The organism is Ruminococcus sp. CAG:330, assembly GCF_000437175.1.
GTDB lineage: Bacteria > Bacillota > Clostridia > Oscillospirales > Ruminococcaceae > Ruminococcus_C.
Genome location: NZ_FR898023.1, coordinates 1 through 42,622, shown reverse-complemented (window position 1 = coordinate 42,622; position 42,622 = coordinate 1). Strand labels below are relative to the sequence as shown.

Sequence of the window (42,622 nt, the reverse complement as noted above, 5' to 3'; positions counted from 1 at the left end):
TGCATTGGTATGGCAGCTTCCATGGGTGCATTCCTGCTGTCCTCCGGTGCTAAAGGCAAGCGTATCGCTTTGCCCAACAGCGAGATTATGATTCACCAGCCGCTGATTTCCGGCGGACTGTCTGGCCAGTGCACTGACATCAAGATTGCTTCTGACCATCTGGTTCGTGTCCGCAGCAAGATGAACGAGATTCTGGCTGCCAATACCGGCAAGCCGCTGGAAGTCATCGAGCGTGATACCGAGCGTGATAACTATATGTACGCAGCAGAGGCAAAGGAATATGGCCTCATTGATAAGGTAATCGCACATCGGTAAAAAGGGGTGCAAAATGGACGAAAAAAAGGAAAAACGCTGTAATTTCTGCGGGAAACCGGATCATCTGGTGGAGGGAATGATCTCTGCGGCAGGTGTTAACATTTGCAGCGAGTGCGTGACCTATTGCTATGAGATGCTCTATGGTCCCGTCAATCCGGCAGATGCTGCCGCAAAGAAAAAGAAAGAGAAGTCCGGCGCATCGGAAGAGATCCACCTGCTGAAGCCGGCGGAGATCAAGAAGATTCTGGACGAGTATGTGGTGGGACAGGATATGGCAAAAATCACCCTGTCCGTATCCGTGTACAACCACTATAAGCGTATCCTGAATCAGTCGAAGGAGAAGGATGCACGTGAGGTAGAGCTGCAAAAGAGCAACGTGCTGCTGCTGGGTCCCACCGGTGTGGGGAAAACCTATCTGGCACAGACACTGGCGAAGATTCTGGATGTGCCTTTTGCCATTGCCGATGCAACAACCATCACAGAGGCTGGTTATGTGGGCGACGATGTGGAGAACGTGCTTCAGCGTCTGCTTCAGGCAGCGGATTTCGATGTGGAAGCCGCTGAGCGTGGCATTATCTACATCGATGAGATTGACAAGATCTCCCGAAAGTCGGAGAACGTCTCCCTGACCAGAGATGTCAGCGGTGAGGGCGTGCAGCAGGCACTGCTGAAGATCATCGAGGGTACTGTTTCCAACGTACCTCCGCAGGGCGGCAGAAAGCATCCGAATCAGGAATTTATCCATGTGGATACCCATAACATCCTGTTCATCTGCGGCGGTGCGTTTGATGGCTTGGAAAAGCTGATCCAGAAGCGCATGGCGCCGGCATCGCTGGGCTTTGATGCGCCTATCGCACAGCAGAAGAAGGATTTGGTCAATATTTTCCGTCAGGTGACACCGCAGGATCTGGTCAAGTTCGGACTGGTTCCGGAGCTGGTGGGCAGACTGCCGGTTATCACAACGCTGGACGATCTGGACGAGGAGGCGCTGATTCGGATTCTGACTGAACCGAAGAATGCGCTGGTCAAGCAGTATCAGAAGCTGTTCGACTTCGACGAGATCGAACTGGAGATGACACCGGATGCCCTCACTGCAGTGGCAAAGGAGGCAATCGCCAGAAAGACAGGTGCCCGTGGTCTGCGCTCCATCATGGAGGCAACCCTCATGGACACCATGTATACCACACCGTCAGTGGAACACGTCAAGAAAATCGTGGTCGATGCGGACTGCGTCAATGGAACGGCACGGCCGAAGTTCTACGATGCACAGGGCAACGAAATCGAGAACGTACCGCCGGCTGAGGTGCACGCTTAAATGGACGACAAGAACGTGCAGTTTATGCTGGATTCCCTGAAGATTCTGCTGGAGTGCGGAGAAACGGAGCACGCCATTGCGCTTATCGACGCATATACCGAGGAATTGAAAGCGGAACAAGCGGAGGATTCCTCCACGGAAAACGCATAACAAAAAACAGCACCTGTTTCGGAGCTTCCGAGGCAGGTGCTGTTGTGTTTTATTTTTTCATATCCGGCTCAATGGATTTCACCAGAAATGTTTCCAGCGGTTTTTTCAGCAAGCGGTTGAAAAACTTGACCACGAATCCGGTACAGAGTGCGGCGAAAATCGTGCCCTCTCTGGTGCCCACCAGCTTGTGGAAAAACAGGAAAGACAGCAGAACGGCGATTCCCACACAGCTGACATCAAAAAATACTTTGACGTTGCCGAATTCCTTGTGGATGGTGTCGGAGAGCGCTTTGACGAACGCTTCGCCGGAGTTTAAAATGACGTTGGCAATGACTGCAAGGGAAATGCCGAAGCCCAGCACAATTGTGCCTGCGATGACAAGACAAATCTGCATCCAGTATTTGGTCGGAGTAAAGAATGAAATCAGCCAGACACCGAAGTCCGTGAACCAGCCGAACAAAAAGGACAGCGGGACTTGCAGCAGCTGTATCCACTGGAACTTTTGGCGCAGCAGGAGAATTTGTCCCAGAATCAGGGCGCAGTTCCAGATGATGAGCCAGTAACCCAGCGACAGCTGCGGCAGGCGAATGCTCATGACATTTGCCACAGAGGAGATGGGCGACACGCCGAGCTCCCCCTTTTTGGTGATGGCAACGCCCATAGCGCTGAAAAATAATCCGATGATAAAGAGAAGATAGCGTTGAATGATGTCCTGTGCAAACGGGTTAATGTGTTTGTGCTGCTTCAATGGCAGTTCCTCCATTTCTGTATTTCTGCCTCCGGATTCGGGCACTGCATCCAGTGGGACATCACGCAGCAGCCCTCAGCACCTGCCAGACGCAGGGTATTCTGTTTGTCGGCGGTAATACCGCCAATGGCATAGACCGGAATGGAAACAGTTTCACAGATTTGGCGGATAAATGGGATTCCACGGGGCGGCAGGCCAAGCTTGCATGCAGTGGGATAGACGTGTCCGGCGATGAGCCAGCTTGCCCCATAGGACGCTGCAAGCGCAGCATCCTGCGGGCAGTGGACGGATACCCCGATGGCGGGAAGCAGATGTTGTGTTTCTTGGGAGAGTGTTTTGAGAACGGGGATGGGAAGCTGAACGGGAAGCTGGAGCTGTACGGCAGTTTCTACAAACGTGTTCAGCCAGAGCGGTGTGGCAGTATTACGGCAGATTTCAAGGCATTGCTGTGCCAGCCGGCGGTATGCTGCCTCCGGAAGATCTTTCTCCCGCAGCAGAATAGCATCCACGCCGCTGGATGCAATGCGCCGGATGCGGTGCAGAAAGTCCTCCTCACAGAGCAGGCGGTTTGTGACGCAGATCAGCTTCATAAGGTGTTGGTGTTGATGTAGTCGGTGTAGACCGGCTGCATGCCCTGATCCAGAATTGCCTGATGAATTTCCGCCAGAGAACGTGGGTCAGAGATCTCGAACTGTGCGTCCCCCTTCTGTTTGTGCTCTTCGTTGTGTCCGCCGATTCCCACATTGACGCCGGCGGAAATCTTGGTGGCAGCCAGCGGAAGCACATGGTCACGGAAGCCGGCACGTTCCCGTGTGGAGATGGTAAAGCTTGCAAACGGCAGGAAGATTCGGCATGCCAGCATCATTTGCAGCAGCTGTGTCTCGTGAACATCGTTGGGGTTGGTCTCCTCGTGGTTCTTATAAGGACGCAGACGGGGGAAAGAGAGTGCCATCTCTCCCTGCGGATATTTCTTTTGCAGCAGCGCAGCGTGGACACCGGCAGCGAACATGTCCTTTCGGAAGTCCGCCAGTCCCAGCAGTACGCCGAATCCGACACCACGCATACCGCCCATGAGAGCACGCTCCTGCGCACAGACACGGTAGGGGAAACAGCGCTTTGCACCGGCGAGGTGCATTTCGCCGTACCGCTCCAGATCGTAGGTTTCCTGAAAGACCGTGACGAAATCGGCACCGCAGTTCCGCAGCATGGCGTACTCGTCAGAGTTCATGGGATAGACTTCCAGTCCGATGGTGGAGAAGTATTTCTTGGCGATTCGTACTGCCTCAGCGATGTACTCCGGTCCGGAAACGCTGCGGCTCTCTCCGGTGAGCAGCAGAATCTCCCGCATGCCGGTGGAGGCGATGTTTTTCATCTCGGATTCGATTTCCTCAGCGTTCAGCTTGCAGCGGGTGATGGCATTCTTGCAGTTGAATCCGCAGTAGACGCACTGGTTTTCGCAATAGTTGGAGATGTACAGCGGTGTGAAAATCAGCACGTTGTTGCCGAAGTGCTTCTCCCGCTCTGCCTTGGCACGCTGTGCCATCTGTTCCAGAAACGGCTGGGCTGCCGGAGAGAGCAGCGCCGCAAAGTCCTCGAAAGACAGATTCTCCTTGCGCAGTGCCGCTTTCACCTGTGCAGCGGTGTAGTCCTCCGGCTGATACTGTTTTCTCGCCTGAATGACACGGGAGAAGATGTCGGAGTCGATCTGTTCCATGCCCGGCTGAAATTCCATGGGATCATAAATTTTACGCATGGGAACCCCTCCTTAATCCTGTAAGAAGCCGGTGAGGGGACTGGATGCCTCTGCGCCAGATTCCAGAACACGTCCCAGCTTTGCCAGATATGCAGCACGGCCAGCCTCGATGGCGAGTTTGAATGCGTGTGCCATCATGGGACAGTTGTCCGCAGTTGCCACGGCGGTGTTTGCCATGACGGCAGCAGCGCCCATCTCCATCGCCTCGCACGCCTGAGAGGGCGCACCAATGCCGGCGTCGACAATGACCGGCAGGTCGATCTCGTCGATGAGAATCTGGATGAAGTCTTTGGTACGCAGTCCCTTGTTGCTGCCGATGGGCGCACCCAGCGGCATGATGGCAGCAGCACCGGCATCTGCCAGACGGCGTGCTGCGATCAGATCCGGATACATATAGGGGAGCACATGGAAGCCCTCCTTTGCCAGAATTTCTGTGGCACGAATGGTCTCCGCATTATCCGGCAGCAGGTACTTGGCATCCGGAATGACCTCGATCTTGACGAAGTCACCGCAGCCCAGCTCCCGTGACAGACGTGCAATGCGCACTGCCTCCTCAGCGTTTCTTGCGCCGGAGGTGTTGGGGAGCAGGGTCAGATGTTCCGGCAGAAAGTCCAGAATGTTCTCCGGACTGTCCGCATTGGCACGGCGCAGCGCAATGGTGGCGATCTCACTGCCGCCGTACTGCATCACGTCCCGAATCAGCTGAAGCGAGAACTTGCCGGAGCCGAGAATAAAGCGGGAGTGGAATTCCTTCCCGCCCAAGATCAACGTATCCTTTTCCATGGTTTCCATAACAAACACCTTTCCTTATCTTATCAGATTTTGCAAACGGTTTCGCATCCGCCGCCCATAAAGGAAACGACCTCGATGACATCGCTGTCGCTGAGCAGAACGGTAGCATAATCCGCCTTGGGAACGATCACATCGTTGTGTTCCACTGCAATGAGTGCAAGCCGATACCCCTGCTCCAGCAGAAATTCCTGCAGCGTCTGGGGCTTTTTCAGCGGTATTTCCTTTCCGTTGACTCGCATATGCGTCCTCCTTTTCCAAAAAATGGAATCCTAAATACAGAAAATGGGCTGCACCCGTGGTGGTGCACCCCATTTTTCAACGTATTCGATTCACTACAGCTAGTATACCACATTTTTCGCTCCCTGTCAAGTTCGTTTTCCACGCTTTTGACGGTTGTTTTCCTTGGAAAGAAAACAGGCACATTTCGGGAATCCTCCGCATAGAATGCAGAGATACCGGAAAGGGGGAGTATTTTTGCACGCAGTCAATCGAAAAATTCTTCTGGGAAATCCATGTAGCATGGCAATGATGCACGGGTCACCGCAGCATCCGGAGATTCACGGCACAGTTTCCTTTTACCGTGCCTGTGGCGGTTCGCTGGTGGTGGCGGAGCTGTATCAGCTTCCGTCGGCGCACGGCATATTCGCCATGCACATCCACAGCGGTGCGTCCTGTACCGAAACGGCACAGGATGCATTTGCCGATGCCGGCGGTCACTGGGAACTCCAGCCGGCCGAACATCCGCAGCACACCGGCGATCTTCCGGCGCTGCTGAGCAATGACGGCTATGCGTGGTTTGCCGTGTATACCAACCGGTTTTCTCCGGCACAGGCGGTGGGAAAGACGGTCATCATTCACGCTGATCCGGATGACTACCGCACCCAGCCTGCCGGAAATGCCGGCGCACGCATTGCCTGCGGGACAATTTTAGCCTAGGATTTCACCGGTCACTTTGTAGCCTTGCTTCTCCACGGCTTCTTTCAGCTTGGCGGAGTCGATCTCCTGATTCAGGGACACAACGGCGGTGCCAGCCTCGTGGCTGACCTCTGCCTGTTCCACTTCCGGAAATGCCTCCAGACATTTCTTGACGGTTGCCTCGCAGTGACCGCACATCATACCTTTGATATTGAGTGTCAGTTTCATGGTAGAATCCTCCTGTGTGAAAATCGGCTGCATGTGGAATTTGAGTTTCTTGTCACGGTCTGTGCGGTGCAGCCGGAACCAATTCAGCCGAAGGGCATTGGTTACCACACAGAAGCTGGACAGGCTCATGGCAGCTGCGCCGAACATGGGGTTCAGCTGCCAGCCGAACAGCGGAATCCAGACACCGGCTGCCAGCGGAATGCCGATGACGTTGTAGAGAAACGCCCAGAACAGGTTCTCGTGGATATTCCGCAGGCAGGCACGGCTGAGCCGGATGGCTGCCGGAACGTCGGAGAGCCGGCTCTTCATCAGCACCACGTCCGCAGCTTCAATGGCGATGTCTGTTCCGGCACCGATGGCGATGCCAATGTCCGCCTGTGTCAGAGCCGGTGCGTCGTTGATGCCGTCACCGACCATTGCCACCTTGCCCTGCTGTTTCAGTTTGCGGATGACGGCTTCCTTGCCGTCCGGCAGCACGCCGGCGATGACGGTATCCACGCCCACCTGCTTGCCGATGGCGTTGGCAGTGCGGGTATTGTCGCCGGTGAGCATAACCACATGGATTCCCATATTTTGCAGTTCCCGAACTGCCTGCGGACTATCCGCCTTGATGACATCTGCAACAGCGATGATGCCGGAGAACACACCGTCCCGACAGAAGAAGAGCGGGGTTTTTCCGTCCTCGGAGAGCTGTTCCGCAGCCTGTTCCATCTCCGGAGAAACCGCAGCGTAGGACTGAATGAAAGCGAGATTTCCGCCGTAGAGTGCTGCGCCGTTTTGTACGGCAGACAGTCCGTGTCCGGCATGCACCTGAAATTCCTGTACTTCCTCCGCAGGAAGCTGCGCTTCCTCTGCTTTTTGCAGGATTGCCTTTGCCAGCGGATGCTCGCTCTTTCGCTCCAATGCATACGCCAGCGCAAGAAGCTGTTCCTCGGTTGTGCCGTTTGCCGGTAGGAGGTCGGTGACCTTCGGGGTGCCCTGTGTAATGGTGCCGGTCTTGTCCAGTGCGATCATCTGTACCTTGCCGGTTTCCTCCAGCGACTCCGCCGTCTTGAAGAGAATCTCATGTTTGGCGCCAACGCCGTTGGCAACCATAATGGCAACAGGAGTCGCCAGACCGAGGGCGCAGGGACAGCTGATAACCAGTACCGAGATGCTGCGTGCCAGCGCATATCCCACAGTCTGCCCTGTCAGCAGCCAGACGATCATGGTAATTAGAGCGATACCAATGACAATGGGCACAAAAACGCCGGAAACCCTGTCGGCGATCTTGGCAATGGGGGCTTTGGTGGCAGCAGCATCGCTGACCATACGGATGATCTGGGAGAGGGTGGTGTCCTCGCCCACACGGGTCGCCTCACAGCGCAGAAAACCGGACTGGCTGATGGTGGCGGCGGAAACCGTATCGCCCTCGGATTTGTCCACCGGAATGCTCTCGCCGGTCAGCGCCGACTCGTCCACGGCGCCGGCACCCTCCAGAATGACGCCGTCCACCGGAATGTTTTCGCCGGCACGTACGACAAACTGGTCGCCTTTCCTGACCTGTTCAATGGGAACTGTGATCTCCTTGCCGTTCCGCAGCAGCACTGCTGTTTTGGGGGCAAGCTTCATCAGACTTTTCAGCGCATTGGTGGTTTTGCCCTTGGCACGGGTTTCCAGCATTTTGCCCACGGTAATCAGCGTCAAAATCATGGCAGCAGATTCAAAGTAGAACTCGTGCATGTAGTGCATGACGGCGTCAGCATCGCCCTTGACCTGGGCATCCGTCATGGCGAACAGCGCACAGGTGCTGTACAGGAACGATACACCGGAGCCGAGCGCCACCAGTGTGTCCATGTTCGGGGCACGGTGGAGTAGACCACGGAATCCGCTGATGAAAAACTTCTGGTTGATGACCATGACCGCAGCCGTCAGGAGCAGCTGAATCAGTCCCATTGCCACATGGTTTCCCTCTAAGATGGACGGAAGCGGCCAGTTCCACATCATGTGTCCCATGGAGAAGTACATGAGAACGATCAGAAAAACCAGAGAGGCGATCAGGCGCTTTCGGAGCACCGGCGTTTCATGATCCTCCAATGCATCTGCGTCGGCACGCTGCTGCTTTCCGCTGTCGCTGCCGTTTTGCAGGGAGGCGCCGTATCCTGCAGCCTTGACGGCATCAATGACCGCCTGCGGTGGGGCGGTGCCCTCCACACCCATGGAATTGGTGAGCAGGCTGACAGAGCAGGAAGTGACGCCCTCCACTTTCGACACCGCTTTTTCCACACGGTTACTGCATGCAGCACAGCTCATTCCGGTTACTGTATACTGTTCCACAAAACATCTCTCCTTTTACTTCATCAATTTTTGAAGCGTTCGCACCAGCTCATCGATCACTTCGTCCTTTCCGGCACGGATATCATCTGCCACACAGGTGCGGATGTGGTTGGCGAGCAGCTCTTTATTGAAGGCGTTCAGCGCTGCATTGACAGCTGCGACCTGTACCAGAATATCCGGGCAGTATGCGCTGCGTTCCACCATGCCGCGAATGCCGCGAATCTGCCCCTCGATGCGGTTGAGGCGGTGAATCAGCTTGGTGTATTCCTCTTCGGTGCGTTCCTTTGTCTTATGACAGCAGGGACATCCCTCTTCGTGTTCCATGTTGCGTTCCTCCTTTTTTCGGAATATTCGGCAGACGAAATCACCGCTGCCTCTTCGTCTATTATATACCCCTATAGGGTATTTGTCAAGTGCTTTTACACAGGGTGCTTTTGAATATAGTATGTGTATTTGGTGTATATTTCATGCAGACGGCGCAAAAATCTGTTTAGTTCAAAAAAATAGGAAGAAAAGCGAATAAAAACCAGATTTCGCACTTGACTATTTTTGGCGAATATGGTATAATTCCAACAGATGGAACACAGAGATGTGGTTTCGTCACAAACGCAAAAAAATACGATCACTACAAGGAGGATGGGCAGATATGTCTTATTCAACAGAAATTGCTTCGCAGATGGTACAGTACTTCGAGGATGACAACGCACACTATGAGTTTGACGAGGAGCGTGGCACGCTGTCGGCAAACTATAGCATGGGCGACGATTGCGCAATCTCCAGCGCAAGACTGTTTGCACTGGTGCACGACAACGGTTTCACGATCTATACGAAGGTGAGAGGAATCAATGCCAAGAAGAAGAATTTTGGAAATCTGGCTCTGTTCCTCGCCTACGTAAACGATGGCATGCGCTACGGCAACTTCGAGTTCGATCTGGATGACGGTGAGGTAGTATTCAAGTACAGCTCCATCGTGCCGGAGGGTGCCGATCTGGATTACGACTACTTCGACCACATTGTACTGCTCTCGCTGGCAATGCTGGACAAGTATGCAGACGGACTGATCGCCATGATGCTGGGCTACTCGGACGATCCGGAGGGCGCATACAAGAAGTGCATGGAGAATGATGACTAAGAGCCTGTTCGGTATCTTTTTCACACGTCTTTTCGGCAGATTTTGCCGTTGACTGCGTCAAAAGTCCTTGCCATACGACAGTATGCCTGCGGATTTTTTCCTTGCCACCGACAAAATCACGCTCGAAAATCCGCACGAAAAAATACTGAACAGACTCTAAAGCGCAATACATCTGACGGAATTGTGAATGACAGAAAAAAGACCGTTCCCTGTTGACAAGCAGGGGACGGTCTTTGTTCGTTATCTGTGTGTAATGGCTCAGCGGAACCAGCCACGTTTTTTCTTTTTCGGCTTCGGCTCGGAAGCACGAGCAGTCACAATGTCTGCCATCTCGCCCACATTTTTCATGCCGGATACCTCACGCATCTGGAACTGCATGTTGAATTCCGATTCCACTGCCTCAATGAGGTTGATGTGTTCCAGACTGTCCCACGCCTTGATGTCGTTGGCGGTGGTAGTTTCGGTGACGGTGATGCTGTCGTCATCAAACACGTCCCGAAAGATCTCGTTGAGTTTTGCCATAACTTCTTCGTGTGTCATTTTTCCGTGGTTTCCTTTCTCTTTTCGATTTGAATGACGTGGTTGCGTTTTTCATAGGAGGCAACCGGCAGCATCCATGTGCTGTCGCCGTTTTCGAATTGTTCGGTTTTGGTGAAACCAAAGGTGCCGAATAGCTCCCGCACCATGGCGTTTTTTTCCGTCTGGTAGTAGTAGCCATAGATGGTGCGAATCCCACGTGTCCGGCACTGTTCCACCAGTTCGTCCAGCATGGCAAGCTCCATGTCCCGCTTCAGAACACGGCAGCTCATGAGCCACAGGTCGATGTGCAGGGCATCGCCGGAGATCTCGCCGATGACGACGGACACAATGCCATTGTCGCCGAACTTGTCCCGCAGTCTGCCGTAGAGCCGGATGTAATTAGGACTTTCCGCCACCTGTTCCATTTCGCTCTGGGTGTAACGGCGTGTGGTCAGGTTGAACTGGTTGCTCTTGTTGGTGAGCTGGACGATGCGGGGGAGTGCCACCGGCGTAAAGTCCTGAATCTCTGCGATCATCTCCAGCCCCAGCAGGTATTCGGTGTAGTTGGCATAGGATTGCTGGAGCTGTGCCCGCTTGGCGTTTGCCTGATACATCTCGCTGCGCTTGGCGTCGGCAGCGGAGAATGTTGTAGTTTCAAAATAACCGGCACGGTCCAGGATGCGGATGCACTCGGCGGGGGAGTCGAATTCCGGCACGGCAATGCCGGGAATCTGTGCGGAAACGATCTCCCGTTCTGCCGGGTTGTCGTCCACAAAGACGAAGCTCTCCGGAAGCAGTGAGAGATCCTGTGCAGTTTTGCAGAGGTTCAAATCCTTCGGCTCCCAGTTTGCCTGAATGGAAACGAAGTCATCGGCGTGCAGCACAGAGTCCGGGTGCGCCAGTCCCAGCAGGGCATTTTCCGGTTCATTTTTGGAGCAGATGGTGAGAAGCACGCCCAGCTGCTTGTGCGCCTTGCAGTACTCCTGCACCTCGGTGTACGCCTCTGCTGTAGCAGTTTCCTGTCCAATCTCAATGCCCTCCTGTCCGTCGTCACCGATGACACCGCCCCACAGGGTGTTGTCCAGATCCAGCGCCAGCACCTTTTTGTTTTTGCCATAGATGGAGCGGATGATGCGGGTCAGGCTGTAGGCGAACTCCGGAATTGCCGGAAGCGCCAGAGCATACTTATACAGATACCAGTACGTGGAATCCTGCCATGCGTCCAGTCCGTAGCAGGCGGAGAGATACTGAATATCATGGAGATAGAAGTCCGTGTGCGAGGCGGCATACTGGGCAAACCGGTGGTTCAGCTCGTTGACGAACCAGACCATGCCATGGCAGTCCCAGGCCTCCCGGTTTCCCATCAGCCGGTAGGCGGGAAATTCGAAGTTGTTTTGCAGAATGGGACAATGATAGGTCTGCTCCAGATGTTCCCACATCTGGGTGAAGTGCGCCATCTGCCGTTCCAGCGCAGCCTCCGCCTCTTCCGGCGCTGCGGAGAGCGGCAGGGGCGCTTCGGTGATGTTGCGTACGGTGGTGTGAATGAAAATCAAGTCGGGGTGAAATTCCAGCAGTTCCGGATTGTCGAACATGGCGTCCTGCCAGTACTGGGCGTACTCCGACTGGTAAAAGACGGGGGCAATGCCCTCCTGAAGCAGGAACAGTTCCAGCATGGAGGCAATGTCATTGGTGGTAGAACCGCCCAGAATGGCAATGCGCTTTTCCATGCGCGGCGTGCCGTCGGCCAGAAGTGCCCTGCGGATCTTGCGGCGGTTTTTCAGCAGAAAGCTGCTGTCAAAGGGATATTCTAGTTCTTTCATGGAAATATGCTCCTCATTGTGTGCGAATGGTTTCCAGACACTCGCTGTTTGCACCGGTGGCGCTGAACGTATTCATGGCGAACAGCACATCGGTTGCGCCGACCTGTTTCATAAAGGAAACGGCATTGATGTCAAAATAGCGCATGTCGATGACGTAGATGTCCTCAAAAGACTGGGTGAGATAGGGAACAAGGGCGTTGCCGTAGCTGTCCTTGACGATGACCAGCGTGCGGGCATTGTTGCAGTCCGTCTTGACGTGGGTGATTTTCTCGTCGCCGCCCATAAACACCAGATACCAGCTGACCGGTTCCACATTGTCCAGCGAGATCATCAGGTCGCCGTCCGCCTCGTTGGTGAAGTCCGTGTCATAATATTGAGTTGTGAACTTATTCTTCGGCGTATAATAGGTGAAGTCCTCCGGATTGTCCCGCAGAACAGCGCTCTTGGTGAACGTGTACATGCTGCCAAGATAGCCGGAGAGGGTGGTTCTCTGATAAGCGGAGAGCGGCGGGAATGAGAGGTCTGCCGTGTCCGCAAACGCCTGTGCCGCATAGAATGCCCCTAGCGGCAGCCAGTGGTGATCGGTGCGAGCGTAGATGTTCTCGTCCGTGTGCTTTTCCAGAGCGCTGTAGGCATCGACAGGGATGACACCGTCCAGATTTTCGTTGATGTGCTGGATGTTGTCCCATTCGCTGGCGGTATAGGAGGCGTAGGACGACGGCAGATAGAACGAAACCGCCGTGGGTGCGACCAGCGAGTACACGTTGACAGCGCTTCCCAGTTCTTTGTGGTAGGCGTTCAGTGTGGCAGCATATGCTTCGCCACGAGTGAAGCTTCCGCCGTAGACACTGATGGCACGCTTGTCCACCAGCACAATGCCGTCACCGATCTCCACAGGGTCGGCCTCTGGCTCGGTGGTGACAGTGGTTGTGGTAGATTTCTCTGTAACAGAAGAGATCAGGGTTTCGCTGCTGACGAGTTCAGAATCTTCTGCGGGGGCTGTGGTCGTCTTGGCATTTTTCAGCTGGGTGATGTCGCCGTAGAACTTGACATCCTCCTCGCCCTGTAATCCGGCGTAGCTCTCCATGGTACTGATGAGCCGTTTGAACGTGCTTCTGCCGGGAACGGTGTCCTCGTAATAGTTCATAAGATCGGCGGTATAGGAGCCGTTCAGCAGCGTATCCTTGGAAAATGCGGGAAATTCCGCAAGCTTCCGGTTTTCCTCGGCGGATTCCGTGGGACGTGCACCGACCAGCAGGAAAATCGAACCGCCCAGGAGAATGGCGCTCAGCGTGAATGTGCGCAGGACTGCCCCAATGCGTGTGGTAATGAGCATCTGCCGGCGCTGCTTGTAGCGTGCCTTGCGCTCCCGTGCCGTTTCACGCTCCTGTTCCGGTGTTTTTTTCTGTGCCGGAACAGCAGGGGGTGCTTCTTCCGGCACCACCGCAGGTTCTTCCGCCGGAGCCTCTTCTGCGGGTTCTTTCGACGCAGCAGGCTTGGCATCCGCTATGGGCGTATCATTCAGGGTACGGAAGTGATCCAGATCCTCTTCCACCTGCTGAAATTTCTCCTCCAGTGCAGCGTCCAGATCCGCAGATTCTGCGGATTCTGAGGGCTTCTGCGGCTGTTGTGTTTTCTCCATTGCAGGCAACTCCTTTCCTTAAAATTTTGTGTACAAGAACGGCGTATTGGTAGAGTCCACCAGCAGAATGCTGCTGATGACCAGCAGTGCTGCTGCAAGCACTGTTCCGCAGACGGAGAGCACCAGATTGGCACCGGAGCTTTTCGCCATCCAGCGTTTCGGAAGCTCCAGCAGTGGGAAGCAGCAGAGGAGCGCTCCGATCAGCAGGAACAGATTGTTCTGCACTGAAGTGAGCAGCACAGCGTCAAACAGTCCCTTTCCGTTTTGTCCCGCCATAGCGAGGAACAGGCTGCCCAGACGGGAGATACTGCCGGTGCAGTAGAAGATGCCGAATCCGATGACAATAATTAGCTTGTTCAGCACATGGCGAATCACTGCTGGAATTTTCTTCATGCGTTTCTTGCCGATACAGGTTTCAATGAAAATGAAAACGCCGTAGTACAGTCCCCAGATGATGTAGTTCCAGCTGGCACCGTGCCAGAGTCCCGTGCAGAACCAAACCAGAAAGAGTCCGCCGAACTTGCGCCGTTTGCCGAAAATCGGCACATACAGCAGATAGTCACGGAAGAATGTTCCCAGAGAGATATGCCAGCGCTGCCAGAATTCTGTGATGTCCCTGCACAGGAACGGATGACGGAAGTTTTCCTCCAGATGGAAGCCGAAGATGCGGGAGATACCGATCGCCATGTCAGAATAGCCGGAGAAATCGAAATACATTTGCAGGGCATAGAGCACTACGCCGTACCATGTGCCGAGGGTAGTCTGAGAGGCGATGTTGTTTCCCAGGAACTGTTCCACGATCACGCCCAGGTTGTCGGCGAGAATGACCTTTTTACCAAGTCCCGCAGCAATGCGTCCCAGTCCGTCGCTGAGGTCGTTTGCAGTGACGGTTCTGCCGTGGAGTTCCTTTTGGATGGTTTCATAGCGCACGATCGGGCCGGAAACTGTGATAGGGAACAGGGACACATAGAGCAGGAACGAAAAGAAATTGCGCTCTGCACGCACCTTGCCCCAGGAGCAGTCGATGAGGTAGGATACGATTCGAAATGTATAAAAGCTGATGCCCAGCGGCAGCGGCAGATCCGGAATGGGAATGGAGAGGGAAAAGGCGGCGTTGATGTTTTCCAGCACAAATCCCGTGTACTTGAATCCGATGAGTACGCCAAGATTGAGAATCAGCGCCAGCGCCAGAAACAGCTTTCCGGCGACCTTGTCACGGAAGCGTTCCAGCAGCCTGCCGAAGAGGTAGTTGACCAGTGCGCTGAGTACCAGCAGCCACAGGAAAGACGGCTCGCCCCACGCATAAAACAGCAGGGAAAAGACGATCAGCACTGTGTTGCGGTAAGCGTTTTTCTTGGTGGCAAAATAGCATAAGAAACAAATGGGAAAGAAGAGATACAGAAAGAATAATCTGGAAAATATCAATCAATTCACGTCCTTTGGTAGAATAGTATCATTATACAACATCTTTCGGCAGGATTGCAAGCCGCAGTGGGGAAAGCCGCAAAGTTTTGAAAAAAATCGTTTTTTTTCACAAAAAAGGACGGCATTTCGCCGCCCTGTTTATCTACATTTTGTTTTGGCAGAAATCGGTCAGCGCCGGTCATTTTTTCGGTGCTGCTGCGGATTCCTTGGGTGCCGGAACCTCACGGAACGAATCGTCGCTGGAGATCACGGCTTCCTTGATGCCGGCTGCCAGACCGGCAAGCCCCTGGATTTCGCTGGGGATGATGATCTTGGTTGCCTTGCCGTCTGCTGCCTTTTCAAATGCTTCCAGTGCTTTCAGCTGCAATACCGATGCGCTGGGGTTTGCCTCGTTCAGCTTGACCAGACTGTCTGCCAGTGCTTTCTGCACCAGCTCGATTGCCTGTGCCTCACCGACAGCGATGCGCATCTTCTGCTCCTTGATTGCCTCGCCACGGAGGATCACGGCTTCCTTGTCAGCTTCAGCCTTGAGGATCGCAGTCTGCTTTTCTGCCTCGGCACGGAGGATCTTGGCGTCCTTTTCACCCTGTGCAACAGTGACCTGATACTCTCGCTCGCCCTGTGCACGGAGAATCTTCTCACGCTTTTCCCGCTCTGCCTTCATCTGCTTTTCCATGGCATCCCGAATCTCTGCCGGCGGAAGGATGTTCTTCAGTTCCACACGGATGACTTTAATGCCCCAGCGGTCGGTTGCCAGATCAAGGGTTTCGGTAATACGGGTGTTGATGAGGTCACGGGAGGTCAGGGTTGCGTCCAGCTCCAGCTCGCCGATGATGTTTCGCAGAGTGGTTGCCGTCAGGTTTTCGATGGCAGCGATAGGATGTTCTACGCCGTATGCAAACTGTACAGAATTGGTGATCTGGAAGAATACAACGGTGTCGATCTGCATGGTGACATTATCCTTGGTGATTACGGCCTGCGGTTTGAAGTCAACGACCTGTTCCTTGATGGAAACCCGTTTCGCCACACGGTCAATGAACGGCACCAGAAAATGGATGCCGGTACCCCATGCCTTGTAAAAAGCGCCGAGACGCTCAACGACGTAGACATTTGCCTGCGGTACGATGCGGATGCGGGTGACAAATATCAAAATGATGAAAATAATCACGAGCAGTAAAACAATCAGCATAAATGTGTCTCCTTCATTTGAGTTAGTGACTGCTGGGTGCAGCAGCAGGTTGGGAATCTTCCAGCGGGGCGACAATGAGTTTGCTTCCGTCCACGGCGATGACCCGAACGCTGGCATGGTTCGGAATCGGCGCACCAGTCTGTGAAATGGCGATCCAGTCTACACCGTCCAGACGAACCCGTCCCGTTCCCTGTACTGTATCGATGGGCTGAATGACCGCAGCAATTCGTCCGACCTCCTGCATGTTGGTGTTCTTCACACCGAACGAAAAGATCTTTTTCGCAATGGGGCGTGTGAGAATCAGAAGCACCACAGAGACCAGAAGGAACAGAACCGTTTGCAGAATCACAGAACCGCCAAAGCATGCGGCAAGGAATGCCGCCAGAGAGCCGGCAGCGAACCAGATGCTGATGAGCTGCTGGCTGGCGAATTCTGCAATGACAGTAATGACAAATAATCCGCCCCAAATCAAGAATGGCAGACAAGCTTCCATGACGGGAACTCCTTTCCGATGCTCCGGCAGTAGCCGGAATTTTGTGATTTGGCAACAATTTTATTATACCATAATCGCATATTTTTGTAAAGATGTTTTTTCTAGAAATTTGTGTTAATTTGTGTTATGCTTTAGGAAGTGCGCTGTAGTGCAGCCCCAGAAGACTGCATATCTGGCGCACCACGCCGTTGTCCTCGTTGGAGGGTGCCAGATAGCGTGCGCACTCCCGCACACGGGCGGGAGCATTCTGCATGGCGAAGCTGTAGTCCGCACATTGCAGCATGGAGATGTCGTTATCGTAGTCCCCGAACACCGCCGTTTCCGCTGCCGTGATGCCCAGCTGTTCCTGAAGCTGCCGGACGGCAGTGCCCTTGGTAATGCCCTTGCACATGACATCCATCCAGCAGTCGCCGGAGACCAGCAGTTCGTAGCGTTCTTGCAGAATCTGATGCAGGAGCGGATACGTATGTGTTTCCGGTCCGTTTTTGTCACAGACAGCCACCTTGAGAATGGGTTCCTCCACCTGAAACAGCGCATCATAGGGCAATTCCTGAATGTCCCAGTAATACCGCCGGATCTCCTGCATCAGGTCATCCTCCATGCCAGCCGGACAGTAGATGTGATGGAATCCGCAGAGTACCGGCATGACGTGGGGCAGATTGTGACATTGAGTCAGAATCTCCGCCAGAACAGCCTTGGGAAGACTATGCAGAACCGGCGCCTCGTGGGGCTGCATGACGCAGGCGCCATTGTCGCAGATGAAGATCATCTCCTCTGCCAATTCCCCGAACAGAGAAGTGAGCATCATGTGCGAGCGGCCGCTTGCCACGGCGAATGTGATATCTCTTCGGTACAGTTCTTCCAGAAGCGCAGGGAGCTGCGGCGGCAGCGCCTTCTCCGAATTTAAAAGCGTTCCGTCCATGTCCGTTGCGATTAGTTGAATCATGGTATCATCCTCCTAGGCAATAGTATAACACATCTTTTTCAAAAATCAAGCTTGCGGATGTAAAAAATGCGGAACTTTGTCAAATATCACAAATTGTTGCGGGATTTCGGAAGATAGCGCACAAAGCCGTTATGCAGTTCGGCTGCGGCGGAGCAGGAGCGCCAGCATGCCGGCAGTGAGCAGCTCGCACAGGGGGAAAGAGAGCCATACGCCGGTCATCTCTAGAAACTGCGGCAAAATCAGAACCAGCGGCACTAGCAGAATTGCGCCACGGAGCAGGGAAAGGAACATGCCCTGTTTCGGCAGCTCTACGGCGCTGAGGTAGGCGGTCATAACAATGTTGATACCAGCAAAGAAAAAGCCGACGAAGTACAGGCGCAGTCCCTCCCGTGCCAGAGGAATCAGCGCTGTGTTGTGCTCACTATTGAACACGGCGATTACCTGGTCAGAGAAGAGAAAGATCACTGCATAGAATGCCGCTGCCAGAAACAGCGCCAGAAGATTGGCGGCATTGCGCACTTTTTTCAGCGAATCTGCTTCTCCCGTGCTGTAGAACCGGCTGACCAGCGGCTGGATGCCCTGTGCGATTCCAGTGAAAATGGCGACGGCGACCAGCGCAATATTGGCGATAATGCCGTAGGCTGCCACGCCAAGGTTTCCGGTGATGCGCAGAATGATGAGATTGAACACCAGCAGTACTGCGCCGGAGGCAACCTCTGTAATCCAGGAGGAGAGCCCCAGCGTCATGGAACGGCCGATCTGCCGGAACAGAATTCGGCAGCGCATCAGCTTCAGGGTGTGCTGTTTCCGGAAAAAATGGATGGAGAGGACAAACAGGCTAAAAATGGGGGAGAAGCCTGTGGCAATGGCTGCGCCGGATATGCCCATCTTCATGGGAAACATGAAAACATAGTCGAGGATGACATTGGCGAAGCTTCCGGTGAGCATGGCAGCCATGGCGATGTGCGGACTGCCGTCGTTGCGGACAAATGCCAGTGTGGTTTGGTTCAGCAGAAACGCTGGCGCAAATCGCATGAGAATGCGCAGATAGGAGGTTGTCATAGAAAGAGCATTGCCGTTTGCACCGAGCCATGTCGCCAGAGTCGGTGCAGCAAACAGTCCCAGTAAGAAAATGAGCAGTCCGATGGAGAGCGCTGTCAGAACAAGATTGGTAAAGATGGCGTTGGCGTGCCGGATGCCCTCCTTGGAGCGCACCAGTGTGTACTGCGTTGCCCCGCCTACGCCCAGCATCAGACCGGTGGCATTGATGAGGGAGTAGAGCGGAATGGCAAAGTTCAGGGCAGCAAGCCCCAGGCTTCCCATTGCCTTGGAGACAAAGAATGTGTCTGCTAAAATATAGCAGGAGAGTCCGATCATGCCCAGAACGTTGCAGGAAACGTACTGGGCGAACTGGCGGGATACCGCAGAATGTTTCATAAATCCTCCCTGGTCCATAAAAAATGCCCGAATGCATCTCTACTAAGACCTAACGAGATACATTCGGGCACCTTTCCCGCTACCCGGTGGCAGCGGCGGCACAAACTTAATTTTCTTTAGCTTAACATAGTTGAACCGAATTGTCAATGGACAAGAAACAGTTTTTATTTTAAGAGCCTGTTTCATCCAATGGTATCATCCAGCACTTCCAGCTTTACCACATGGCAGAGCTGTGCCGGATTGGATTCCAGTACCTCGCCGGTGTAAGTGACAGCGATGGTGTTGCCCTGCTGGAGTGCGGACGCAGCGACAGCAGTACTTCGCCATGTGATGGAGGTATCGTGGGACACTGTGAAAAAGAATGCGCCACGGCCGTTGATGTCGTTGACCGGCAGCCCCTCCACGGTGATGGTATCGCCGCTGATCTGGGTGATCTCCCCGTAGATGGTGGTGCAGTCCTGCACATCTATGATCTGCTGCTGTTGTTTCAACGTCTGCGCCTTTCCCAGAAAGAAACCGCCTGTGCCGCCTCCCGCCAGCAAGAGCAGCGCTGCGGCAAGCAGCAGGCGCTTCTGTTTTCCCTCCGCTGTCATTGTGCGTGCTCCCGCATCAGTGTGATCTCTGCGGCATATCCCTCGTCCTCGTTGGGCGTTTCCAGAATAAAGGGGAGGTTTTTCAGTGCCGGATGGTTGACCACCCGAATCAGCGCCTCCAATCCGATGCAGCCCTGTCCCAGCTTCTGGTGCCGGTCTTTGTGGGCACCGCAGGGGTTCATGCTGTCATTGAGGTGAACCGCACGCAGGCGGTTCAGACCGATGACCTGGTCAAACTGTGTCAGAATGCCGTCCAGATCGGAAACGATGTCATATCCGGCATCCCAGATGTGGCAGGTGTCCAGACAAACGCCCATTTTTTCGGACAGGGTAACACGATCCAGAATCTCCCGCAGTTCCTCAAACGAGCGTCCGATCTCGCTGCCCTTGCCCGCCATTGTCTCCAGCAGAACAGTGGTGTGCTGCTCCGGCGTGAGCGTCTGGTTCAGTGCATCGGCGATCTGCACAATACCGGCTTCCACGCCCTGTCCAGTGTGGCTGCCAGGGTGGAAGTTGTAGTACTGGTTGGGGGTGTACTCCATGCGCTTCATGTCGTCCTGCAGCATGCCAAGCCCGAATTTCCGGATGTCCGGTTTGGCGGAGCAGAGATTCATGGTGTAGGGGGCGTGTGCCACCAGATGATCGATGTCGTGTTCTCTGGCGTAGGCGAGGAATGCCTGAATATCCGCCTCATCAATGGGCTTGGCAGTACCGCCTCTGGGGTTTCGGGTGAAAAATGCAAATGTGGTTGCCCCAAGCTTTACGGCGTGCTTGCCCATGGCGAGGTATCCCTTGGAGGAGGGAAGATGATTTCCAATTCGCAGCATTGCGGGTACTCCTTTCATTGTGGCAGCGTGGTCTCTGCCTCTGTGGTTTCCGGCGGAAGATCCTCCGGTTCCTGCGTGTTGTCCAGATCTGCCATAATGCGCTTCAGCACCTTGGCAGCGATGTCGTAGTTTTCCTGCATCTCTTCCTTGCTGTCGTAGGTCTTGACCGGTTTGCGCAGCCCGATGGACAGGTCACGATCCACGTTGCCGGGGTAGCCGATCTTTGTGGCAAAATCTGTGTGGCGCAGGTAATAGCCGTTGCCACGGATGTTCTTGTGGCCGGGGAAAGCGGTTTCCAGATCTTCCAGTGTTTCATCAGCGTAGATGTACCGGTTCGCCTTGGCATCCGTGATGACCATGACGCTGTCCGCCATCATCATCTGGGTGGAGAGCTTGGTGGCATCGCCGGTGTAGTAGTCGTTTTCGCCGATGTTGTCGGTGACGGGGATGGAGTAGATGTCCACCTGAATCTTGCCGTCGCCGTTCTCATCGTCGGTGAACTGTTCCAGATATGCCTCCAGCGCTGTGGTATCGCTCTGCAGCTCTGCATCGTCTGTCAGAAGCATGACGATCAGGTCCGGCTTTACCTTGGAGAAATAATCTACGATCAGAAAGGTGAAAATCGCCACCAGTGCGGTGGTGATTCCCAGCCACCATTTGTTGTGGTAGAAGAAGTTGCCGACTTTTTTCCAGAAAGGAAGCTTTGGCTTCTCCTCCTTTTCCTCGTGGATGGTGTCGCTTTCGGTGATGACGCCCTGCTTGAGACGGATCAGCTCAATGCGTTCCTGCTGAATCTTCTTGGCGTATTCCTCTTTTTCCCTGCGCTCCCGTTCCGCACGGATGGCACGAATGCGTGCCTCCTCCTCAGCCTCCCGCTGCGCCTCTTTTTCGTCTATCTCCCGAATCGTCTCCAGAATCGACTTGCCCTTTTTCTTTTTGGTGTCGTCTGTGTCGTCTGTGGAGGAGATGTGTTTTTCTTCTTCCTGCATAGCATGACCTCTGTTTCAAAAAAGGGGAATCGTGCGGACGCAACATTCCCGTCCATACCGATTCCCCCTTGTTGTTTTGTGTGGTGATGAAACTTTATGCTTCGGTTTCTTCTTCCGCAGCGTCTTCTTCTTCCTGTCCCAGCTTCGGCAGCGGCCGCATGGTGGGGAACAGCAGGACATCACGGATGGACGGACTGTCGGTCAGGAGCATAACCAGTCTGTCCAGACCCAGTCCCAGACCGCCTGTGGGCGGCATGCCGTATTCCAGTGCTGTCACGAAATCCTCGTCCACTTCGCCAGTCGTATCGCCCAGCGCACGGCGAGCCTCCACCTGCTTGACAAAACGCTCCTTCTGATCTACCGGATCGTTCAGCTCAGAGAATGCGTTGCCCATTTCACGGGCATAGATGAAGTACTCGAAGCGCTCGGTGAACGCCGGATTTTCCGGCTTGCGCTTTGCCAGCGGAGAATTCTCGACCGGATAGTCGTAGATGATGGTCGGCTGAATCAGCTGCTCTTCGACGAATGCATCAAAGAATGCGATCAGAACGTGACCCTTGGTTGCGTTTTCGCCCTCTTCGACTTCCACGCCCTTTTCCTTGGCGCAGGCTCTTGCGTCAGCATCCGTTGCCCAGTCGTTGTAATCCACGCCGGCATACTTCTTGACAGCCTCCGCCATGGTCAGACGCTCCCACGGTTCGCCCAGACGGATGTCTGTGCCCTGATAGGAGATGATGTCCTTGCCGCAGATCTTCTTTGCCAGCGTGCGGTACATATCCTCGATCAGATCCATCATGCCGTGATAATCGGTGTATGCCTGATACATTTCAATAGAGGTGAACTCCGGATTGTGAGAGGGATCCATGCCCTCGTTCCGGAAGATGCGTCCCACTTCGTAAACACGGTCGAAGCCGCCGACGATGAGCTTCTTCAGATTCAGTTCGGTTTCGATGCGCAGGAACATGTCCATGTCCAGCGTGTTGTGATGGGTCACAAACGGCTTTGCCGCAGCGGCAATTTGCAGCGGCAGCAGAACTGGTGTTTCCACTTCCAGATAGCCGATGCCGTCCAGATAAGCACGGATTTCCCGCAGGATCTGGCTTCTGGTGACAAATGTCTGCTTGACATTCGGGTTTACGATCAAGTCCAGATACCGCTGACGGTAACGGGTGTCCTGATCCTTCAGACCGTGCCACTTCTCCGGCAGGGGAAGGAGGGACTTGGAGAGCATGGTGATCTCTGTGGCGTGGATGGAAATCTCGCCCTTGCGGGTACGGAATACGAAGCCCTTGACACCGACAATATCGCCGATATCCCACTTCTTAAATTCCTTGAATTCCTCCTTGCCGATGTCGTTCATGCGGACATAGACCTGAATGCGGTCGGTGTCGTCCCGTACATCGATGAAGTTGGCACGTCCCATGTCACGCCAGCTCATGATACGGCCGGCAATAGAGACGGGCTGTCCCTTCAGCGTGTCCAGCTTTGCCTGAAGCGCTTCTTCGTCGTCACCGGCCTCTGCCTTGAACTTCGCTTCGGTTGCCTCATATTCGGTTTTGATGGCAGCAGCCTTTGCGGTCACATCATACTTGGTAATGGCGAACGGGTCGTTGCCCTCTGCCTGTCTCTGCCGCAGCTTTTCCAGACGGATCTGCCGCAGGGTATTGCTGTCCTGCTCCTGTTCCGGAACAGGCGGATTGGTTTGATTTGCCATTGGATACACTTCCTCTATTCTTACTTGCTGATTTCCAGAATCTCAAACTGCAGTTCGCCGACCGGTGCTTCGATCATGAAGCTGTCGCCGACCTTTTTCTTCATTGCGCCGGCACCGATGGGGGATTCATCCGAGATCTTGTGCTCTGCAAAATTCGCCTCATTGCTGCTGACGATCTGGAGGGTTTCGATTTTGCCGTTGCTGTAATTCTTGAGCTTGATGATAGAGCCGAGTCCGACTTCGTCTACAGAGATGGCATCATCATCGACGATTTCAGAATTGTTCAGGGTTGCCTGAATTTCTGCGATCTGGGCTTCCATGATCGCCTGTTCGTTTTTGGCTTCATCGTATTCCGCATTCTCGGAGAGGTCGCCCTGAGAACGGGCTTCCTTCAGCTTCTGTGCCATTTCCGGACGGCGGACGGTGATCAGTTCTTCTAATTCCTTTCGCAGTTTTTCTGCACCGGATCTGGAAATTTGTTTTTTTGCCATGATAATCCATACTCCCTTGTTGTAAAGTTGCAGCATCTGCTGCACATGCGTTTGCGTCACATTACGCAGAACAGTCTTATTTATTATAGACGATTTTTCCCGCGTTGTCAACTGTGGATTTTTGAACGAACCATATTTTTGCATAAGCAATGCGCTGATTCAGTTCGTTGCCGTTGAATCAGCGCATGTGAAAATCATTGGAAATAGCTCATCAGGTTGCATTGGATCATGCCGTTATAGAGCTTTCGTTTCTTATTTGCCGGTTTGCCGAAGTGCAGCTCGAAGTCTGCATCCGGCGTAATGATGTAGCAGGGGTGAGCTTTGTCTGCCGGAAAGACATCCCCCATAATGCGGTAGATGGACTGTGCCTGCTGGATGTCCAGCATACGCTCGCCATAGGGCGGATTGCAGATGGTGATGGCACCCTCCGGCGGCTGGAACTCCGCCACATCCTGCTGTACCAGCCGGATGCGTGGCTTGACGCCGGCACGGCGGCAGTTCTCCTCGGTGAGGGCGATTGCCGCTTCGTCGATGTCCGAGCCGATGGCAGTGAATGTTGCATCCCGCTGGATGCGTGCCACAGCTTCGGAGCGTGCTTCTTTCCAGACGCTCTCCGGAATCTGCGCCCATTTTTCCGCTAAGAACCGGCGGTGCATGCCGGGGGCAATGCGCAGCGCCTTGAATGCCGCTTCGATCAGAATTGTACCGCTTCCGCAGAACGGGTCGCAGACGACGCTGTCAGAGTGCACCCGTGCCAGATCGACGATGCCGGCGGCGAGTGTCTCTTTGATAGGTGCAGCGTTGGCGTTTTTCCGGTATCCGCGCTTGTGCAGCCCGATGCCGGAGGTGTCCAGATAGATGGTGGCGATGTTTTTCCGGATGGTAAAGTGCAGGGGATGAATGGCGCCGGATTCCGTGAACCAGCTGGTATGGTAGACGGATTTCAGCCGTTCCACCGCTGCCTTTTTCAGGATGGACTGGCAGTCCGGCACGCTGTGCAGCTTGGAGTCCAGCGCATGTCCCTTGACCGGGAAGGTATCGTCCTTGCCGATCCACTGTTCCAGCGGAATGCTGCGCATGCCCTGAAACAGCTCCTCGAAGTTGTAGGCGGGAAACTGCCCCAGCTGAATGAGCACACGTTCTGCCACAGAGAGGGAGAGGTTTGCCTTGGCGATGGTGAGCGCATCGCCGCGAAACAGGACACGGCCGTCCTGCGCTGTGATGTCGGTTCCGCCGATTTTTGAGATTTCGAACCGCAGCGTGCGTTCCAGTCCGAAATGACAGGGACAGCAGAGAAGATAGAGTGGCTGCATAGAAAACACTTCCTTTGTTGAAAATTAACGCTTATCCTTGACTGTTGCCGTCAGCCGGTGCAGCTGTTGTGGCGGCGGGGGTCTGTCCGTTGGCAGCCTGTGTGGAGGTCTGCTGTGTGTTGCCGCTTGCCCCCGAGGCGGTTGTTGTAGTAGCAGGCTGCTGCTGGTAGCTCTTGGTACAGGTGTCGCAGACCGGCGCATTGGAGGACTTCCAGTAGCCGGTGCTGGTGGAAGTGCAGTTGGGACCGGCGATCTTGCCGGACTTATCGCACATGGGAGCTTCGACTACCTTGTCATTTTTGGGGTACTCAGCGCCAGTGTTCAGGCTGTTGGCGTATTCGCCAATGACATTCTGCCAGATTTGTGCGGATTTGATGTTGTGGTCTTGCAGCTCGGAACGCTCGGTGTAACCGATCCAGATACCGCTGACGAAATCTTCGGTGAGTCCCACAAAAGTCAGGTCGTTCCAGTCCTCAGTGGTACCGGTCTTGCCGGCAACGTGTTTGTTTTCCAGCTTTGCAGCGGTACCGGTACCGTTGTTGACGACGTTCTGGAGCAGCTTGTTCATGACATAGGAGGTTTCTGCACTGACTGCCGTCTGGGGATTGCCATCGTTTTCATAGACCAGTTCGCCGGCGCCCTTCATGACTTTGCTGACCAGATGCGCCTGATACTGCGTTCCGCCGTTGCCGTAGGGAATGTAGCCATTGACCAGATTTTCCAGTGTGACACCGTAGGTCAGCGCACCAACAGTCAGCGGGGAGTAATCCATATCAGTGTGGCCGTCGCCGGAATCCTCACAGAGATCCAGCCGGAGCTTGCTGGTGGCAAACTCAAATACTTTCTGGGGTGTCAGCGCCTGACACAGCTGCGCCGGAACGGTATTATAAGATTTTTCCAGAGCCTGATAGATTTTCAGATCCTTGTGGCTGATGCTCATGGCGGAGCTGTCCTCACTGTAGTTGGTTTGCCATGCTTCGCCGTTGACCTGAATCGGCTCGTCTTTGTAGATGGCACCCCAGTGAATCAGATCGCTTTCCAGCGCCAGACCGTAGGTGGTCAGCGGTTTGATGGTCGAACCGGGCTGACGGGGTTCCATGGTTGCGTAGTTCCAGCAGAGGGACTCGGTTTTCTCACCGATCGCACCCACAACGGCAAGAATATTGCCCTGATAGTCCATGGCGATAAACGAGGACTCCGGATATTCCACCTCTTCCGGCGAATAAACGCCGTCCCCGTCGTTGTCCTGCCACTTGGCGACACGGGAGCTCTCCACCAGATTGTTGATGTCGGCGTACCGCTGTTCCACGTATTCCTGCATGTCCAGATTGGCGGTGGTGTAGATCTGATAGCCGCCGTCATTGATGCGGGCGACTGCCTGCTCCTGTGTCAGGTTGAACTTGTCCTCCAGATAGGATGCCACTTCATAGATGGCAGCGTCCACAATCCAAGAGGTTGCGGTGGAGCTGTCGGCAATCTGCTGCTTGTCCGCATCGGGGTGGGCAGCCTTGTACTCGTCGGAATCTGTAAAGACCAGCTTTTCGTGCAGCGCTTTTTCGTATTCGTCATAGGTCAGTGCGCCGTTGTCGTACATCTGCCAGAGCACATATTGCTGCCGGCTGCGGTTCTTTTCCTTGCCGGTGTTGACCCACTCTCCGGTGGCATCGTCGGTGTAGCCGGCAAAGGGGTTGAGCGTCTCCGGACTCTTGGGGATGGCTGCCAGACACGCTGCCTCTGCCACGTCCAGCTCGCTGGCGCTCTTGCCGAAATATTTCTGGGCGGCGTGCTCAATGCCGTTGGAGCTTCCGCCGAATCCGATGTAGTTCAGATAGGTTTCCAGAATCTTGTCCTTGGAGTAGGCTCGCTCCAGCTCCATGGCACGGAAGATCTCACGAATCTTACGGGAGGGGGACTGCTCGCTGTCGCCGGTGATGTTTTTGATGAGCTGCTGGGTGATGGTCGAACCGCCCTGATTGGTGTCATAGATGTGAATGAACATGTTCACGAAAGCTGAGAGCGTCCGCTTATAGTCCACGCCGTCATGGGTGTAGAACCGCTCGTCCTCGGCGCAGACGAAAGCGTCCCGCACGTGCTGGGGAATGGTGGAGATGTCCACCGGAATACGCTGGGACTGGTTGCTGACCTCGTAGATAGGAACCCACTCGTCATTCTTGTCCTTGGCGTAGATATCCGTGTTGTAGGACAGCTCCATTTCTTCGATGGTGACGTTGGAAACATCATCCCGGAAATGCATGACATAGACCACCAGCGCCGTTGCCACGATGGTGCATGTGATGATGAGAATGAGGAAGAGGGAGATCAGCGTAGAGCCGAGAATGGACAGCGTCCGGCTGAGCGCCGGAAACCGTTTCGGTTTGGCAATGCCCTCGTCCAGTTCCGGTGTGTGGTAGGGATATTCCGGCGTTCCTGTGGGACCGTAGTACTGTCTTGCTGCACGGTTGGGTGCGCCGGATTTCGCCGAAGCGCCTTTTCCTCTTTTTTGCTGCTTTTTATCCATGGTATCCTTGTTCCTTCCGAAAAATCTATGGAGATCACTGCATAGCGGTGCAGTGAACACCGAGGCAATATATACAGATTTATTATAGCACGTTTTTCGCTGGATGTTAAGAGGAAATGCAAATTTTCTTTGGAAAATATACAAAATGCATAAACTTCTGGATTTCGGAAAGAATATTTCTAACATTTCCATGAAAAACAGGAGGAAGGCATATGGAAAAACGAAAGATGGCGTGGATGATTCTGACGGCGCTGGCAATCTCTCTGGTGATCGTCGCCGGCGCAATGACGGGCACAGTACAGCGGGAACGCAGTCATGCGCAGGAGAATGTGACAGAGGTAACAACGGCGGAGGGGCAGTACCGAATCCAGATCACAGACGGCAAACTCGCCCTCTACCGCACCGGCAGCAGCGTTCCCTATCAGAAACTGGACATGCCCCTGAGTCTGCTGTCGGAATACGATCTGGAACAGCTGGAATCCGGCATCACCGTGGGGACAGAGGCAGAGCTGCGGCAGCTGGTGGAGGATCTGACTTCCTGACAACAAAAAACGGGCAGCCGAAGCTGCCCGCAGAAACGCCGTGCGTTTTTATTTTTGGATGAGATTACTGGAAGTAAGCAACACCGCTCTCGAAGATCTTCTGATCCTTTTCGCCCGGTACGTTCCGGTACAGGTTCTGACCGATACGCTCACTGTGTCCCATCTTGCCGAGGACTCTGCCGTCCGGCGAAGTGATACCCTCGATGGCCATCATAGAGGTGTTGGGGTTGAAGTGGATGTCCATGGTGGGGTTGCCTGCCAGATCAACGTACTGGGTTGCGATCTGACCGTTCTTTGCCATGTCTGCCAGCAGCTCCGGCGGCGCAACAAAGCGTCCCTCGCCGTGGGAGATGGCAACGGTGTGCACATCGCCAACCTCTGTGCCGTACAGCCACGGGGACTTGTTGGAGGCGATTCTCGTATTGACCAGCATGGACTGGTGGCGTGCGATGGTGTTGAAGGTCAGCGTCGGCGAAACATCTGTCATGTCCATGATCTCGCCGAACGGGACCAGACCAAGCTTTACCAGTGCCTGGAAGCCGTTGCAGATACCCAGCATCAGACCGTCACGGTTTTTCAGAAGCTCGTGAACAGCATCCTTGATGCGGGGGTTGCGGAAGAATGCGGTGATGAACTTACCGCTGCCCTCCGGCTCGTCGCCGCCGCTGAAGCCGCCGGGGATCATGATGATCTGCGCCTGCTTTACCATGGCAGCGAATGTGGTGATGGAATCTTCCATGGCTGCTGCGGAGAGGTTGCGGATGATAAAGGTCTGAGGTCTTGCGCCGGCACGCTCAAAGACACGTGCGGTATCGTATTCGCAGTTGGTGCCGGGGAATACCGGAATCAGAACACGGGGCTGTGCGCTCTTGACGGAGGCGGACAGGGTGGTCTTTCTAGTGTAGGAAAGCTTCTCCGGCACTTCGTTTGTGGTCTTGATGCGGCAGGGGAAGATGGGTTCCAGCTTCCGCTCCCAGCAAGCCAGCAGCTTGTCCAGCTGGAGGGTGTAGTTCGGGCAAATGATCTCCGGCTTTTCCGCAGTCGTACCGATGACATCCTCGCCCTCTTCAGCATCGCCGCAGAGTTCCAGCAGGAATCCGCCGCAGCAGGGCTGGAACAGTTCAGCGTCTGTCAGCTGGCGGGAGAATGTGAAGCCGATGCCGTTGCCGAAACACATCTTTGCGATACCCTCTGCGGCACCGCCGTAGTCGATGACCCAGCCGGCACGGATGCGGCCTGCTGCGATCATTGCCTCTACCTTGTCGAATGTGCTGCGGACGCTCTCGAAATTCGGGATGCCGTTTTCGTCAACGGTCGGGCGGAGCATTACGACCTTGTCGCCTGCCTGCTTGAATTCGGTGGAAACGACCTTGTCTGCCTTGGCAGTGGAAACAGCGAAAGATACCAGCGTGGGCGGTACGTCGATGTTCTCGAATGTGCCGGACATGGAGTCCTTACCGCCGATAGAACCGCAGGACAGTTCCAGCTGTGCCTTGAATGCGCCCAGCAGGGCTGCCATGGGCTTGCCCCAGCGCTTGGGATCGTTCTGGGTGCGCTCGAAGTACTCCTGGAAGGTCAGCCAGCAGTGGTGCCAGCTTCCGCCTGCTGCGACAACCTTTGCCACAGAGGTGATAACGGCGTCCATAGCGCCCAGATACGGGCTGTGTTCGCTGATGGTGGGATTGTAGCCCCAGCCCATCAGGGAGCAGGTATTGGTCTCGCCACGGAGTACCGGAATCTTGGCAGCCATTGCCTGAGAGGGCGACAGCTGATATACACCGCCGAACGGCATCAGAACAGTGCCTGCGCCGATGGTGGAGTCAAACTTCTCGATCAGTCCCTTCTGTGAGCAGATATTCAGGCTGGAAAGCAGTTCCGTCCAGGCATCTGCGCTGTCAGTCAGGGTGGAGGTCTCCGGTGCAGACGGTTCTGCAATGGAGATGTCAGTGTGTTTTACGGCACCGTTGGAGTTCAGGAATTCTCTGGAGAGGTCAACGATGGTGTTGCCGTTCCAGTTCATGCGCAGGCGGGGTTCTGCCTTGACGACTGCTACAATGGTAGCCTCCAGATTTTCTCTGCCGGCTTCCTTGATGAACTTCTCGGCATCCTCCGGCGCAACGACAACTGCCATACGCTCCTGGGACTCACTGATGGCGATTTCGGTGCCGTCCAGACCGTCGTATTTCTTGGGCACGGCGTTCAGGTCGATTTCCAGACCGTCGGTCAGTTCACCGATGGCAACGGAAACACCGCCTGCGCCGAAGTCGTTGCAGCGCTTGATCATGCGGGTCACTGCCGGATTGCGGAACAGACGCTGGAGCTTGCGCTCTTCCGGCGCATTACCCTTCTGTACTTCTGCACCGCAGTGCTCCAGCGATTCGATGGTGTGGGACTTGGAAGAACCGGTTGCGCCGCCACAGCCGTCCCGTCCGGTCTTACCGCCCAGCAGGATGACAATGTCGCCCGGCACCGGTGCTTCCCGACGGATGTTGGATGCCGGAGCAGCGCCCAGTACCGCACCGATTTCCATGCGCTTTGCCATGTAGCCGGGGTGGTATACCTCGGCAACATGACCGGTTGCCAGACCGATCTGGTTGCCGTAGGAGCTGTAGCCGTTTGCCGCGCCGACGGTGATCTTTCTCTGAGGCAGCTTGCCGGCGATGGTGTCCTCTACCGGTACCAGCGGATTGGCTGCACCGGTGACACGCATTGCCTGGTACACATAGGAACGGCCGGACAGCGGGTCACGGATGGCACCGCCTAGACAGGTTGCGGCACCGCCGAACGGCTCGATCTCGGTGGGGTGGTTGTGTGTCTCGTTCTTGAACATGAGGATCCAGTCTTCGTCCTTGCCATTGATGTCCACCTTGATCTTCACGGAGCAGGCGTTGATCTCCTCGCTCTCGTCCAGATCGTTCAGCTTGCCGTCTGCCTTCAGCTTCTTGGCAGCGATGGTTGCCAGGTCCATGAGGGTCATGGGCTTTTCGCCTCTGCCCAGCTCCTGCCGAACCTCACAGTAAGCATCATAGGTGTCCTTGATGTAGCCGGTGGGAATGTCCACGTTGGAGATCTGAGTGAGGAATGTGGTGTGGCGGCAGTGGTCGGACCAGTAGGTGTCGATCATGCGCAGCTCGGTGATGGTGGGATCACGGTGCTCAGTGTCACGGAAGTATGCCTGACAGAACTGGATGTCGCCCAGATCCATGGCAAGACCGTATTCATTGATAAACTGCTTCAGCTCCTCTTCCGAGAGCTTGGTGAAGCCGTCCAGTGTCTTGACGGTGGTGGGAATGGTGTAGTTGGTGTCCAGCGTCTGCGGCTTCTCCATGGATGCCTCACGGCGCTCCACCGGATTGATGAGGTACGATTTCAGACGGTCGAACTCTGCGTCGGTGAGATTGCCGGAGATGACGAATACCTGTGCGGTGCGGACACGGCAGCGTTCGCCCTGCAGCAGGATCTGGATGCACTGTTCGCAGCTGTCTGCACGCTGGTCAAACTGTCCCGGCAGATATTCGGTGGCGAACATGCGCTGACCCGGCTCCAGTGCCGGCAGCTCAGTGTAGATGTGGTCTACAGCCGGCTCCGAGAATACCGTGGGGATGGCACGCTGGAATGCTTCTTCCGTCAGATGATCTGCGTCATAGCGGTTGAAGATCCGGACGTTCGTCACATTCAGACGAAGGGCGGTTTGCAGGTCGCTGAGCACAGCACGTGCTTCTACGGCGAACTCTGCTTTCTTCTCAACATAAATACGAGAAACGGACATGGTAAAACTCCTTTTTTATCGTGAATTTGGCAGGGCGGCAGGAGATGCAGCACTGTCAGCTGCGTCCTGTGCCACGAGTGTTCCGTAGCAGCAGTCCGCATCATTCTCTTCTATTTTAACACAAAAAATCCGATTACGCAAACTTTTTTTTGATTTTTCTGCAAAAACCCGGATAACGGCACCGTTCGGGGCGTGTCCGATGTGGTATCCGTCCCCGCGTTCCCGCTCAAAAAGCACGGGGAACGTCTTTCCGATCTGCGCCTTGAAAAACGCAAATTTCGACGCTTTTGCGAGGCTTTGCGCCTGTTCCATCCGTGCCTTTTTGACGCTTCCGGAGATCTGTTCCGGAAATTCTGCGGCACGGGTGCCGGCTCTGGGGGAATAGCGGAACACGTGGATGCCGGCAAAGCGGATTTCCTCCGCAAACCGCACGGCATCCTCAAAATCCGCATCGCTCTCTCCGGGGAAGCCTACCATCCAGTCGGTCGTGATGGCGCAGTCCGGAAATCTGGAGCGGATGCGGCTGCAGATGCCGGCGTACTCCGCAGCGGTGTACTTGCGGTTCATCCGGCGCAGGGTGCGGTCGCAGCCGCTTTGCAGGGACAGATGGAACTGGGGGCAGAACTGCGGCAGCGCTGCCAGCCGGTCCAGCACTTCGTCCGTCATGCGCTCCGGTTCCAGCGAACTGAGGCGGACACGGCGGATTCCCGGAATGGTACAGCACAGCTCTACCGCATCGGCAAGACTGCCACCCCACTCCATGCCGTAGAACCCCAGATTGATGCCGCAGAGCACCAGCTCCTGATAGCCGTGCTCCGCAAAGGTACTGGCGGCACGGCGCAGCTCCTCCGGCGGCAGAGAACGGCAGCGCCCTCTGGCATAGGGGATGATGCAGTAGCTGCAAAAGCAGTTGCAGCCATCCTGAATCTTGAGAAAGGCACGGGTGTTGTCCGGCATGATGTCGCAGGGAAGTGCCTCAAAGGTGTCGTGTCCGGTGTAGGCATCCACTGCGCCACAGGGCGTGTGTGTCTGCTGCCATGTTTCCAGCAGCTCCGGCAGACGGCTGCGCCCCTTGGTGCCCAGTACCAGATCGGCTTCGGGAATGGACTCCGCCTGTTCCGGATATGCCTGCGCATAGCAGCCGGTGAGCACCAAAAGCATGTCCGGATAGCTGCGGCGCAGTTTGCGCAGAGCGGCACGGGTGCGGTTGTCGCCAGACTCTGTGACAGTGCAGGAATTGAGAATACAGACATCCGCCTCCTCAGGGGTCGTGACAATGCAGTGTCCGGCGCTGCGCAGCATGGTTTGCATGGAAGCGGTTTCGCAGGTGTTGACTTTGCAGCCGAACGTCAGAAAATAACAGTTCAAAGATTTCTCTCCTTGTCGTTTTTTGCAGAATGTATCCGGTGCTATGTAACTTCTTACATTTCGGATACAGGTTCTGAACAGCCGGCATTGTGATTTTCGACAGGAATTTCGCAGGGTTTTCACATGTTTCTCATAAAACTTAACGCTCATGTCAAAAAACAATGCGGTATTTCACCCCCTATTATACTATATCGACGAAAATGTTGCAATCGTCTTGACAAGAAAATTTTTTCGTGGTATGCTATAGCTACAGAACAAATCAAAGCGATGTGCGGCATGCACGTTGCCGAAAACAGCGTCGAGGTTTCCGTTCTGTTATTTTGACAACATGGAAAGATCAGATGATCGTATTCCTAAGGAGGTAATTGTTATGTATGAAACAACAATTCAGCTGAATGCAATCAACGATGTCAAGGATTTCGTAAACACTGTCATGATGTTTGACTATGATATCGATCTGGTTTCGGGCCGTTATGCCATTGATGCAAAGTCCATCATGGGTATCTTCAGCCTGGATCTCTCCAAGCCGATCAAGCTTCAGGCTCATACTGAGGATCCGGAAGCACTGATCAAGGCAATCCAGAAGTACATCATTGCTTAAGACCGGAGTCGCCGGTTGCCTTTTGGAGGCACTCTGCTTCTGAAAGGGATACACGCAGGCAACTGCGTGGTATTTGAAATGTAACACCACTTTCAAAGATTGAGTAGAATAGTAAGAGGGAAAGGCGGCGCTCCGGAAACGGGGTGCCGTTTTTCTGTCCGACACATGTTTTTTCACACAGGCGCATACACTTTAAATCGGAGGTGGTCGCTGGTGAAACGGATGTGTGCAATCGGAATGGCGGTGCTGCTGGTATGGCTTGGACTGTGCCGCATTTCGGCTTCGGCGGAGGAAACGGAGATTCCCGCCGCTGCCTATGTGCTGATGGAGGCGGAAACGGGAACGGTTTTGCTGGAGTCCAACGGTGATGCGCCGTTTTCCTGCGGAACGATGGCGAAGCTGATGACCGCCCTGCTGACGGCGGAACAGCTGACATCCGGCAGCTGGACGCTGGAGACGGAACTGACTGCCGGAGAGGAAGTCAGCGGGATTTCCGGTGCAGTGATCTGGCTGGTGCCGGGGGAGAAGATGACGGTGTCTGACCTGCTGAAAGGGCTGATAATCGGAAATGCCGGCGATGCAGCGGCAATGCTGGCGGTTGGTATTAGTGGTGATGTGGCATCCTTTGTCATGGACATGAACGCACGTGCCTTTGATCTCGGTATGCGCAGCACACGCTTTGATGCACCGCAGGGCAGCAATGCGGAAACGCAGTACACCACGGCGGCGGATCTGGCACGGCTGTGCCGGGCGCTGTCGGAATATGATGTGCTGACGCCCTATTTTCAGACGTGGCGGGATTTTCTGCGTGGCGAGGAGACAGAACTGGTGAATGAGAACACCTTTGCCCGTACCGACGACACCAGCATCGGTTTCAAAGCGTGCCACACAGAGGCGGACGGCTGGAGCATTGCCGCCGGTGCGGAGCGGAAGCAGATGAAGTGCATCGCTGTGGTGCTGGGATGCCAGACAGATGACAGCCGCTTTGCACTGGCAAAATCCCTGCTGCGGCGTGGGTTTGCCGGCTGGCAGGTGGTGCAGCCGGCATTCTCGGCGGAGTTCCTTTATCCGGTGACGGTGCGTGGCGGTATCTGCCGTTCCGTGCTGGTGGAGCCAAAGCGGCTGCAGGGGCTTGTGGTGCCGAAATCCGATCAGGAGCTGGAAACGGTGCTGGTGCTGCCACGGTATGTGCTGGCACCGGTGAAAAAGGGACAGCGCCTTGGACGGGCGGCGTTCTACCACGGAGACACTTTGCTGGATGAAACGGCGGTTGTGGCGTCGGATTCTGTGCGGCTGCGGAATTTTGGGGATTCGCTGTCACAATTTGTCGTCAAACTGCTTAAATTGTAGAATGTAATTTTGTGTAGATTGAACAAGAATCCGGATTCCACTTGCAATCAGACGAAGAATATAGTATGATATAGTGGTAAAGTGGTTGAAGTAGGTCTGCATCGCAGACGGTGCATCGTGCCGGAGGATTCCGCAGGATGCGCAGCTGCCTGAAAAAGGCGGCTTGGCTGCAACGCCTTTTAGAAAGTGGAGGGAATTGTATTATGTCTGTAAAGCTGAATACAAAGTATCTGGCAAAATTTGTTGGGGAAGACGAACTCACCGGAATCAAGCATCAGGTGGAAGCGGCAGCAGAGATGCTGCACAACAAGACCGGACTCGGTTCGGACTTCTTGGGCTGGCTTACCCTGCCCACCGATTATGACAAGGAAGAATTCGCACGGATTCAGGCTGCTGCCAAGAAGATCCAGAGCAATTCGGATATCCTGATCGTCATCGGTATCGGCGGTTCTTATCTGGGTGCCCGTGCTGCCATCGAGTTCCTGAAATCGCCGTTCTACAACAACTTGAAGAAAGATACACCGGATATCTACTATGTCGGCAACAACATCAATCCGACTTATCTGAACGAGGTACTCTCGATTTGCGAGGGCAAGGATATCTCCGTAAACGTCATCTCCAAGTCTGGTACGACAACAGAACCGGCGCTGGCATTCCGTGTGTTCAAGCAGCTGGTTGAGAAGAAGTATGGCAAGGATGGCGCAAAGGATCACATCTTTGCAACTACCGATAAGGCAAAGGGTACCCTGAAGGAACTGTCGGATACCGAGGGCTATGAGACTTTCGTTGTTCCGGACAACGTTGGCGGACGGTACTCCGTTCTGACCGCAGTTGGTCTGCTGCCCATCGCAGTTGCCGGCTGTGATATCGCTGCCCTGATGGAAGGCGCTGCACAGGCACAGAAGGACTACATGGCTGACTTTGAGCAGAACGACTGCTACAAGTACGCTGCACTGCGGAACATTCTGTACCGCAAGGGCAAGGCTGTGGAAATGCTGGTTTCCTATGAGCCGAGCTTCGTAATGATGTCTGAGTGGTACAAGCAGCTGTTCGGCGAGAGCGAGGGCAAGGATAACAAGGGAATCTTCCCGTCGGCTGGCGTATTCTCCACCGACCTGCACTCCATGGGTCAGTACATCCAGGAGGGCAGCCGCATTCTGTTTGAGACCGTTGTGGATATCAAGAAGCCGAAGCAGGATTTCTATCTGGAACCGGACGCTGAAAATCTGGATGGTCTGAACTTCCTCACCAATCAGAACATGTCTGTGGTAAACCGGAAGGCACTGGAAGGTGTTATTCTGGCACACACCGACGGCGGTGTTCCCAATATGATTCTGGAAGTGGAAGATGTTTCCGAAAAGAGTCTGGGCTACCTCATCTACTTCTTCGAAAAGGCATGCGCAATCTCCGGTTATCTGCTGGGTGTCAACCCGTTCAACCAGCCGGGCGTTGAGAGCTACAAGAAGAATATGTTTGCACTGCTGGGCAAGCCGGGTTATGAAGACCAGAAGGCTGCTCTGGAGGCAAAGCTGGCAGAATAATTTCTGCACAGCTCCAAAATTGAATGCGAGAGCGTGTCGGATTTCCGGCGGTCTCTTTCAAAACATGTGCCGCTTTTGCGGTACGAAAGGAGTTTCACTATGATTCAACTGATTACAGGAAAAAAAGGAAGCGGAAAAACTAAGGTCATCATCGACAAGATCAATGCAGCAGTAAAGAACACCAACGGCTGTCTGGTATGCATCGAAAAGGGCGAGACACTGCGCCGTTCCATCAGCTACAAGGTAAGATGGTGTGATGCAGAGCAGTTCTGCATCGACAGCTTCGATTCCTTCTACGGCTTCATCGCTGGTATGCTGGCAGGCAACTACGACATCAAAGAGATCTATGTTGATGGTATCCTGAAGATCGCTGGCGCTGATTTCGATGAGTTCGGCCGGATGCTGGAAAAGCTGGACAAGCTGACCGGAGAGGATTCTTCTGTTACCTTTACTGTTTCCGCAGATCCATCGGAGCTGCCGACCTCCGTTACTCGTTTCATCGACTAAGAGTGACGCAATTTCGCCCTCTTTTCGGTTTTTGAAAAAAATGCTTGACAAGCTGGGGCAAAATAGTATATAATAAGTAATGCAATGCGTGAAAGGGAACAGGTATGGTTTTACAGCTGCGAGAACTATTTCAGATAGAAGGAATGCGTTTCCCGATTGAATACCAGATCGTGCCGGAGGAACTGTCCGGTGTGCACGGCTATACGTTTGACGGGCCGGTGACGGTCAAGGGAATGTTTCGCAATCGTGCCGGTATTGTGACACTGCAATATACGGTTTCTTGTGTGCTGCATGTTGTCTGCGATCGCTGCCTTCAGGAATTGACGCGCGAGTATTCGTATGACTTTTCTCACACAGTCGTACCATCGCTACAGAGTGAGGGCGACGTTTATGACACATATCTGGTTGCAGAACACGACAGCATTGATATGAATCAGACAGCAATCTCGGACCTGCTGCTGATGCTGCCGACAAAGATGCTTTGCCGGGAGGACTGCAAGGGTCTGTGCGATATCTGCGGGTGTAACCTGAACGAAGCCACCTGCGACTGTCGAAAATAAAAGGAGGTGCGAAAACATGGCTGTACCGAAGAATAAGGTCTCCAAGGCAAGACGGAATAAAAGACGTTCTGCTGTTTGGAAGCTCGATGCACCGGCAATGAGCACATGCAGCAATTGCGGCGCATACAAGGCACCGCATAAGGTTTGCAAGAATTGTGGATATTACAATGGCGTTGCCGTTCTGAAGATGGACGAAGCAGAGTAAGACTCTGGGCATGACATTTGTACGAGGAGGAGAGGCGGCCTTGGCTGCCTCTCTTTTTTGTATTATTTGTCGGTTTTGGAAGAAGGAGATGAGAAAATGGCATTGCCAGTTGTAGCAGTTGTAGGGCGGCCAAATGTGGGCAAGTCCACGCTGTTTAATAAGCTGATCGGAAAACGGCTTTCCATCGTAGAGGATACCCCAGGTGTCACACGGGACCGAATCTATGCCAAGGGCGAATGGAGAAACCGCCAGTTTATGCTGGTGGACACCGGCGGTATTGAAACCTCGACAGAAGACGTCATTCTGAAACAGATGCGCCAGCAAGCAGAGCTTGCCATTGAACGTGCCGATGTCATTATTCTGGTGACAGATGTGCGGTGCGGTGTCACGGCGGACGACAGCGCTGTGGCGAGCATGCTGCAAAAGAGCGGAAAACCGGTGATCCTCGCCGTCAATAAGTGCGACACCATCGGCGAACCGCCTATGGAACTGTATGAGTTCTATAATCTGGGAATCGGCGATCCCTATCCCATTTCTGCGGCACATGGTCACGGCACCGGCGATATGCTGGATGCCCTCTATGAATACCTGCCGGAGGAGGATGCGGAGGATGACGACGAGGATAACATCAAGGTTGCCATTATCGGTAAGCCGAACGTGGGCAAGTCCTCGCTGGTCAACCGCATCGCCGGAGAGGAACGTGTTATCGTTTCCAATGTGGCAGGGACAACACGTGATGCAACGGATACCGTTGTGGAAAACGAAGAGGGCACTTTCACCCTCATTGACACCGCTGGAATCCGGAAAAAGGCAAAGGTTACAGAGCGCATTGAGCACTATAGCGTGCTGCGTGCCTATATGGCGGTAGATCGGGCAGATGTCTGCCTGATTCTGATCGATGCCGCAGAGGGCTTTACGGAACAGGATTCCAAGGTTGCCGGCTATGCCCACGAACAGGGAAAGGCGTCCATCATCGTGGTCAACAAGTGGGATCTCATCGAAAAGGACAACAAGACCATGCGGGAATACGAGGACAAGCTGAAAAACGACTTTAGCTTCATGTCCTATGCGCCGTTCCTCTTTATTTCTGCCAAGACCGGTCAGCGGGTACAGAAGCTGTTCTCGCTGATTCGGGAGGTATACTTGCAGAATAATATCCGCATTTCCACCGGTATGCTGAACGATGTGCTCGCCTATGCGACCACCAGAGTGCAGCCGCCCTCGGACAAGGGCAAGCGCCTGAAGATCTACTATATCACACAGGCAAGTTCCAAGCCCCCCACGTTTGTCATCTTTGTCAACCGTGCCGATCTGTTCCACTTCTCCTACCAGCGGTATCTGGAAAATCAGATTCGCTCTACGTTCGGACTGTCCGGAACGCCGGTGCGCTTTGTGGTGCGGGAACGTGCCAAGGACGAGAAATAAGAGGTGGATGGAATGCTGTTTTTGGCAATTGTTTTGTCTGCGCTGGTGTCCTATCTGCTGGGAAGCTGCAACAGCTCCATTCTGGTGGTTCGGTTGCTGAAGCATCAGGATGTGCGGGATTTCGGCAGCCACAATGCCGGCCTGACCAATACCCTGCGCTGTTTCGGAAAGGGCTGCGCTGCGCTGACGCTCATCGGTGATCTGGCAAAGGGCATCATCGCCGTGTTCCTCAGCCGTGGCATCTGCCACTGGATGGATGTGGGACTGACGGCACAGCAGGACGTGCACTTCATCGGCTATATCGCCGGAATCTTTGCCATTCTGGGACATGTCTTTCCCCTGTACTATCATTTTCGTGGGGGAAAGGGCGTGCTGGTCGGCGTATCGGTCTTTCTGGGAATTGATCCCAAGGTGTTCGGATGTCTGATCCTGATCTTTATCATAGTTCTGGCAATTTCGAAATACGTTTCCCTCGGCTCGATCATCGCTGCGGTTTGCTGCCCGATCATTACCTTCCTGTTCCAGATGCTCCAGCGTGGGGATATGCCCATGTGGTACGTCTGGCTGAACACTGGGCTGGCTGCGGTGATGGGTGCTATGGTCATCTGGATGCACCGCACCAACATCCAGCGCCTGAAAAACGGGACGGAAAATCGGTTTTCTTTTCATAAGACAAAAAACGTGTGAGAACGCCGGAGCGTGTTCCCATCGACAGAAGGAGGTTGCCTGTGGCAAATGTAACCATACTGGGTGCCGGCGGATTCGGGTTGAGTCTTGCGCTGACGGCGTATCATAACGGCCATACTGTGACGGTCTGGAACCATTCTCAGCAGACCATTGCAGAGATTCGGCGGGACGGCGAACGGCGGGATAAGCTGCCGGGCGTGCCGATTCCGGAGAAGATCGCACTGACCACCGATCTTGCCTGTGCATCTGACTGCGAGCTGCTGCTCTTTGCTGTGCCGTCCCGTCACATTCGGGAACTTGCAAGACAGGTTTCCCCCTATGTCCAGGCGGGAACGACTGTGGTTAATGCCAGCAAAGGGCTGGAGGAACAGACGTTTCTGACCATGAGTCAGGTGCTGCATGAAGAGATTCCGCAGGCAGCAGTGGGAACCATTACCGGCCCCTCCCATGCGGAGGAAGTGGGGCGGGAAATCCCTACAACAGTAGTCGCAGCGTCGGCATCGGAGGAGACCGCAGCGCTGATTCAGGACATTTTCACCAGTCATGCCCTGCGGCTGTATATCAACACAGATATCATTGGCTGTGAAATTGGCGGTGCGCTGAAAAATATCATTGCGCTGGCAGCCGGTATTTGTGATGGTCTGCACTGCGGTGACAACACCAAAGCGGCGCTGATGACCCGTGGCATCCACGAGATCACAAATCTGGGCGTCACGATGGGCGGGAAGCCGGAGACATTCGGCGGACTGTCCGGCATCGGTGACCTCATCGTTACCTGCTGTAGTATGCACAGCCGGAATCGCCGTGCAGGAATTCTCATCGGCGGCGGCACTTCGCCGGAGGAGGCGGTGCGTCAGATTGGTACGGTGGAAGGCTATGACTGCTGTCATGCAGCGTGGCAGCTGGCGCAGAAGCATCAGGTGAGCATGCCCATTACGGAGCAGCTCTACGAGGTGCTGTTCGCCGGGAAGAGTGCGGCGCAGGCGCTGCAAAACCTGATGAGCCGTCCGAAAAAACACGAGTACGAGAGCTTTTCCTGTTAGAGCCTGTTTCGCATCTTTTTCCGCACATCTTTTCGGCAGATTTTGCCGGTGACTGCGTCAAAAACCCTTGCCAGACACAAAGTATGCCTGCGGATTTTTTCCTTGTCACCGACAAAATCATGCTCGAAAATCCGCACATAAAAGATGCGGAACAAGCTCTTAAAAAAAGATCACCAAAAATGCATGTGTCCTGCTGTGAAAACGGCGGGGCACATTTTGTTTTGAGTGACAGTTTCCGGGAATCGTCATACAATGAAGGGAATATCATTGGAAAGGGGAAACTGGAATGCCTTTGGTGAGTTTGTGCATGATCGTTCGGAATGAGGAAGCGGTGCTGGAGCGCTGTTTGGACTCGGTGGCGGAACTGGTGGATGAGATCATTCTGGTGGACACCGGTTCTACAGATGATACCAAGAAGATTGCGTCGAAGTTTTCGGCGAAAATCTACGATTTCCCGTGGCGGGACGATTTTTCCGCCGCAAGAAACTACGCCGTGGCGCAGGCGGTGGGAGACTATTGGTTCTGGCTGGATGCGGACGATGTGGTGGAGGGAGAAAATCAGGAGAAGCTACGGCGAATTCTGGCGCATCCGGATGCGGACGTGGTGTTCCTGCCCTATCAGCTCTCCTTTGACGAGGACGGAAAACCGCAGATGATCTCCTGCCGGGAGCGCATTTTTCGGCGCAGTGTAAAGTTTCAGTGGGAGGGTGCTGTGCACGAGGCAATTGTGCCACGGGGAAAGGTGCGCTATGGGGATGCTGCCATCTCACACCGAAAAATCGGCGCAGGCAGTCCTGATCGCAATTTGCACATCTATCAGCAGAAGCTTATGTGTGGTGAGAACTTTTCCCCTAGAGAACAGTATTATTACGCCAGAGAACTGTACGACCACCGTGCCTATCGGGCAGCACTTCCGGTACTGGAACAGTTTTTGCAGGATGGAAAGGGCTGGGCACCAGACTGCATGGGAGCGTGTCTTCTCTGCGGAAACTGTTACCGAAAACTGAAACAGCCGGCGCAGGCGCTGAAAAGCCTGCTGCGTGCGCTGGAATACGGTGCGCCGACGCCGGAGCTTTGCTGTGAACTGGGCGCTGTCTTTCTGGATCAGGAGCAGTATCCGACGGCGATCTTCTGGTACCAGCTTGCTATGGAGGTGGGTGAGGATTCCAGAGAGGGATTCCGTGTGCAGGCGTGCTGCGATTATATTCCGGCGATGCAGCTCTGTGTCTGCTATGACCGGATGGGGGACACTTTTTCCGCAGCAGCATATAATGAATTAGCCGGAAGCGTCCGGCCGAAAGATGCGGCTGTGGCGTTCAACCGGCGGTATTTTGCAGAAAAGGGAATCCAATTCCATGATGCAGAAAATCACAAGAGAAAGGAGTTGTGAGAAATGGCATATTGTCATTGTCAAGGCAGTACGGAAGAGCTGTATCGTGGCTGC

40 protein-coding genes are annotated in these 42,622 nt (G+C 54.4%); 16 read left to right on the top strand and 24 right to left on the bottom strand.

The genetic code is table 11. The annotated features are described in order from the left end of the window. The 3 genes from QZL66_RS03450 to QZL66_RS03440 all read left to right on the top strand — a co-directional run. The coding region (locus QZL66_RS03450) for an ATP-dependent Clp protease proteolytic subunit (RefSeq protein ID WP_293601811.1) at positions 1-315 on the top strand (315 nt) is incomplete at its 5' end. Between the two features lie 13 nt (positions 316-328). Continuing rightward, positions 329-1,630 carry an ATP-dependent Clp protease ATP-binding subunit ClpX gene (clpX, locus tag QZL66_RS03445; RefSeq protein WP_022410362.1) on the top strand — a complete coding sequence of 434 codons (1,302 nt, stop codon included), beginning with the start codon at positions 329-331 and terminating at the stop codon, positions 1,628-1,630. Further along, the gene (locus QZL66_RS03440) at positions 1,631-1,780 is read left to right on the top strand and encodes a hypothetical protein (protein ID WP_022410361.1); all 150 of its coding nucleotides are present in this window, start codon (positions 1,631-1,633) and stop codon (positions 1,778-1,780) included. 49 nt (positions 1,781-1,829) lie between these two features. On the opposite strand, the gene QZL66_RS03435 is transcribed toward QZL66_RS03440, so the two are convergent. Genes QZL66_RS03435 through thiS form a run of 5 tightly spaced genes read right to left on the bottom strand, consistent with a single transcriptional unit; the run spans position 1,830 to position 5,312 of the window. After that, positions 1,830-2,528, bottom strand: coding sequence for a YczE/YyaS/YitT family protein (locus tag QZL66_RS03435; RefSeq protein ID WP_022410360.1), 699 nt, complete (start codon positions 2,526-2,528; stop codon positions 1,830-1,832). Continuing rightward, a complete protein-coding gene (locus QZL66_RS03430; RefSeq protein WP_022410359.1) occupies positions 2,525-3,118 on the bottom strand; it encodes a thiamine phosphate synthase in 594 nt (197 codons plus the stop codon). Before QZL66_RS03430 ends, QZL66_RS03435 begins: the two co-directional genes overlap by 4 nt. Beyond that, entirely contained in the window at positions 3,115-4,281 is a 1,167-nt protein-coding gene (thiH, locus tag QZL66_RS03425) for a 2-iminoacetate synthase ThiH (protein ID WP_022410358.1), read from the bottom strand. Before thiH ends, QZL66_RS03430 begins: the two co-directional genes overlap by 4 nt. Positions 4,282-4,293: 12 nt before the next feature. Then, positions 4,294-5,064, bottom strand: coding sequence for a thiazole synthase (locus QZL66_RS03420; RefSeq protein WP_226943644.1), 771 nt, complete (start codon positions 5,062-5,064; stop codon positions 4,294-4,296). A 32-nt stretch (positions 5,065-5,096) separates the two neighbouring features. Beyond that, the gene (gene thiS / locus QZL66_RS03415; RefSeq protein ID WP_022410356.1) at positions 5,097-5,312 is read right to left on the bottom strand and encodes a sulfur carrier protein ThiS; all 216 of its coding nucleotides are present in this window, start codon (positions 5,310-5,312) and stop codon (positions 5,097-5,099) included. A gap of 280 nt (positions 5,313-5,592) precedes the next feature. Here thiS and QZL66_RS03410 point away from each other — a divergent pair, with 280 nt between their 5' ends. Then, a complete protein-coding gene (locus tag QZL66_RS03410; RefSeq protein ID WP_293601810.1) occupies positions 5,593-6,009 on the top strand; it encodes a superoxide dismutase family protein in 417 nt (138 codons plus the stop codon). On the opposite strand, the gene QZL66_RS03405 is transcribed toward QZL66_RS03410, so the two are convergent. After that, a complete protein-coding gene (locus tag QZL66_RS03405; protein WP_022410354.1) occupies positions 6,001-8,532 on the bottom strand; it encodes a heavy metal translocating P-type ATPase in 2,532 nt (843 codons plus the stop codon). The genes QZL66_RS03410 and QZL66_RS03405 overlap by 9 nt on opposite strands. 15 nt (positions 8,533-8,547) lie before the next feature. After that, positions 8,548-8,856, bottom strand: coding sequence for a metal-sensing transcriptional repressor (locus QZL66_RS03400; protein ID WP_022410353.1), 309 nt, complete (start codon positions 8,854-8,856; stop codon positions 8,548-8,550). 322 nt (positions 8,857-9,178) lie between these two features. Between QZL66_RS03400 and QZL66_RS03395 the strand changes: the two genes are divergently transcribed. Further along, positions 9,179-9,664, top strand: coding sequence for a YbjN domain-containing protein (locus QZL66_RS03395; protein ID WP_022410352.1), 486 nt, complete (start codon positions 9,179-9,181; stop codon positions 9,662-9,664). A gap of 258 nt (positions 9,665-9,922) precedes the next feature. Here the strand turns inward: QZL66_RS03395 and QZL66_RS03390 are convergent, their stop codons facing one another. From QZL66_RS03390 to QZL66_RS03320, 15 genes are all read right to left on the bottom strand, one after another. Further along, positions 9,923-10,204, bottom strand: a complete 282-nt coding sequence (locus QZL66_RS03390; protein WP_022410351.1) for an acyl carrier protein — start codon at positions 10,202-10,204, stop codon at positions 9,923-9,925. Beyond that, positions 10,201-12,003, bottom strand: a complete 1,803-nt coding sequence (locus QZL66_RS03385) for an HAD-IIIC family phosphatase (protein ID WP_022410350.1) — start codon at positions 12,001-12,003, stop codon at positions 10,201-10,203. Before QZL66_RS03385 ends, QZL66_RS03390 begins: the two co-directional genes overlap by 4 nt. Positions 12,004-12,016: 13 nt before the next feature. Continuing rightward, the gene (locus QZL66_RS03380) at positions 12,017-13,645 is read right to left on the bottom strand and encodes a DHHW family protein (RefSeq protein ID WP_022410349.1); all 1,629 of its coding nucleotides are present in this window, start codon (positions 13,643-13,645) and stop codon (positions 12,017-12,019) included. 18 nt (positions 13,646-13,663) lie between these two features. Then, positions 13,664-15,070 carry an MBOAT family O-acyltransferase gene (locus tag QZL66_RS03375; protein ID WP_022410348.1) on the bottom strand — a complete coding sequence of 469 codons (1,407 nt, stop codon included), beginning with the start codon at positions 15,068-15,070 and terminating at the stop codon, positions 13,664-13,666. Between the two features lie 178 nt (positions 15,071-15,248). Then, on the bottom strand, positions 15,249-16,259 hold the full coding sequence (locus QZL66_RS03370; protein WP_022410347.1) for an SPFH domain-containing protein: 1,011 nt from the start codon (positions 16,257-16,259) through the stop codon (positions 15,249-15,251). Between the two features lie 22 nt (positions 16,260-16,281). Continuing rightward, a complete protein-coding gene (locus tag QZL66_RS03365; RefSeq protein ID WP_022410346.1) occupies positions 16,282-16,752 on the bottom strand; it encodes an NfeD family protein in 471 nt (156 codons plus the stop codon). Positions 16,753-16,876: 124 nt separating this feature from the next. After that, on the bottom strand, positions 16,877-17,698 hold the full coding sequence (locus QZL66_RS03360) for an HAD family hydrolase (RefSeq protein ID WP_022410345.1): 822 nt from the start codon (positions 17,696-17,698) through the stop codon (positions 16,877-16,879). Positions 17,699-17,827: 129 nt separating this feature from the next. Further along, complete coding sequence (locus tag QZL66_RS03355) at positions 17,828-19,135, bottom strand: MATE family efflux transporter (protein ID WP_022410344.1); 1,308 nt, start codon at positions 19,133-19,135, stop codon at positions 17,828-17,830. 182 nt (positions 19,136-19,317) lie between these two features. After that, on the bottom strand, positions 19,318-19,728 hold the full coding sequence (locus QZL66_RS03350; RefSeq protein WP_022410343.1) for a hypothetical protein: 411 nt from the start codon (positions 19,726-19,728) through the stop codon (positions 19,318-19,320). After that, positions 19,725-20,555 carry a deoxyribonuclease IV gene (locus tag QZL66_RS03345; RefSeq protein WP_022410342.1) on the bottom strand — a complete coding sequence of 277 codons (831 nt, stop codon included), beginning with the start codon at positions 20,553-20,555 and terminating at the stop codon, positions 19,725-19,727. Before QZL66_RS03345 ends, QZL66_RS03350 begins: the two co-directional genes overlap by 4 nt. A 14-nt stretch (positions 20,556-20,569) precedes the next feature. Then, complete coding sequence (locus QZL66_RS03340) at positions 20,570-21,544, bottom strand: hypothetical protein (protein WP_022410341.1); 975 nt, start codon at positions 21,542-21,544, stop codon at positions 20,570-20,572. A 94-nt stretch (positions 21,545-21,638) separates the two neighbouring features. Further along, on the bottom strand, positions 21,639-23,258 hold the full coding sequence (gene lysS, locus QZL66_RS03335) for a lysine--tRNA ligase (protein ID WP_022410340.1): 1,620 nt from the start codon (positions 23,256-23,258) through the stop codon (positions 21,639-21,641). 20 nt (positions 23,259-23,278) lie between these two features. Next, complete coding sequence (gene greA / locus QZL66_RS03330; RefSeq protein ID WP_226943619.1) at positions 23,279-23,749, bottom strand: transcription elongation factor GreA; 471 nt, start codon at positions 23,747-23,749, stop codon at positions 23,279-23,281. Between the two features lie 194 nt (positions 23,750-23,943). Next, entirely contained in the window at positions 23,944-25,062 is a 1,119-nt protein-coding gene (locus QZL66_RS03325) for a THUMP domain-containing class I SAM-dependent RNA methyltransferase (protein ID WP_022410338.1), read from the bottom strand. 31 nt (positions 25,063-25,093) lie between these two features. Beyond that, the gene (locus tag QZL66_RS03320) at positions 25,094-27,580 is read right to left on the bottom strand and encodes a transglycosylase domain-containing protein (RefSeq protein ID WP_022410337.1); all 2,487 of its coding nucleotides are present in this window, start codon (positions 27,578-27,580) and stop codon (positions 25,094-25,096) included. 212 nt (positions 27,581-27,792) lie between these two features. Here QZL66_RS03320 and QZL66_RS03315 point away from each other — a divergent pair, with 212 nt between their 5' ends. Then, positions 27,793-28,122, top strand: coding sequence for a hypothetical protein (locus QZL66_RS03315; RefSeq protein ID WP_022410336.1), 330 nt, complete (start codon positions 27,793-27,795; stop codon positions 28,120-28,122). Between the two features lie 64 nt (positions 28,123-28,186). On the opposite strand, the gene QZL66_RS03310 is transcribed toward QZL66_RS03315, so the two are convergent. Together QZL66_RS03310 and mtaB are read right to left on the bottom strand one after the other, a co-directional pair. After that, positions 28,187-31,891 carry a phosphoribosylformylglycinamidine synthase gene (locus tag QZL66_RS03310; RefSeq protein WP_022410335.1) on the bottom strand — a complete coding sequence of 1,235 codons (3,705 nt, stop codon included), beginning with the start codon at positions 31,889-31,891 and terminating at the stop codon, positions 28,187-28,189. A 15-nt stretch (positions 31,892-31,906) separates the two neighbouring features. After that, positions 31,907-33,259 carry a tRNA (N(6)-L-threonylcarbamoyladenosine(37)-C(2))-methylthiotransferase MtaB gene (gene mtaB, locus QZL66_RS03305; RefSeq protein ID WP_022410334.1) on the bottom strand — a complete coding sequence of 451 codons (1,353 nt, stop codon included), beginning with the start codon at positions 33,257-33,259 and terminating at the stop codon, positions 31,907-31,909. Positions 33,260-33,629: 370 nt separating this feature from the next. Here mtaB and QZL66_RS03300 point away from each other — a divergent pair, with 370 nt between their 5' ends. The 10 genes from QZL66_RS03300 to QZL66_RS03255 all read left to right on the top strand — a co-directional run bounded on the left by QZL66_RS03300 (position 33,630) and on the right by QZL66_RS03255 (position 42,568). Beyond that, a complete protein-coding gene (locus QZL66_RS03300; RefSeq protein ID WP_022410333.1) occupies positions 33,630-33,860 on the top strand; it encodes an HPr family phosphocarrier protein in 231 nt (76 codons plus the stop codon). Between the two features lie 222 nt (positions 33,861-34,082). Then, positions 34,083-35,210 carry a D-alanyl-D-alanine carboxypeptidase family protein gene (locus QZL66_RS03295; RefSeq protein WP_293601815.1) on the top strand — a complete coding sequence of 376 codons (1,128 nt, stop codon included), beginning with the start codon at positions 34,083-34,085 and terminating at the stop codon, positions 35,208-35,210. A gap of 203 nt (positions 35,211-35,413) precedes the next feature. After that, positions 35,414-36,751, top strand: coding sequence for a glucose-6-phosphate isomerase (locus QZL66_RS03290; protein ID WP_022410331.1), 1,338 nt, complete (start codon positions 35,414-35,416; stop codon positions 36,749-36,751). A gap of 99 nt (positions 36,752-36,850) precedes the next feature. Beyond that, positions 36,851-37,258 carry a hypothetical protein gene (locus tag QZL66_RS03285; RefSeq protein ID WP_022410330.1) on the top strand — a complete coding sequence of 136 codons (408 nt, stop codon included), beginning with the start codon at positions 36,851-36,853 and terminating at the stop codon, positions 37,256-37,258. Positions 37,259-37,401: 143 nt separating this feature from the next. Then, on the top strand, positions 37,402-37,818 hold the full coding sequence (locus QZL66_RS03280; RefSeq protein WP_293601809.1) for a YceD family protein: 417 nt from the start codon (positions 37,402-37,404) through the stop codon (positions 37,816-37,818). Positions 37,819-37,834: 16 nt separating this feature from the next. Then, on the top strand, positions 37,835-38,023 hold the full coding sequence (gene rpmF / locus QZL66_RS03275) for a 50S ribosomal protein L32 (protein ID WP_022410328.1): 189 nt from the start codon (positions 37,835-37,837) through the stop codon (positions 38,021-38,023). 96 nt (positions 38,024-38,119) lie between these two features. Then, on the top strand, positions 38,120-39,448 hold the full coding sequence (gene der, locus QZL66_RS03270; RefSeq protein ID WP_022410327.1) for a ribosome biogenesis GTPase Der: 1,329 nt from the start codon (positions 38,120-38,122) through the stop codon (positions 39,446-39,448). A 12-nt stretch (positions 39,449-39,460) separates the two neighbouring features. Further along, complete coding sequence (gene plsY, locus QZL66_RS03265) at positions 39,461-40,135, top strand: glycerol-3-phosphate 1-O-acyltransferase PlsY (protein WP_022410326.1); 675 nt, start codon at positions 39,461-39,463, stop codon at positions 40,133-40,135. Between the two features lie 41 nt (positions 40,136-40,176). Further along, complete coding sequence (locus QZL66_RS03260) at positions 40,177-41,178, top strand: NAD(P)H-dependent glycerol-3-phosphate dehydrogenase (protein ID WP_022410325.1); 1,002 nt, start codon at positions 40,177-40,179, stop codon at positions 41,176-41,178. A gap of 307 nt (positions 41,179-41,485) precedes the next feature. Continuing rightward, a complete protein-coding gene (locus QZL66_RS03255) occupies positions 41,486-42,568 on the top strand; it encodes a glycosyltransferase (protein ID WP_293601808.1) in 1,083 nt (360 codons plus the stop codon). Positions 42,569-42,622: the final 54 nt, after the last annotated feature.

Bases quoted from the DNA above. Each gene is read 5' to 3' on its own strand.
- QZL66_RS03300 (WP_022410333.1), top strand. From the start codon at position 33,630: ATGTATGAAACAACAATTCAGCTGAATGCAATCAACGATGTCAAGGAT.
- QZL66_RS03355 (WP_022410344.1), bottom strand. From the start codon at position 19,135: ATGAAACATTCTGCGGTATCCCGCCAGTTCGCCCAGTACGTTTCCTGC.
- thiH (WP_022410358.1), bottom strand. From the start codon at position 4,281: ATGCGTAAAATTTATGATCCCATGGAATTTCAGCCGGGCATGGAACAG.
- greA (WP_226943619.1), bottom strand. From the start codon at position 23,749: ATGGCAAAAAAACAAATTTCCAGATCCGGTGCAGAAAAACTGCGAAAG.
- QZL66_RS03255 (WP_293601808.1), top strand. From the start codon at position 41,486: ATGATCGTTCGGAATGAGGAAGCGGTGCTGGAGCGCTGTTTGGACTCG.
- QZL66_RS03390 (WP_022410351.1), bottom strand. From the start codon at position 10,204: ATGACACACGAAGAAGTTATGGCAAAACTCAACGAGATCTTTCGGGAC.
- QZL66_RS03395 (WP_022410352.1), top strand. From the start codon at position 9,179: ATGTCTTATTCAACAGAAATTGCTTCGCAGATGGTACAGTACTTCGAG.
- QZL66_RS03430 (WP_022410359.1), bottom strand. From the start codon at position 3,118: ATGAAGCTGATCTGCGTCACAAACCGCCTGCTCTGTGAGGAGGACTTT.
- QZL66_RS03325 (WP_022410338.1), bottom strand. From the start codon at position 25,062: ATGCAGCCACTCTATCTTCTCTGCTGTCCCTGTCATTTCGGACTGGAA.
- QZL66_RS03340 (WP_022410341.1), bottom strand. From the start codon at position 21,544: ATGCAGGAAGAAGAAAAACACATCTCCTCCACAGACGACACAGACGAC.
- clpX (WP_022410362.1), top strand. From the start codon at position 329: ATGGACGAAAAAAAGGAAAAACGCTGTAATTTCTGCGGGAAACCGGAT.
- QZL66_RS03385 (WP_022410350.1), bottom strand. From the start codon at position 12,003: ATGAAAGAACTAGAATATCCCTTTGACAGCAGCTTTCTGCTGAAAAAC.
- QZL66_RS03420 (WP_226943644.1), bottom strand. From the start codon at position 5,064: ATGGAAAAGGATACGTTGATCTTGGGCGGGAAGGAATTCCACTCCCGC.
- QZL66_RS03285 (WP_022410330.1), top strand. From the start codon at position 36,851: ATGATTCAACTGATTACAGGAAAAAAAGGAAGCGGAAAAACTAAGGTC.
- QZL66_RS03295 (WP_293601815.1), top strand. From the start codon at position 34,083: ATGTGTGCAATCGGAATGGCGGTGCTGCTGGTATGGCTTGGACTGTGC.
- QZL66_RS03280 (WP_293601809.1), top strand. From the start codon at position 37,402: ATGCGTTTCCCGATTGAATACCAGATCGTGCCGGAGGAACTGTCCGGT.
- QZL66_RS03350 (WP_022410343.1), bottom strand. From the start codon at position 19,728: ATGACAGCGGAGGGAAAACAGAAGCGCCTGCTGCTTGCCGCAGCGCTG.
- QZL66_RS03310 (WP_022410335.1), bottom strand. From the start codon at position 31,891: ATGTCCGTTTCTCGTATTTATGTTGAGAAGAAAGCAGAGTTCGCCGTA.
- plsY (WP_022410326.1), top strand. From the start codon at position 39,461: ATGCTGTTTTTGGCAATTGTTTTGTCTGCGCTGGTGTCCTATCTGCTG.
- QZL66_RS03320 (WP_022410337.1), bottom strand. From the start codon at position 27,580: ATGGATAAAAAGCAGCAAAAAAGAGGAAAAGGCGCTTCGGCGAAATCC.
- QZL66_RS03380 (WP_022410349.1), bottom strand. From the start codon at position 13,645: ATGGAGAAAACACAACAGCCGCAGAAGCCCTCAGAATCCGCAGAATCT.
- QZL66_RS03345 (WP_022410342.1), bottom strand. From the start codon at position 20,555: ATGCTGCGAATTGGAAATCATCTTCCCTCCTCCAAGGGATACCTCGCC.
- QZL66_RS03365 (WP_022410346.1), bottom strand. From the start codon at position 16,752: ATGGAAGCTTGTCTGCCATTCTTGATTTGGGGCGGATTATTTGTCATT.
- QZL66_RS03440 (WP_022410361.1), top strand. From the start codon at position 1,631: ATGGACGACAAGAACGTGCAGTTTATGCTGGATTCCCTGAAGATTCTG.
- der (WP_022410327.1), top strand. From the start codon at position 38,120: ATGGCATTGCCAGTTGTAGCAGTTGTAGGGCGGCCAAATGTGGGCAAG.
- lysS (WP_022410340.1), bottom strand. From the start codon at position 23,258: ATGGCAAATCAAACCAATCCGCCTGTTCCGGAACAGGAGCAGGACAGC.
- thiS (WP_022410356.1), bottom strand. From the start codon at position 5,312: ATGCGAGTCAACGGAAAGGAAATACCGCTGAAAAAGCCCCAGACGCTG.
- QZL66_RS03315 (WP_022410336.1), top strand. From the start codon at position 27,793: ATGGAAAAACGAAAGATGGCGTGGATGATTCTGACGGCGCTGGCAATC.
- rpmF (WP_022410328.1), top strand. From the start codon at position 37,835: ATGGCTGTACCGAAGAATAAGGTCTCCAAGGCAAGACGGAATAAAAGA.
- QZL66_RS03360 (WP_022410345.1), bottom strand. From the start codon at position 17,698: ATGATTCAACTAATCGCAACGGACATGGACGGAACGCTTTTAAATTCG.
- QZL66_RS03410 (WP_293601810.1), top strand. From the start codon at position 5,593: ATGGCAATGATGCACGGGTCACCGCAGCATCCGGAGATTCACGGCACA.
- QZL66_RS03370 (WP_022410347.1), bottom strand. From the start codon at position 16,259: ATGCTGATTGTTTTACTGCTCGTGATTATTTTCATCATTTTGATATTT.
- QZL66_RS03290 (WP_022410331.1), top strand. From the start codon at position 35,414: ATGTCTGTAAAGCTGAATACAAAGTATCTGGCAAAATTTGTTGGGGAA.
- QZL66_RS03400 (WP_022410353.1), bottom strand. From the start codon at position 8,856: ATGGAACACGAAGAGGGATGTCCCTGCTGTCATAAGACAAAGGAACGC.